This window comes from Sporomusa sp. GT1, assembly GCF_014634905.1.
GTDB lineage: Bacteria > Bacillota > Negativicutes > Sporomusales > Sporomusaceae > Sporomusa > Sporomusa sphaeroides.
On record NZ_BMBX01000002.1, the window covers coordinates 403,700 to 461,370 of the forward strand.

The 57,671-nt window shown below is 49.3% G+C and carries 49 protein-coding genes (2 of these 49 running past the window's edge); 42 read left to right on the forward strand and 7 right to left on the reverse strand.

Annotated elements, in window-relative coordinates:
* The 6 genes from GT1_RS05310 to GT1_RS05335 all read left to right on the forward strand — a co-directional run.
* Positions 1-367: the 3' end of a 4-hydroxyphenylacetate 3-hydroxylase family protein gene (locus GT1_RS05310; protein ID WP_188397851.1), read on the forward strand. Its footprint begins 1,088 nt before the window's first position; only the last 367 of its 1,455 coding nucleotides appear in the window; the start codon falls outside the window, past its left edge; it ends in the stop codon at positions 365-367.
* 72 nt (positions 368-439) lie between these two features.
* Complete coding sequence (locus tag GT1_RS05315) at positions 440-1,621, forward strand: acetyl-CoA C-acetyltransferase (protein ID WP_188397852.1); 1,182 nt, start codon at positions 440-442, stop codon at positions 1,619-1,621.
* Between the two features lie 27 nt (positions 1,622-1,648).
* Positions 1,649-2,509 (forward strand): 3-hydroxybutyryl-CoA dehydrogenase, encoded by an 861-nt coding sequence (locus GT1_RS05320; RefSeq protein ID WP_188397916.1) that lies wholly within the window; start codon positions 1,649-1,651, stop codon positions 2,507-2,509.
* A gap of 103 nt (positions 2,510-2,612) precedes the next feature.
* Complete coding sequence (locus GT1_RS05325; RefSeq protein WP_188397853.1) at positions 2,613-3,404, forward strand: enoyl-CoA hydratase-related protein; 792 nt, start codon at positions 2,613-2,615, stop codon at positions 3,402-3,404.
* A 28-nt stretch (positions 3,405-3,432) separates the two neighbouring features.
* On the forward strand, positions 3,433-3,747 hold the full coding sequence (locus tag GT1_RS05330) for a hypothetical protein (protein ID WP_188397854.1): 315 nt from the start codon (positions 3,433-3,435) through the stop codon (positions 3,745-3,747).
* Between the two features lie 333 nt (positions 3,748-4,080).
* Positions 4,081-4,854, forward strand: coding sequence for an IclR family transcriptional regulator (locus GT1_RS05335; protein ID WP_188397855.1), 774 nt, complete (start codon positions 4,081-4,083; stop codon positions 4,852-4,854).
* A 71-nt stretch (positions 4,855-4,925) separates the two neighbouring features.
* On the opposite strand, the gene GT1_RS05340 is transcribed toward GT1_RS05335, so the two are convergent.
* Entirely contained in the window at positions 4,926-5,582 is a 657-nt protein-coding gene (locus GT1_RS05340; protein ID WP_188397856.1) for a flavodoxin family protein, read from the reverse strand.
* 218 nt (positions 5,583-5,800) lie between these two features.
* Here GT1_RS05340 and GT1_RS05345 point away from each other — a divergent pair, with 218 nt between their 5' ends.
* The 10 genes from GT1_RS05345 to GT1_RS05390 all read left to right on the forward strand — a co-directional run bounded on the left by GT1_RS05345 (position 5,801) and on the right by GT1_RS05390 (position 15,921).
* Complete coding sequence (locus tag GT1_RS05345; protein ID WP_188397917.1) at positions 5,801-7,492, forward strand: amidohydrolase; 1,692 nt, start codon at positions 5,801-5,803, stop codon at positions 7,490-7,492.
* A 135-nt stretch (positions 7,493-7,627) separates the two neighbouring features.
* Complete coding sequence (locus GT1_RS05350) at positions 7,628-8,011, forward strand: RidA family protein (protein ID WP_188397857.1); 384 nt, start codon at positions 7,628-7,630, stop codon at positions 8,009-8,011.
* Between the two features lie 154 nt (positions 8,012-8,165).
* On the forward strand, positions 8,166-8,453 hold the full coding sequence (locus GT1_RS05355; RefSeq protein WP_188397858.1) for a hypothetical protein: 288 nt from the start codon (positions 8,166-8,168) through the stop codon (positions 8,451-8,453).
* Between the two features lie 202 nt (positions 8,454-8,655).
* On the forward strand, positions 8,656-10,515 hold the full coding sequence (locus tag GT1_RS05360; protein WP_223226066.1) for an LTA synthase family protein: 1,860 nt from the start codon (positions 8,656-8,658) through the stop codon (positions 10,513-10,515).
* A gap of 137 nt (positions 10,516-10,652) precedes the next feature.
* Positions 10,653-11,228 carry a peptidylprolyl isomerase gene (locus tag GT1_RS05365; protein WP_188397919.1) on the forward strand — a complete coding sequence of 192 codons (576 nt, stop codon included), beginning with the start codon at positions 10,653-10,655 and terminating at the stop codon, positions 11,226-11,228.
* Positions 11,229-11,334: 106 nt separating this feature from the next.
* Positions 11,335-12,678 carry a lipase family protein gene (locus GT1_RS05370; RefSeq protein WP_188397859.1) on the forward strand — a complete coding sequence of 448 codons (1,344 nt, stop codon included), beginning with the start codon at positions 11,335-11,337 and terminating at the stop codon, positions 12,676-12,678.
* Between the two features lie 52 nt (positions 12,679-12,730).
* Entirely contained in the window at positions 12,731-13,495 is a 765-nt protein-coding gene (locus tag GT1_RS05375; protein ID WP_188397860.1) for an epoxyqueuosine reductase, read from the forward strand.
* Between the two features lie 225 nt (positions 13,496-13,720).
* Complete coding sequence (locus tag GT1_RS05380) at positions 13,721-14,485, forward strand: amino acid ABC transporter substrate-binding protein (protein ID WP_188397861.1); 765 nt, start codon at positions 13,721-13,723, stop codon at positions 14,483-14,485.
* An 11-nt stretch (positions 14,486-14,496) separates the two neighbouring features.
* Positions 14,497-15,150: an amino acid ABC transporter permease gene (locus GT1_RS05385; protein WP_075757003.1), complete on the forward strand. Its 654-nt coding sequence runs from the start codon at positions 14,497-14,499 to the stop codon at positions 15,148-15,150.
* 12 nt (positions 15,151-15,162) lie between these two features.
* Complete coding sequence (locus GT1_RS05390; protein ID WP_304626359.1) at positions 15,163-15,921, forward strand: amino acid ABC transporter ATP-binding protein; 759 nt, start codon at positions 15,163-15,165, stop codon at positions 15,919-15,921.
* 85 nt (positions 15,922-16,006) lie between these two features.
* Here GT1_RS05390 and putP read toward each other — a convergent pair whose 3' ends face one another.
* Entirely contained in the window at positions 16,007-17,488 is a 1,482-nt protein-coding gene (gene putP / locus GT1_RS05395) for a sodium/proline symporter PutP (RefSeq protein WP_304626360.1), read from the reverse strand.
* Between the two features lie 354 nt (positions 17,489-17,842).
* Between putP and GT1_RS05400 the strand changes: the two genes are divergently transcribed.
* From GT1_RS05400 to GT1_RS05450, 11 genes are all read left to right on the forward strand, one after another.
* A complete protein-coding gene (locus GT1_RS05400; protein ID WP_075757006.1) occupies positions 17,843-19,399 on the forward strand; it encodes an ABC-F family ATP-binding cassette domain-containing protein in 1,557 nt (518 codons plus the stop codon).
* A gap of 174 nt (positions 19,400-19,573) precedes the next feature.
* Positions 19,574-20,371: a xanthine dehydrogenase family protein subunit M gene (locus GT1_RS05405; RefSeq protein ID WP_188397862.1), complete on the forward strand. Its 798-nt coding sequence runs from the start codon at positions 19,574-19,576 to the stop codon at positions 20,369-20,371.
* Complete coding sequence (locus tag GT1_RS05410; RefSeq protein WP_075757008.1) at positions 20,362-20,817, forward strand: (2Fe-2S)-binding protein; 456 nt, start codon at positions 20,362-20,364, stop codon at positions 20,815-20,817. Before GT1_RS05405 ends, GT1_RS05410 begins: the two co-directional genes overlap by 10 nt.
* Complete coding sequence (locus GT1_RS05415; protein WP_188397863.1) at positions 20,814-23,099, forward strand: xanthine dehydrogenase family protein molybdopterin-binding subunit; 2,286 nt, start codon at positions 20,814-20,816, stop codon at positions 23,097-23,099. Before GT1_RS05410 ends, GT1_RS05415 begins: the two co-directional genes overlap by 4 nt.
* A gap of 190 nt (positions 23,100-23,289) precedes the next feature.
* Positions 23,290-24,594 (forward strand): nucleobase:cation symporter-2 family protein, encoded by a 1,305-nt coding sequence (locus GT1_RS05420; RefSeq protein ID WP_083945670.1) that lies wholly within the window; start codon positions 23,290-23,292, stop codon positions 24,592-24,594.
* Positions 24,595-24,667: 73 nt separating this feature from the next.
* Complete coding sequence (gene yqeB, locus GT1_RS05425) at positions 24,668-25,477, forward strand: selenium-dependent molybdenum cofactor biosynthesis protein YqeB (protein WP_075757011.1); 810 nt, start codon at positions 24,668-24,670, stop codon at positions 25,475-25,477.
* Positions 25,470-26,255 (forward strand): XdhC family protein, encoded by a 786-nt coding sequence (locus GT1_RS05430; RefSeq protein WP_188397864.1) that lies wholly within the window; start codon positions 25,470-25,472, stop codon positions 26,253-26,255. Before yqeB ends, GT1_RS05430 begins: the two co-directional genes overlap by 8 nt.
* Positions 26,248-26,559, forward strand: a complete 312-nt coding sequence (locus GT1_RS05435; protein WP_188397865.1) for an XdhC family protein — start codon at positions 26,248-26,250, stop codon at positions 26,557-26,559. The genes GT1_RS05430 and GT1_RS05435 overlap by 8 nt, the downstream gene beginning before the upstream one ends.
* 3 nt (positions 26,560-26,562) lie before the next feature.
* The gene (gene yqeC / locus GT1_RS05440) at positions 26,563-27,315 is read left to right on the forward strand and encodes a selenium cofactor biosynthesis protein YqeC (protein WP_188397866.1); all 753 of its coding nucleotides are present in this window, start codon (positions 26,563-26,565) and stop codon (positions 27,313-27,315) included.
* A complete protein-coding gene (locus tag GT1_RS05445) occupies positions 27,312-27,914 on the forward strand; it encodes an NTP transferase domain-containing protein (RefSeq protein ID WP_223226067.1) in 603 nt (200 codons plus the stop codon). The genes yqeC and GT1_RS05445 overlap by 4 nt, the downstream gene beginning before the upstream one ends.
* 110 nt (positions 27,915-28,024) lie before the next feature.
* On the forward strand, positions 28,025-28,225 hold the full coding sequence (locus tag GT1_RS05450) for a small, acid-soluble spore protein, alpha/beta type (protein ID WP_075757016.1): 201 nt from the start codon (positions 28,025-28,027) through the stop codon (positions 28,223-28,225).
* Between the two features lie 320 nt (positions 28,226-28,545).
* Here GT1_RS05450 and GT1_RS05455 read toward each other — a convergent pair whose 3' ends face one another.
* Positions 28,546-30,093, reverse strand: coding sequence for an IS1182 family transposase (locus GT1_RS05455; protein WP_188397868.1), 1,548 nt, complete (start codon positions 30,091-30,093; stop codon positions 28,546-28,548).
* Positions 30,094-30,290: 197 nt separating this feature from the next.
* Positions 30,291-30,893, reverse strand: a complete 603-nt coding sequence (locus GT1_RS05460; protein ID WP_075757017.1) for a hypothetical protein — start codon at positions 30,891-30,893, stop codon at positions 30,291-30,293.
* Positions 30,894-31,339: 446 nt separating this feature from the next.
* On the opposite strand from GT1_RS05460, the gene GT1_RS05465 reads away from it, so the two are divergent.
* Complete coding sequence (locus GT1_RS05465) at positions 31,340-34,438, forward strand: ATP-binding protein (protein ID WP_188397869.1); 3,099 nt, start codon at positions 31,340-31,342, stop codon at positions 34,436-34,438.
* A gap of 47 nt (positions 34,439-34,485) precedes the next feature.
* On the opposite strand, the gene GT1_RS05470 is transcribed toward GT1_RS05465, so the two are convergent.
* On the reverse strand, positions 34,486-35,682 hold the full coding sequence (locus GT1_RS05470) for a response regulator (RefSeq protein WP_188397870.1): 1,197 nt from the start codon (positions 35,680-35,682) through the stop codon (positions 34,486-34,488).
* Positions 35,683-35,947: 265 nt separating this feature from the next.
* Here GT1_RS05470 and GT1_RS05475 point away from each other — a divergent pair, with 265 nt between their 5' ends.
* The 5 genes from GT1_RS05475 to GT1_RS05495 all read left to right on the forward strand — a co-directional run bounded on the left by GT1_RS05475 (position 35,948) and on the right by GT1_RS05495 (position 43,830).
* Positions 35,948-38,269: a methyl-accepting chemotaxis protein gene (locus GT1_RS05475; RefSeq protein WP_223226068.1), complete on the forward strand. Its 2,322-nt coding sequence runs from the start codon at positions 35,948-35,950 to the stop codon at positions 38,267-38,269.
* Positions 38,270-38,330: 61 nt separating this feature from the next.
* Positions 38,331-41,024: a chemotaxis protein CheW gene (locus GT1_RS05480; RefSeq protein ID WP_188397872.1), complete on the forward strand. Its 2,694-nt coding sequence runs from the start codon at positions 38,331-38,333 to the stop codon at positions 41,022-41,024.
* Between the two features lie 42 nt (positions 41,025-41,066).
* Positions 41,067-41,837, forward strand: coding sequence for a response regulator (locus GT1_RS05485; RefSeq protein ID WP_188397873.1), 771 nt, complete (start codon positions 41,067-41,069; stop codon positions 41,835-41,837).
* Positions 41,838-41,894: 57 nt separating this feature from the next.
* Complete coding sequence (locus GT1_RS05490) at positions 41,895-42,869, forward strand: diguanylate cyclase (protein WP_188397874.1); 975 nt, start codon at positions 41,895-41,897, stop codon at positions 42,867-42,869.
* A gap of 112 nt (positions 42,870-42,981) precedes the next feature.
* Entirely contained in the window at positions 42,982-43,830 is an 849-nt protein-coding gene (locus tag GT1_RS05495; protein WP_188397875.1) for a hypothetical protein, read from the forward strand.
* Between the two features lie 89 nt (positions 43,831-43,919).
* Here GT1_RS05495 and GT1_RS05500 read toward each other — a convergent pair whose 3' ends face one another.
* Positions 43,920-44,909, reverse strand: a complete 990-nt coding sequence (locus GT1_RS05500) for a YeiH family protein (RefSeq protein WP_188397876.1) — start codon at positions 44,907-44,909, stop codon at positions 43,920-43,922.
* Between the two features lie 107 nt (positions 44,910-45,016).
* Between GT1_RS05500 and GT1_RS05505 the strand changes: the two genes are divergently transcribed.
* Positions 45,017-45,898 (forward strand): LysR family transcriptional regulator, encoded by an 882-nt coding sequence (locus GT1_RS05505; RefSeq protein ID WP_188397877.1) that lies wholly within the window; start codon positions 45,017-45,019, stop codon positions 45,896-45,898.
* A 135-nt stretch (positions 45,899-46,033) separates the two neighbouring features.
* Here the strand turns inward: GT1_RS05505 and GT1_RS05510 are convergent, their stop codons facing one another.
* A complete protein-coding gene (locus tag GT1_RS05510; protein WP_188397878.1) occupies positions 46,034-46,903 on the reverse strand; it encodes a LysR family transcriptional regulator in 870 nt (289 codons plus the stop codon).
* Positions 46,904-47,027: 124 nt separating this feature from the next.
* On the opposite strand from GT1_RS05510, the gene GT1_RS05515 reads away from it, so the two are divergent.
* The 8 genes from GT1_RS05515 to GT1_RS05550 form a co-directional block, all read left to right on the forward strand.
* Entirely contained in the window at positions 47,028-47,858 is an 831-nt protein-coding gene (locus tag GT1_RS05515; RefSeq protein ID WP_188397879.1) for a uridylate kinase, read from the forward strand.
* 194 nt (positions 47,859-48,052) lie between these two features.
* Complete coding sequence (locus GT1_RS22720; RefSeq protein ID WP_188397922.1) at positions 48,053-48,154, forward strand: PLP-dependent transferase; 102 nt, start codon at positions 48,053-48,055, stop codon at positions 48,152-48,154.
* A 56-nt stretch (positions 48,155-48,210) separates the two neighbouring features.
* Positions 48,211-51,720, forward strand: coding sequence for a pyruvate:ferredoxin (flavodoxin) oxidoreductase (gene nifJ / locus GT1_RS05525; RefSeq protein WP_188397880.1), 3,510 nt, complete (start codon positions 48,211-48,213; stop codon positions 51,718-51,720).
* Between the two features lie 336 nt (positions 51,721-52,056).
* The gene (locus GT1_RS05530; RefSeq protein ID WP_188397881.1) at positions 52,057-53,079 is read left to right on the forward strand and encodes an aldo/keto reductase; all 1,023 of its coding nucleotides are present in this window, start codon (positions 52,057-52,059) and stop codon (positions 53,077-53,079) included.
* Positions 53,080-53,112: 33 nt separating this feature from the next.
* A complete protein-coding gene (locus GT1_RS05535) occupies positions 53,113-53,670 on the forward strand; it encodes a GNAT family acetyltransferase (protein WP_188397882.1) in 558 nt (185 codons plus the stop codon).
* Positions 53,671-54,029: 359 nt separating this feature from the next.
* On the forward strand, positions 54,030-55,262 hold the full coding sequence (locus GT1_RS05540; RefSeq protein ID WP_188397883.1) for an alanine--glyoxylate aminotransferase family protein: 1,233 nt from the start codon (positions 54,030-54,032) through the stop codon (positions 55,260-55,262).
* 236 nt (positions 55,263-55,498) lie between these two features.
* Positions 55,499-56,350, forward strand: coding sequence for a 3-methyl-2-oxobutanoate hydroxymethyltransferase (panB, locus tag GT1_RS05545; RefSeq protein WP_188397884.1), 852 nt, complete (start codon positions 55,499-55,501; stop codon positions 56,348-56,350).
* A 214-nt stretch (positions 56,351-56,564) separates the two neighbouring features.
* Positions 56,565-57,671, forward strand: partial view of a lactate racemase domain-containing protein gene (locus GT1_RS05550; RefSeq protein ID WP_188397885.1) — the 5' portion only. It continues 141 nt past the right edge of the window; 1,107 of the gene's 1,248 nt are visible here — the first part of the coding sequence; the start codon lies at positions 56,565-56,567; its stop codon lies off the right edge, out of view.

Here is a 57,671-nt window from a genome sequence, read left to right on the forward strand (position 1 = left end):
GCTGCTGGCCAATGTCTGCAAGCAGAATGTTACCCGTTTCCCTTATGAAATTGCCAGGCTGGCCGAAGATCTGGCAGGCGGTCTGATGGTGACCATGCCTTCGGAAAAAGACCTGAGGCACCCGGAAATCGGTAAGGTTGTCGAGAAATACCTCAAAGGAGTTGCCAACGTACCGACAGAGGACCGGATGCGCATACTGCGGCTGATTGAGAATATCACACTGGGAACGGCGGCGGTGGGTTACCGGACAGAATCCATGCACGGCGCCGGTTCACCCCAGGCACAGCGCATCATGATTTCCCGTCAGGGCAATTTGGAGCAGAAGAAAGAACTGGCAAAAGCCATTGCCTGTATCGCCGGCAAATAGGTAGAACCAGCTTGAGCGAGAGCCTGTATGACAAAATAGACGGGGTAATTAGATTCAAGAAGAGGTGTTTGTATGAGAGAGGTTGTAATCGCCAGCGCCGTTCGTACGGCCATCGGCAGTTTTAACGGTGCCTTGGCCAGCATGTCTGCTGCCGATCTGGGAGCTGTCGTGATCCGGGAAGCGCTAAACAGGGCCGGCGTTGCAGGCAATGCAGTGGAAGAAGTGATTATGGGTAATGTGCTGCAGGCCGGTCTTGGCCAGAATCCTGCCCGTCAGGCGGCGGTAAAAGCCGGCATTCCCGCAGAGGTGCCGTCCTATACCGTGAACAAAGTTTGTGGCTCCGGCCTGAAGGCGGTCAATTTGGCCGCCCAGTCTGTCATGCTTGGTGATGGCGACATTTTTGTCGTCGGCGGCATGGAAAGCATGAGCAATGCCCCCTACCTGCTGGACAGCAAGGCCCGCTGGGGTTACCGGATGGGCAATGCTCAACTGGCCGATGTCATGATTACCGACGGCCTTTGGTGCGCTTTCAATGATTACCATATGGGCATTACTGCTGAGAATGTGGCGGCACAATATGGTATCTCCCGGGAAGAGCAGGATACCCTGGCTTTCGAATCGCAGCAGAAGGCTGTCGCAGCTATTGCCGGCGGTGCTTTCTGTGACGAGATTGTGCCGGTTACAATTAAAGGGAAAAAGGGTGACATTGTGGTTGACACCGATGAATACCCCAAGCAGGATACAACCCAGGCCGGGCTCAGCGCCCTGCGGCCGGCTTTCAAAAAGGACGGTACTGTTACAGCCGGTAATGCGTCAGGCATCAATGACGGCGCGGCGGCGTTGGTGGTGATGGCGGCAGATAAGGCCCGGCAACTTGGTATCAAGCCGTTGGCAAAAATTATTGGTTTCGCTTCAGGCGGCGTTGACCCCGCAGTCATGGGCCTTGGCCCGGTGCCGGCGACCCGCAAGGCACTGGCCAAGGCAGGACTTACCATCGACGATATTGACTTGTTTGAAGCCAATGAGGCGTTTGCTGCCCAGTTCCTGGCGGTAGGACGGGAGCTGGGACTGCCCAAAGGCAAAGTGAACGTCAGCGGCGGTGCCATTGCTCTCGGTCATCCTATTGGCGCCAGTGGCGCCCGGATTCTGGTGACACTGCTTCATGCCATGCAGCGGCGGGTAGCTGAGCGGGGCCTGGCGACACTTTGTATTGGCGGCGGCCAGGGGATTGCCACCATTGTTGAGCGGGTGTGATATGTGGAGAAAGGAATGTTGGCAGCGATGAATTTTAACAAAATCCTGATTATCGGTGCAGGACAAATGGGTGCCGGTATCGCGCAAGTCATGGCGCAAAACGGTTTGCAGGTTGTCCTGCGGGATATCAAAGAGGAATATGTGCAAAAGGGAATAAACGGCATTGAAAGGAATTTGGACAAAAGTGTCGCCAAAGGAAAACTCTCTGTTGAAACAAAGACGGCAATTCTGAGCCGCATCAGCGGCACTGTGGAACTAAATGCCGCTGTTTGCGACGTGGACCTGGTCCTGGAAGCCGCTGTGGAAAATATCAATATTAAGCGGGAAATTTTTCAGAGTCTCGACCGGCTATGTCCCGGCCATACCGTCTTTGCCAGCAATACCTCGTCTCTGCCGATTACGGAGCTGGCGGCGCTGACCGGGCGGCCTGACAAGTTCATTGGCATGCATTTCTTCAATCCGGCACCGGTCATGAAGCTGGTGGAAATTATCAACGGACTGGCTACAAGTGAAGCGACTTTTGCCGCCATTGAAGCCTTAGCCCTGGCCTTGGGCAAGGCACCGGTGAGAGTGGCTGATTATCCCGGATTTGTCGGCAACCGGATCATGATGCTGATGATTAACGAAGCGGTTTTTACCCTCATGGAGGGGGTGGCTACGGCGGAAGATATTGACAATGTGGCTAAACTTGGTTTCAGCCATCCGATGGGGCCGCTGGCGCTGGCAGATCTGATCGGCAATGATACGGTGCTGGCGATCATGGAAGTGCTGCATGCAGGCTACCAGGACCCGAAATACCGTCCTTGCCCACTCCTGAAAAAGATGGTGCAGGCCGGCTATCTCGGGCGCAAGACAGGCAAGGGTTTTTTTGATTATCCCCGGCAGTAAGTCTGTGATAAGCAGCATGAAGGCCGGCAGGGTGGTGTGATGACAACACTGTCCGGCTATCCTTACCTGTTGTATGCTGGTTAAAAAGTGAGGAGGGCTCAGTATGGCAGATATAGAGGGTATAAATATACTTTATGAGCAGGACGGCGGCATTGGAATCATTACTGTCAACCGCCCCACAGCACTGAATGCATTGAATAGAGAGACGCTTGCGGAACTGTCGGAACTGCTTGATAAACTGGCAAAAGACCGGAGCGTAAAAACTGTTATCGTGACCGGAGCCGGGGAGAAGGCCTTTGTGGCCGGTGCCGACATTGCAGCCATGCAGCCGATGTCGGCCATTGAAGCCCGTGATTTCAGCCGGTTCGGCCAGGAGGTTTTTGACAAGCTGGAAAATTTGCCTCAGCCGGTGATTGCCGCTATCAATGGCTTTGCCCTGGGTGGCGGCTGCGAACTGGCCCTGGCCTGCGATCTGCGTTTTGCCACAGGCAATGCCAAATTCGGTCAGCCGGAAGTCGGCCTCGGCATACCGCCGGGATTTGGAGGCACGCAGCGCCTGCCACGTCTGGTGGGGAAAGGACGGGCCAAAGAACTGCTATTTTTCGGTGATATGATTGATGCAGAAGAGGCCTATCGCATCGGGCTGGTTAACAAAGTCACTGCTGCCGGTGAACTAATGAATACGGCCAAAGCGGTGGCCGCCCAAATAGCATCGCGCGCTCCTGCTGCCGTCCAGCTATGCAAAACGGCGGTCAATAAAGGCTTGGATGCCACGCTGGCGGTAGGCACAGCCTATGAGGCCGAGGTATTTGGCTTGTGTTTTGCCACAGCTGACCAAAAAGAAGGAATGAGTGCTTTTTTGCAGAAACGTAAACCGCAATTTGCCGGTAATTAGGAGAGGTGACTGTAATTGGGAGGGAACTATGAGGCAGTACCGTGCGAGCATTAAATTTTGCGGCGGCTGCAATCCGCGCATTGACCGGATGCGTTTGGCGGAACAAATCCGCAAGTTCTGCCTGGAGCAGGGGCATGAAGTGATATACAACAGCCTGGATGCCGACCTGATCGTTTTTTTGAGCGGGTGCACCGCCGGTTGCTCCCGGCGCTACAGCCCTCCTGGCAGCACCGTCCCTGTTATCGATGTGAACGCTGACAGTGTGGATGGGATCAGGGTGGAAGAGAACCAACTAGGGCCTTATATTAACGGCAAGATTCCGTTACTGCTTCCCCGTCATTGAGCGGCTTTATATTTTCTGATTGACCAACTAATAGGTGAAAAATCAATATTTAAAAAGGTAAACATTCAACTGGTTGAAAAGCTTGGGTTCAATCTGAAAATCACCCCCAACGTTAGACAGTATGATATACTGAATTAACTTTGGGGGTAATTTTATATTAAAAGAGTCAGTGCTTATTCGTAAGGCGTGAAATACATTGCCGGTCTTTTGATGAGTCACTAGTAAATCAAAATGAATAATTTGACAGGAAAACAAACTTTCCTGTAGAATCAAACCTATAAGTCAATTAGCTGGAATTTGGGGGAATATAGCAAACCGAGAGTGGGGGGACTCATGAGCAAAAGTAAACCGGCTATCGTAAAATCAGCATCGCGAGCTCTGGATATCATCGAATATGTCGTAAAAAATCCAAAGCCGCCTACTTTTAGTGCGATATTAGAGTATATGGATATACCCAAGAGCTCGCTTTCCTATTTGTTGCAAGATCTGCAAAACCGCGATTACCTGCAACTGGACAGTGAAACCAGAGTATACTACCCTGGGCTTAAGCTTATCCAGGTAAGTGCGGCATGTATGAATAACACCAACGTTTCCCGGGAAATATGGCAAGGGGCTAAGATGCTCAGTGATGCGTTAGGGGGAGAAACAGCCCACGCCGCTATTTTAGAAGGACGTTACGCAGTCTATATTGCCAAATGCCAAGGCGTGAAAGATCTTAGCGTAGTAACAAATATAGGCTTCAAAATTCCTGCACATTCGACAGCTGTAGGGAAAGTGCTGTTGTCTTCGTTAAGCGAAGAGGAACTGGAAGCCCGGCTTGCCAACGTTGAACTTGAGCGTTTTACCGAAAAAACAATAGTTTCCTATCAGCAAATCATTGAAGAGCTGAGAAAAACAGCTAAGCAAGGATACGCTATTGACAACCAGGAAATCATCCCTGGTGGAGTTTGTGTGGCTGCTCCGATATATGATAAATCTCATAAAATGATTGCTGCCATAAGCGCAACTGTACCTGCCATGCGCTTAACAGATGAATTGCTGCAGGAGCTTATCCGGAAAGTTAAAGAGTCAGGGGACACTATATCAATGCGTCTGGGAAAGGTATAGGGCCAACTTTATATGCTGATAGAGGAAAACCTTCTGTAAATACCATAAGTTATTTACAGAAGGTTTGTCTTTTACCGGCAAGTTGTCCTGGTTACAAACTGTACTCCCATTTCAAAAGCTTTTGCGCAGTCGGCGGGAAATACCTCTTCGCGTCTTTTGGCTTTATCCGCTTCGCTAAACGCTGTTACGACATACTTGGAATAATCGTCAAACTGGCAGGTATCATAACTGTATAAGGCTTCGCAGGTACCAAACAGTCTTTCCAGTGACATTTCCATTGCCTTCAGGTTCTGGGGATAACCCATGGCCTGCATTCTGTTCTCATCAACATTCATGGTATAAATAAAACCTACAGGGAGCTTGCGGGTGAACAAGGAGGAGTAGGTGGCATCATATACCAGGTAAGGAAAAGCCAGTCGCTCAAGGAAAGAGCGCATTTCACCGGTAACATTGCCAAAATAGATAGGCGAACCCAGCACAATGGCATCGGCGGTTGCCAACTTTTCCAGAACCGGGGTCAAGTCATCTTTCACTGCACATTTCCCATAGCTTTGCCCTCCCTTTCGCTTGCAGGCAAAGCAGCTAATACAGCCTTTGAAGCTCAAATCATACAGATGGATGAGCTCAGTGGCGGCGCCTTGCGAAGCAGCCCCTTCCAGGGCTTTGCCGAGCAGAATGGCGGTATTCCAGTTCTTTCGCGGGCTTCCGTTAATGGCTATGATGTTCATAGGCAGTACCTCCGGATAAATTTTTTTCCGGGGACTCAGTCCCAGGATAAGAGCGGCAGTTGCTTTAACTGGGAATAAAACTCCAGCTGAAGCAAGTCTTACTTTATATTGACCGTCTGCTTTAAATTATATATTATTTTATTTAAATGGAAAATGTGTACATTTAACGAAATAGCGACAGGCACTAGCCAGGATATAGAGTTAGGTAGGTGAGCTACATGCTTCAGGAATTTTTGGCCGATATTGTATTTGTAAACGGAGCAGTATATACTGCCGATGCGCAGGATACCGTCTGTCAGGCGGTGGCTGTCAAGGGCGATAAAATTATTGCTGTTGGCAGTGATGAACAAATCGGCGCTTATGCCGGTGAACATACCGAAAGAATTGATTTGCAGGGCAGGATGCTCATTCCGGGCATGATTGACAGCCACATTCACCCGCCGGGAATTGCCCTTGCAGAGCTTTACGAGGTGCAGTTGTTTGGTATAAACAGTCTGGAAGGATATCTGGAGGCTGTAAAAAACTTTATTGCCCGGAATCCGGGAATTCAAGCAGTGTTTGGCCTGGGGTGGCTGTGGAGTGCTTTTAGCGGCGAAGAGGCGCTTAAAGGGCCGAGGAAAGAGCATCTTGACACTGTGGCACCGGATATCCCTGTAGCTTTGCGGGCCATGGACGGACATAGCTGGTGGCTCAACTCCCGGGCGCTTGCGGTCAGCGGCATAACCCGTGATACTCAGGCGCCTGAAGGCGGGATTATTGAAAAAGACGCCAGCGGCGAACCGTGGGGAATTCTAAAAGAGAGCGCTATCTGGCTTTCATTGCAGCCTTCACACACTCCGGCAGAGTATACCGAAGGCATTTATGCTTTTCAGCGCAAAATGCACAGCCTGGGCATAACCGGTGTCCTTTCGATTATGGGAAGCGCCAGAGAGCCGATTATGCAGGCGTGGGACACATTGGAGCAGCAGGGGAATCTGGCCCTGCATGTACGGGGGGCCGTCATGGTTCAACCCCGGGAGCCCTTGCAGGCTCAGTTTGCGGTTATTGACCAGATTAAAGAACAATATCATTCTCCTAACTTTCAAATAACGACAGCCAAGTTTTTTGCCGACGGGGTTGTTGAGGGAGTAACCAGTTATTTGTTAACCCCCTATGCTCAGGCGGCGGGAAAAGGCAGCGACTACTGTGGTGAGTTTTTATGGGACCAGGACAGGCTTAATGAGGCATTTTGTCTGGCCAATCAACGCGGACTGCAAATTCATGTACATTCAACCGGCGATGCGGCAACACGCCAGGTGCTGGATAGTTTTGCCGCAATTCGCAGCCAGGTTCCGGCAGGTGATTTTCGCAATACCATTACCCATCTGCAGCTTGTTGATCAAGCCGATATACCCAGATTTAAAGAACTGCAGGTCATTGCCAGCGTGCAGCCTTATTGGCATTTCAAAAGCCCCAACTGGTGGAAGTATGTTGATTACCGGATTCTGGGTGAGCGGGCAGAGTATGAATATCCGCTGCGTTCCTTTTTAGACCAGGGCGTAATCATAGCCTCTTCTTCCGATTATTCGATCACGCCTGTACCTAATCCCCTGTTTGCCATTGAGACCGGGGTTACCCGCAATATGTACAGCGGTCCCGCTTTGGGTGTAGAGGATATTACCGATATGGATGATGCACGGTATTTGCTAAATAAAGCAGAACGTCTGCCGGTAACGGAAATGATAAAAAGTTTTACCATCAATGGCGCCTACACTTTATTTATTGAGCAGCAAACCGGTTCGGTGGAAGTGGACAAACAGGCCGACCTGGTGGTCCTTGACCGGGATTTGCTGTCAATCAATCCTGTTGATATTGACAAAGTCAAGGTAGATATGACCTTCTTTGCCGGAAAACTGGTATACAGCAGATAGTGGGACAAGGAACCTGTCCCCGCGTCCCTTGCGGGTTATTGCACCGGTTGTCTCTCTGGTGTAAAATAATAACTGGAATGAGGAACCCAGACATTGCCAAATTCTGATTAACTAAATCATTGGAGGTAGTCATTTATGAAAATAATTGTCAATACCGATAAAGCTCCTGCTGCTATCGGCCCCTATTCCCAGGCGATTAAAGCGGGCGGCCTTTTGTTCATCTCAGGCCAGTTGCCGGTTAATCCGGCTGACGGCACTATGCCAGCCAAAGTAGAAGACCAGGCCAAGCAATCGCTGGAAAATGTAGCAGCTATTTTACAAGCTGCCGGTCTTTCTACAACAGATGTTGTCAAAACAACCGTTTACATCAAAGACATGAATGACTTTGCGGCAATTAATGCTGTGTATGCCCAATATTTTACCAAAGACTTTCCGGCCCGTGCCTGCGTTGAAGTAGCCCGCCTGCCGAAAGATGCGTTGGTTGAAGTAGAAGCAATTGCTTTGTGCAAAGCAGAATAAATATAAATAATACTTTAGCAAAAGGCGCTAATCAGCTAGATTAGCGCCTTTTCGTCCGGTTGGAGCTGTTTTACACTTTAAATTTCACTACAATGGCCCTAAGCTCTTCTGCCGTTTTTGCCAGGTATTGGCTGGATAACGTTATTTCATCTATATGGAAAATATGGATGAGGTGCTAGAAAATACAATTAAAATAATGAAGTTTTTAGATTATTCGAGACTGAATTTCCACAGCATTCAAGTAATTCAAATAAATTTTGGGACAAGGGACCTGTCCCCGCGTCCCAAATCTCCTGCTGCTGAGATGGTGGCGGGGGATTTTTTTTGCCTATTTGCAGGGACTTTGGCTGGTGTCAGCCGGGCTGCTTATTTTGCCGGGAAAATATTTGATAACATAAGGCAGGATTTTAGCAAAAAAGGTAGAAAAATACCGGAGTTTTGAATATAGTACAGCACTGGTTTTTTACATTGAGCAGGGCAATAGCAGAAAGGTTGGGTTTATCATCAGGTTGGTAAGTTGGAATGAATTTTTTGGGGAGTTACAGCAGGATTGCAAGCTATTTGTTTTCATTCTTGCTGTTTTTTGTCTGTTTCGCGTGAGTTTTATTGTGGTTATGCACTCCTTTCTGAGTGATGCCGTGACAATGAAAGATTTTTTGGCCGCGATGTATTACGGTTTTCGCATCAGTCTGAAAAGCGCCGGGTTGCTTGTTTTGCTGCCCATGGTCTGCTCTACCGGCCTGAGGCTGTTTATCTCCTGGAAGCGGCTAAGTCATATCCGGCTTTATCTGGGCGGAGCCTATGTTGTTATCCTTAGCTTTTTATTTCATGCCCGCATTCCCTACTATCAGGAGTTCCGTATGGCGTTTAACCAGTTATTGTTCAATACGCTGCGTGACGATGTCACGGCGATAGCCTATACCGTTATCGAGCAATATAATCTGCCTGTCAGACTGCTCTTGGCCGGTGCCACGGCCTTTTTTCTCTGTAAGCTGCTCAGGCGCTGGTTGTCAGCCAAAACCTACTCTTTTCCCCGGCTGTCCCAGTGGTATCTGAATATCGCCCTCCGCGCCGCCCTGCTTATCGTTATTTATCAACTGACTATTTTTGTCCGCTTCGGCGGTACGATGACCTATGCCTATAATATTGACTGGGAGAATTCGGGGGTAACGAAGGACCAACTGCTGAATGAAGCCATCTTAGATGATGTGCAGGCACTGTACCGGGCATATGTCCTGCATGAACGGGTTTCTGCCTCTACCGGCCTGGATATGGAGCCGGGGAGGCTGGTCGACTATGGCAGCTATCTGGCTGAGCGCCCGGTACAATCAACCAATGTTGATGATTTCTTACGCAAAAAAGTGATAATGGGCACCGACTCGCCGCCCCGCCATGTCTTTCTGATTATTGCCGAGAGCTATGCTGCCTGGCCATTATTGCCGCAATATGACAAGCTTAATCTTGCCGGCGGTCTGAAAGGTATTATTGCACAAGACGACGCGGCGTTTTCGCCGAATATGCTGCCTAACGGCATGAGTACCATTTCCGGGGTTATGGGAGTAGTTACCGGTTTGGCTGAAGCCAACTTGTATCTGAATTATTTGCCGGAGTCCTACAAAGAGCCTTATAGTACCGCGTTGGCGCCCCAGCTGAAACGGCTGGGCTATACGGCCGATTTTTGGTATTCCGGGCCTGCCTCCTGGGAAAAGATCAGGGATTTTTCCCTGGCGCAGGGCTTTGACGCCTTCTACGGCATGGGCGACTTTACCAGCGACGGCGGCAATGTCTGGGGCTGTGACGACCGTGATCTGTATAAAGCCGTGCTTGAGCGTGTTACTGACAGCCAGCCGGGTTTGCATGTGGTGCTTACCGTGTCCAATCATTCACCTTACACCGTCGATTTGGCAGGCGAGGGTTTTGAGCCTACCCTTGTAACCGCCGGACTGCCGGAAAAGTTAAAAGATGACCCGGAATTTATCAAAAAGCTGGGGCATTTTTGGTATGCCGACAAAATGCTGGCTCAATTTGTAACAGAAGCCAGGCGCAAATATCCTGACAGTTTGTTTGTTATTGTCGGCGACCACGCCGACAGGCTGAACGTGGAGGCCAATCCGCCGCTGTTTGAGCGCTATGCCATTCCCTTAGTCCTGTATGGCAAAGGAGTTACCAGGGAAAGTCTGCCGGAAAATGCCGCCGGCAGTCACATCAATCTGGCACCCACCCTGCTGGAGCTTGTTGCGCCTGCCGGTTTCGAATATTATTCGGTAGGGCGCAGTTTAACCAATGGCAATGACTTTGGCATGAATTACGGCTTTTGGATTACCGCCGGACACATGGGAAAAGCCGATACCGACTATAATGAAGCCCACTCGCCGCGGCAGGGGCAGCAGCCGCCGCCACAGCATAAAATCCGCCAGGAAATTGATGCCGCCCGGGCCATCTCCTGGTGGCGGATAAAGTTTGGGAAAACCCTGCAAACCGGGACGGCCGCAGAGCACAATTGAAGATACGGCAGACGCAGGTCACTCTGTGGCGGCGTACCCGCCGATTCACTTATTCCAGCTAATATGGTATACTAATATCTGGATAGTAAAATAGGAAGCGAGTGAGACTTGTGAAGAAGTATGCAGTAACTTTTGCGATGTTGGTGACATTTTTACTGTTGTTTACGGTTGGCTGTGCCGGCAGCAATACCGGTTCACCGAAACCGGCAGAGCCCGCCCCTAAGGTGCCGGCAGCCACAAACCAGAAGAACAGTAGTGCCTTGTTCGAAACCTCTAAAGGCAATTTCCGCTTGGAACTGTTTGAGGATAAGGCGCCGCAGACCACCCAGAATTTTATTACCCTGGTGAATAAGGGCTTCTATGATGGGTTGATTTTTCACCGCGTTATCGATAATTTTATGATCCAGGGCGGTGATCCGAAAGGCAACGGTACCGGTGGTCCCGGCTATAAAATTCCCGATGAATTCCACCGCGATCTCAGGCATGACGAAGGGGTTATTTCCATGGCAAATGCCGGACCGAATACCGGCGGTTCCCAGTTTTTCATTACCCTGACAGCCACGCCGTGGCTTGATAACAAACATGCCGTCTTTGGCAAAGTCATTGAGGGAATGGACGTTGTTCACGCCATTGGCAAGGTCAAGACAGGTTCCCAGGATAAGCCGGTAGAAGATGTTGTGATTAAAAAGATTACCATTGAAGCCGCCAAGTAAACCCGTTTCAGCAGAGCGAAAACAGCTCTGGCGCCGCCTGCAAGGGCGGGAGTTTTGCTCGGCGGTTAACATAAACAGTACATCCATTCCGCAGGAGAAAAACGTTATGAAACAGTTGCGAATATACATCAGTAAATTGCTGATAGTGCTATGGTGCCTGATGCCGCTGGCCTCCCATGCCGGAGCCGGGGAAGACTATGAGGAGGCGAATACCTTATTGCTGGCGGCACGGGCTTGTCTGGCAATCTATAGTGACAGAACAGGCAGTCTTGCGTATGAGTATCTTGAGCAGGAAGGCTGGGAGATTCAGCCGTTCATAGCGGACGGTGATATTGATGATGCCCGGTTTCTGATAGCCAAAAAGGAACCGGCAGACGGTGGACAGCCGTTGTATATATTGGCAATTGCCGGTACGGAAACGCTTAAGAATGTGAAGACCAATCTGACGCTGGGGCAGGTGTATTTTTCCGGGCGCACACCGGAGGAGTTCGCCGCCAATGCTGCGCTGAAGCATATGCCTGACACGGTGCCCAAAGTGCATCATGGTTTCTATAAATATGTGGAGACAGCCTTTCAAGCCAAAGCAGCAACCAAGGACGACAGCACTCCCCGTCTGTTAAGTGAATTGCTGCTGGAAAATAAAGACCGGAAGGTATACCTGACAGGGCACAGCCTGGGAGGGGCGGCGGCCACTCTTGCCGGTGCACGCCTGTTAAGTCTGGGGGTACAGCCGGAACAAATTGAGGTAATTACTTTTGGTGCGCCGGCTGTCGGCAACCAGGCCTTTGTCGAGCAGTTTGCGCCGGTGCTGCCGGTAACCCGGGTGGTTATTCAGGGTGATCCGGTAACCGGGATTTTGCAGGGCTTGTCCGGCTATGAACAATTTGGGCGGGAAATCCTCTGGAATTCGCGGGAGGTTACCCATAAGGGGCAGCATGCGATGGTCGGCTATCTGGACGCCGCCATCAAGGAATATTATGATAAGCGCCACCAAGCAGAACAAACAGGGCTGCTGACGCTGCCTGTGAAACTGGCTGCAGCCGGCGCCCCAAGTGTTTATGTCAGTCCGGCCAGGAATGATCTGCCCAAAGAGCTGCAGCCGGAATTTTGGTATATGCAGCAGGCCATCTGGGATGAATATCGCAGAGTGCTGCCTGGCTACAGGCTGGCGGCTGCCGTTCCTGAAAGCGTTATGCGTGACCAGGCTGCCGCGCAGGGCTGTAATCTGCTGATAGTTCCGGAAATTAGCGCCCACAAGTTAAAAACAAGGAAAAACACTTATTATGTTACCTTAGATCAAACTGTGTATGATACTGCCACCGGCAGTATCCTGTATATGACCAGTTTCTCAACAAGCACCGACAATCTAACCCCCCTTGGGGCGCTTATTCATAATATCAGGGGCACTACTGCCGATAATGGCAAATGGCTGATCGCACCATCGGACTAAGGCCGATTGTCGTTGTGTCCGGGAGCGTTACTTAAGACCGGGAGGGAGAATCATGCAACGATATTCGGTTGAACAGGCGATAGCAGAATTTATTGCCGCAACACCGCTGAATGCTGCGGCGGAAATCGGACTGTCTGCCATTTATGACCGGCCGCTGGTGGGGGTGGCCTGGGCGGAGGATAGTTTATTTGCGTCATTACAGGCGGAGGAGGTTGTCGGGCCGCGGCATCTGCTGCCACGGGACTGGCTGCCTGCCGCCCGGTCGGTTGTTTCGTATTTCCTGCCCTTTTCCCGGCAGGTGCGGGAGGCCAACAGACAGGGTAAGCTGCCTGCAACCGAATGGCTGTATGCGCGGATTGAAGGCGAACTGGTTAACAATGCTTTGCGCAAGTTTCTGATAGAGTGGTTTGTGCAGGCCGGCTATCAGGCGGTAGCGCCGGGAATTGACGCCCGGCATGCTGTTGCTAACCGCAAGAGCAACTGGTCGGAGCGGCATGTTGCTTTTGTTGCCGGTTTAGGGACTTTTAGTCTGAACCGGTCGTTTATTACCAAAGCCGGTGCGGCAGGGCGGCTGGGAAGCATTATTGTCACCGCCGACCTGGCGGCGACGCTTCGTGAGTACCAAACCTATGACGAGTACTGCAGTAAATGCAACGCCTGTATTAAGCGCTGTCCGCCGCAAGCTATTGATACTACCGGCAAAAACAATGATATTTGCGCTAAGTTTCTTGACAGCATGGCAGAACGGTTCAAGCCCCGTTACGGCTGTGGCAAATGCCAGACTGCCGTACCCTGTGAAGCGGCGCTGCCGGTGTAACTATTCCCGTCTCTTGGCAGTGCCTTGCTAAAAGAACAATATTCTGCGATTTCGCTTGTAAACAAGAGATTTTTAGGTACAAACCAAAAGCCGTTTACCAAAACGGCACTTTTCATTACTTCCAAACTTTAATGTATTAAAGTAGAATAGAGTCAGTGGTTCGCCTGTGTTGAAAGTGTAAGCGCAGACGGTACCAAATACAGGGAGAGTGGAGGAGTAAAACAAGTGAAAAAATTAATTGCAGCCATGTTGGTGTTATTAGTGGCCGGTGTGCTGGTAGCCGGGTGCGGTGGAACCGAACAGAAAAAAATCGTGGTTGGCCTTGATGATAATTTTCCGCCCATGGGTTTTCGTGATGACAAAAATAACATCGTAGGTTTTGATGTTGATATGGCTAAAGAAGCCACCAAGCGGATGGGTGTGGCAGTGGAGTTCAAACCCATTGACTGGAACAGTAAAGAAGCCGAGCTTGGCGGCAAACGGGTGGATGTTCTGTGGAATGGCCTGACTATTACCGAAAAGCGTAAAGAAAATATTCTGTTTAGCAACGCTTATATGGAAAATCGCCAAATTATTGTTGTAGCGGCTAATTCACCGGTTAAAACCAAAGCCGATTTGGCCGGTAAGGTGATTGGCACCCAGGAAGGCAGCAGCAGTGTTGAAGCCATTGAAAAAGATGCTGCCACCATGCAATCGTTTAAAGAACTCAAAAAGTACGGCGATAATGTGGCCGCACTCATGGATTTGAAAACCGGACGTCTTGATGCCGTTGTTGTGGATGAAGTCGTGGGCCGTTACTACATAGCCAAAAAGCCGGGTGAATACAGTGTTCTTACCGAACATTTCGGTTCTGAGGAATATGGTGTGGGTCTGCGTAAAGATGATAAAGAACTGTCAGCCAAACTGCAAAAAGCCTTGGATGAAATGAAGAAAGATGGTACATCTGCTAAAATTTCTCAGCAGTGGTTTGGTGAAGATATTGTAAAGTAAGGAAGTAGCACATGGACTATATACTGGGCATATTGCCGCCGATGCTGGATGGCACGGTGGTAACGCTGCAAATGTTCTTCTCAACTATAATTCTATCGTTGCCGCTTGGTCTTTTCCTGGCCTTGGGCCGTATTTCGCGGTTTAAGGTATTGAGCGGTGCTGTCGGGGTGTATATCTGGCTGTTTAGGGGTACGCCTCTGATGCTGCAGCTGTTGTTTATCTATTTTGGTCTGCCTTTGCTGCCTTATATTGGCATCAGGCTGCCGGATTTTTCGGCAGCCTTGCTGGCTTTTGTTCTTAATTATGCTGCGTACTTTGCCGAGATATTCCGCGCAGGCATTCAGTCGATTGACCGTGGACAATATGAAGGCGCCAGAGTCCTGGGCATGAGCTATGTGCAGACCATGCAGCGGATTATCCTGCCACAGGTTATCAAACGGGTTCTGCCGCCTGTGAGCAATGAAACTATTACCCTGGTCAAAGATACCTCGCTCATCTATGTTTTGGCCATGAATGATTTGCTGAGAACAACCCGCGCCATCGTACAACGTGATTTTGATACCACGGCGTTTATTGTGGCAGGTGTGTTTTATCTGTTAATGACCCTGGTGCTTACCTGGATGTTTCAGAAACTGGAGCAGCGGTATGCTGTATATGACGAGTAGAGGTATGTAGTTATGAACATGATTAAGGCTATAAATATTTATAAACAATTCAATCACCTGGAAGTGCTTAAAGGCATTTCGCTGGAAGTTAACAAAGGCGAGGTAATTGCTATTATTGGCCCCTCCGGCTCCGGCAAGAGTACTTTTTTACGCTGTCTCAACCGTCTGGAAACCATTGACCAGGGTATCCTGGAAATAGGAGGAGATACTTTGGCGGCAAACGGTCCGGACGGTCAGGTGCGTTATGCGCCTGAAGCCGAGGCCAGACGAATTTGCCGGCGGATGGGCATGGTGTTTCAACAGTTCAATCTCTTTCCCCACCTGACAGTGCTGGAGAATCTGATTGAAGCGCCGATTACAGTCCAAGGAGTTAAACGGGATGATATTGTGCCGCAGGCTGAAGAACTGCTGAGCAAAGTAGGCTTGCTCGAAAAGCGGGATGTTTACCCCTCACGGCTGTCAGGCGGGCAGAAACAACGGGTAGCCATTGCCAGAGCGCTGGCGATGAACCCGGATATTATGCTGTTTGACGAACCGACCTCGGCCCTTGACCCGGAACTTACCGGCGAGGTGCTGAAAGCCATGCGGAAGCTGGCAGAGGAGCACATGACCATGATTGTTGTTACTCACGAAATGGCTTTTGCCCGCGAGGTAGCCAACCGTGTCATCTTTATGGATAATGGCGAAATTGTGGAACAAGGAACGCCGGAGGCGGTGTTCGGTTCGCCGTCCCAGCCCCGGACTCAGGCGTTTTTACAAAGAGTGGTATAGCCCGAGTGGCTTAGCCATTGGAAAAGCGGGATTGCTTCAAGCTATTATGAAGCAATCCCGCTTTGTTTTTGATACTATTAAATATTTAAATATTACTTTTGCTTACCGAATCAAACTCGTCGGCTATTTCTTTGGCCGGCGGGGTGTCCAGGAGGCTCACCACATAAATAGCCAGGCCGGACAAGATAAAGCCTGGCACGATTTCATAGAGCCCGAACAGTGCCAGCTGTTTCCAGACAAGCACCGTGATACCGCCGACGATAATTCCGGCCAATGCCCCATTGCGGGTCATGCGCTTCCAGAAGAGTGACAGGATCAGTGTCGGGCCGAACGCGGCGCCAAAACCAGCCCAGGCATAGGCAACCATGTCTAAGACAAAGTTATTGGGGTCTAAGCCGATTAGTACAGCGATTATGGTAACACCCACTACTGTTAGCCGGCTGACCCAGACAAGCTCTTTTTCGTCGGCAGTCTTCCGGATTAATGCTTTATAGAAATCCTGCGATACCGCCGAGGCAGTAACCAGCAGCTGGGAGGAAGCGGTGCTCATAATGGCGGCTAAAACGGCTGAGAGAATGAGACCGGCAAAGAAACTGGAAAATAGATCATGGGTCATTACCATAAACACCGTCTCAACCGCCGAACCTGCCAGCGGCTGCTTTAGATATACCCGGCCCACCATTCCGACCAGAACAGCGGCCGACAGTGACAGGATAACCCAGGTCATGGCGATATTGGTGGCTTGTTTGATTTGTGAAGATGACCGGATGGCCATAAATCTGACCAAAATGTGCGGCTGGCCAAAATAGCCAAGCCCCCAGGCCAGCAGCGATATAATAGCAATCAGTGACAAGGGTTTGCCGTCAGGGGTGGTAAACGGATTGAACATTTCAGGGTTGAGTGTGGATAAGGCCGCCGCTGTGGTTGCAGGACCGCCCATCATGAAGGCCGCTGTAATGGGTACCGCCAGGATAGCAAAGAACATCATGACGCCCTGGACAAAGTCTGTCCAGCAAACCGCCATAAAGCCGCCAAGAAAGGTGTAAAATACCACGACAAAAGCTCCCAGGAGCATAGCCCAGGTGTAAGGAATGCCAAATACGGTATTGAACAATTTCCCGCCGGCGACAAAACCGGAAGAGGTATAAATCAAGAAGAAAATAAGAATAAAGACCGCTGAGATAATCCGAAGCATTTGGGAGTTATCCCGGAATCTGTTTTGAAAATAATCAGGCACGGTCAGTGAATCATTGGCAATCTCCGTGTACTTGCGCAGCCGGGTGGCAATAAAGCGCCAGTTTGCCCAGGTCCCGATAATCAGGCCAAGCGCAATCCAGCCTGCCCCCAAACCTGCCACATAGGCATAGCCCGGCAGCCCCATAAGCATCCAGCCGCTCATATCAGAGGCTTCCGCGCTCATCGAAGTAACCCAGGCACCTAAGCGGCGGCCGCCCAAAATATAGTCAGACATATTTTGTTCTTTCCGCCAGTAATAGATGCCGATGGCCATCATTGTACCCAAGTAAACAACAAAGGCAATAATGACGCCACTATCCAATTCTAACATCGCTATATCCCCTCTCTACAATATGGTAAATGTGGTAAATATGGTAAAATTATATCGTGAAACTGTAAACATGTGCAAGTAAATACTTTTCCGGTACAGTATACACAGTATATAAAATTGGGTTTTGACAGGGCCGGCAGCTTTGCGATAAAATAAAGTAGTCTGCCAAGCCCAAATCCATAGTGTTCTTATCGCGAGATTTCCCGCCCAGCTTCGTTGTCGTCACCTTACATATGTCCGATATGTGCGGCTCCTCCGCCTTGCTGGACAAAAAATCTCGCGCAATTCATCCTATGGCTTTAGACTTGGCAGACTACCGGTATTTGCCAAATATTGCACAGGAGTATGTAAAGCATGAGTGTTTTAACTGTTGAAAATGTATCACATGGTTTTGGTGCCCGTACGATTCTGACCGAGGCGTCTTTTCGCCTGTTAAAAGGCGAGCATGTCGGTCTGATTGGCGCCAATGGTGAAGGAAAATCCACCTTTTTAAATATCATTACCGGCCAGTTAACGCCTGACGAAGGCAAAGTGGAATGGTCCAACCGCGTAACCGTGGGTTATCTTGACCAGCATTCGGTTTTGACCAAAGGCAAAACCATCCGCGATGTACTGCGGGAAGCCTTTCAAAATATGTTTGATCTGGAAGCGGAAATGCTGGGGCTGTACAATGAGATGGGCGAGGCCACACCCGAACAAGTGGAAAAAATGATGGAAGAAGTGGGCGAACTCCAGGATATGCTCGATCATGGCGGCTTCTATATGATTGATGCCAAAATCGAAGAGGTTGCCAACGGCCTGGGGTTAGGCAGCATTGGTCTTGACCGGGATGTTGCTGATCTCAGCGGCGGTCAGCGTACCAAAGTACTGTTGACCAAACTGCTGCTGCAAAATCCCACAATCCTTATTTTGGACGAACCTACTAACTACCTTGATTTTGAGCATATAGAATGGCTGAAAAAGTATCTGAAAAACTATGAAAACAGTTTCATTCTGGTATCTCACGATATTCCCTTTTTAAATGAAGTGGTCAATGTCATCTATCATGTGGAAAATGGCGTGCTTACCCGCTATACCGGCGACTATGAGCAGTTCCAGCAAATGTACGCCGTCAGAAAGAGTCAGGAAAATCGGGCCTATGAGCGCCAGCAGCAGGAAGTGGAACGGCTGGAGGATTTTATCGCCCGTAACAAGGCGCGGGTGGCGACCCGGGGCATGGCCAACAGCCGCCAGAAACGTCTGGACAAAATGGAGATATTGGAAAAACCGCGGGAAAAGCCCAAACCGACCTTCCAGTTTCGTGAAGCCCGGACGCCCAGCCGTTTTATTGTTGAGGCCAAAAACCTGGTGCTCGGCTATGATGAGCCTCTGACCAAGCCTGTGGATATTACGCTGGAACGCGGGCAAAAAGTGGCTATCCGGGGTGTCAATGGTCTGGGCAAGTCGACGCTGCTCAAGACCCTGTTGGGTCATATTCAGCCGGTTGAAGGCAAGGTTATGTTGGGCGACTATCTTTATCCGGGTTATTTCGAACAGGAATCCAGCCGCCATAATAACAATACGGCGATGGAGGAAGTGTGGGAGGAGTTCCCGGGGCTGACCAATTTTGAAGTCCGGGCGGCGTTAGCCCGCTGCGGTCTGACGAACGAGCACATCACCAGCCAAATGATGGTCTTAAGCGGCGGTGAGAGTGCCAAGGTCCGGCTGTGCAAGCTGATGCTCAAAGATATTAACTGGCTGGTTCTGGACGAACCGACCAACCACCTTGACCTTGAAGCCAAAGCTGAACTGAAACGGGCGTTGATGGAATTCAAGGGTACCATTTTGCTCGTATCCCATGAACCGGACTTTTATGAAGACTGGGTAACGGCTGTATGGAATGTGGAAAACTGGACAACTAAGATCGTATAAGCCAGACATAAAGGGGCAGGCTGCTTTCCGGACAAGCGATAAGCAGCCTGTCCTCTTATTGTCGAAATGTGGATTTTTAGGGGGAAATGTGGGTTTTCATAATGACTGTGATATGATATAATTCGAACTATATCATTAAAAACAAACCGAATGTTCGGCGTAGGAGGAAAAGAATTGTTTACATTACGTAATGTAGTGCAACCGGATACGCTGCCAGAGGCTTACAAAATATTGCGGGAAAAGAAGAGCAATACGATACTTGGCGGTTGTGCCTGGCTTCGTATGGGTTCTCAAATCATCCACACCGGCGTGGATCTAACGAAACTGGGACTTAACTATATCAATAACTGTACCGATCATATCGAGATCGGGGCCATGGCTACTTTGCGCGAGCTGGAAACCCACCAGGCGCTGCAGGAATATTGCGGCGGGGTAGTGCCTCAGGCTGTCAGCAATATTATCGGGGTACAATTCCGCAATGTTGCCACCGCCGGGGCGTCGGTATTTTCCCGGTATGGTTTTTCGGATTTGCTTACCATATTATTGGTACTGGATACCGAAATAGAATTATACGATGGCGGGCGTATGGGCTTGGCAGAATTTATGGACAGGCCCCGCACCAAAGATATTTTGACGAAAATCATTATTCACAAAACAGAGCGCCGGGCAGCCTATCAGGCGCTGCGTAACTCGGCCAGCGATTATCCTGTCCTTACGGCAGCGGTATCCCGGCTGGGAGCAGAGTGGCAGATTGCTGTCGGCGCGCGTCCCACCAAGGCCAGACTGGCGCTTGAGGCCGCTAAGCTGCTGCCGGGTGGCGACCTAACTGTGGCGGTAATGGAACAGGCTGCGCAGGCGGCAGCAACTGAGTTGCCTTTTGGCGACAATATGCGCGGGTCGGCAGAATACCGGCAGGCCATGTGCCAGGTGCTGGTTAAACGGGCAATCGCGGAGGTGGCGGCATGCAAATAGAAATCATCATCAATGGCCGGCGAACAGCCTTGGAAGTTCAGCCTGACGATTTCCTGGTGGATACGCTGCGCCAACAGGGGCTGTACAGTGTGCGAAGAGGCTGTGACACCACCTGCTGCGGTTTGTGCACCGTCTGGCTTGATGGCCAGCCGACACTTTCCTGCTCGCTATTATCATTTAGGGCGCATGGCAGGCAGATTACGACAATTGAGGGAGTGCCGTCCGAGGCGGAAAACTTTGCCCAATTCATGGCTGCCGAGGGTGCCGACCAATGTGGTTATTGCAGCCCGGGCTTTATTCTCACCGTGCTTGCCATGAAGCGGGAACTGGTTAATCCCACCGAGGCGCAGATTGTTCATTACCTGACAGGCAACCTGTGCCGCTGTACCGGCTATCAAGGGCAGCTTCGGGCTGTCAAGAAATATCTGGGGGTAACACCGTCATGAAATATGTAGGTAAAGGTTTAGCCAAAACAGACGCCATTGCCATCAGCACCGGCAAACCGGTATATACGGAAGATTTAGCGCCGGCCAACGCATTGGTGGTAAAAATCCTGAGAAGCCCTCATGCGTTTGCCCGGATTACAGCCATTGACACCAGCAAAGCCAAACTGGTTGCAGGGGTAGAATGCATTCTTACCTATAAAGATGTGCCGCAGGTACGGTTTACGCTGGCAGGCCAGTCCTACCCTGAGCCTTCACCATATGACCGGCTGATCCTTGATCCCATTGTGCGTTATGTCGGTGATGAAGTGGCCATTATTGCCGCTGTGGATGAAAAAGCTGCCAACGCCGCCATGAAACTGATCAAGGTCAGCTATGAGATTTTTGAACCGGTGCTTGATTTTGAACAAGCCATTGACCATACTTCGGTCGTTCACCCTGAGTCTGATCTCTTTTGTAACTTCCCGATCGGCATGGACAAGGAGCGCAACATTTGTTCCTCGCACACTGTCGCCGTCGGCGATGTTGAAGAGGAACTCAAAAAGTGTGACATTGTTATCGAGGAAACCTATTATACTCAGGCGCAGGCCCATGCCATGATGGAAACCTTCCGTTCCTTCACATATCTTGACCATGCCGGCAGACTGGTGATTGTCAGTTCCACCCAGGTGCCTTTCCACATCAGGCGGCATGTAGCCAGAGCACTGGAATTGCCAGCCAGCAAAGTGCGGGTGATCAAGCCGCGGATTGGCGGCGGTTTCGGTGGCAAGCAGACCGGTTCCGGTGATGTGTTTGCCGCCCTGGTCTCGCTCACCACCGGCAAACCGGCGATGTACATTTACAGCCGTACGGAAACCTTCAGCGCTACCACCAGCCGTCATGCCATGCGGCTTAAGGTCAGATTGGGAGCTGACAAGGAAGGTTTTATCCGGGCACTTGATATTGAAAACCTGTCAGATACCGGCGCTTATGGCGAACATTCGTCCACCACTTTTTCGGTATGTGGCGAGAAGACGCTGCCGCTGTACAATAAAACCCGGGCTGTGCGGTATCACGGACATGCCGTATATACCAACAAAATGCCGGCAGGAGCGCTCCGAGGCTATGGCGCCACGCAAGGCACATTTGCCCTGGAATCGGCTGTCAACCAGCTGGCTGCCCGGCTTTCCCTGGACCCGGCTGAGCTTAGGCTGAAAAACTTGATTAAAGAAGGCGAGACCTGCCTTATTTATCAGGGAAAAGTGCTTAACAGTTCCGCGCTTGACCGCTGTATTGCCAAAGGGAAGGAATTGATTGGCTGGAACGAAAAGTACCCCCGCCGGGAATTGCCTGACGGTAAAGTCCGGTCTGTCGGTATGGCGGTAACGATGCAGGGTTCCGGCATTGCCGGTATTGACACAGCCTCTATTGAAATACGTCTTTCCGATGCCGGTGAATATACCCTGTTGACAGGCTCAACCGATATGGGGACAGGCAGTGATACGGTATTGGCGCAAATTGCCGCCGAAGTCCTGCAAACTTTACCTGACAACATTGTTGTGCATGCCGCTGACACCGATGTTTCCCCCTATGATCCCGGCTCATATGCCTCCAGCACTGCCTATGTCACCGGCATGGCTGCCTTGCAAGCCGCCGAGGATTTAAAGCAGCAGATCATTGAGCAGGCGGCTAAGCTGCTTACCGTGACCCCGGCGGAAATTGACTTTGACGGTCAGGTGCTGCGAACAACTGACGGCAGTAAGTCGATGACGCTGGCAAAGCTGGCGGAAATCCAGGTGTTAGGGGCAGGCAAGCGGCAGCTGGTGGGCAATGCCACCTGCGGTTCGCCTATATCGCCGCCGCCGTTTATTGCCGGCTTTGTCGAGGTCGAGGTTGACCCCGCAACCGGTGTGGTTGAACTGCTTGACTATGTGGCGGTGGTGGACTGTGGCACCGTGCTTAACGCCAATCTGGCAAGGATTCAGGTAGAAGGCGGTATTGCTCAGGGTATTGGTATGGCGCTGTATGAAGATGTTCGCTACAGCCGCCGCGGCAAGATGCAGACCAATAACTTTATGCAGTATAAGATTCCCTGCCGCAAAGATGTCGGCAAAATTACGGTAGCCTTTGAAGCAAGCTATGAACCCACCGGCCCGTTTGGTGCCAAATCCATCGGTGAAGTGGTTATCAACACGCCGCCGCCGGCCATTGCCCATGCAGTATATAATGCGGTAGGCGCCAAAGTTACCCGGCTGCCGATAACCCCGGAAAGAGTATTTATGGGAATGAAAAGTCAGACAAAATAACGCGTACGCTTTTGCAGCAGGCAGGGTGTTATCAGAAAACATCTGCCTGCTGTAGTTGCCTGCCGCTTTTGCCGGCACACCACCTGATGGCAAAAATAGTTAGTACGGTAGTTAGAGATGCTGACAAAAGCGGAAAGTATAAGGAGGAGAATTTGTGCAAGACAATCAACTAAAACACCCTGTCGACGAGATGCTGCCCTTGGGACATTTGTTTACCTATGGGTTGCAGCATGTTTTGGCTATGTATGCCGGTGCGGTGGCTGTGCCGCTGATTATCGCCAATGCGCTGGGGTTGAGCCAGGAACAGCTGATTTATCTCATTAACGCGGATTTGTTCACCTGTGGTATTGCTACTTTGATTCAGACCCTGGGTTTTTGGAATATGGGGATTCGTATTCCTATTATCCAAGGAGTGACCTTTGCTGCGGTAACCCCGATGATCATCATTGGTCAGACTCATGGTTTAACTGGTATTTATGGTTCTGTTATTGTTGCCGGTATTGTGACCTATTTGATGAGTCCGTATTTTAGCCGTCTTATCCGTTTCTTCCCGCCGGTAGTGACAGGTACGATTATTACGATTATCGGTGTTACCCTAATGCCGGTGGCAGTACGCTGGGCGGCTGGCGGTAACCCGGCAGCTAAAGATTTTGCTTCTTTTTCATATATCTGTCTGGCACTTGTTACCTTGCTGCTGGTATTATTCTTCTACCGTTACTTTACAGGATTTTTAAGTAATATTGCTGTTCTTCTGGGACTTCTCTGCGGTACAGTGATCGCATCTTTGTTTGGCATGGTCAACTTCTCGCAGGTTGCCACAGCCAATTGGCTGGGAATTACCACCCCGTTTGCCTTTGGCCTGCCGACCTTTGACTTGGCTTCCATTGTCGCTATGATCCTGGTTATGCTGGTCGTTATGACCGAAACCACCGGTGACTGTATTGCCGTCGGCGAAATTATTGACAAGCCTGTTACGCAGGAAGATTTGACCCGCGGGCTCAGGGCTGACGGTTTTTCGACCATCCTGGGCGGTATTTTGAATAGCTTCCCCTATACGGCGTTTGCCCAAAACGTAGGCCTGGTCGGTTTGACCAGAGTAAAAAGCCGCTTTGTAGTGGCTGCCGCCGGTGCCATTTTAGTTATCCTGGGCTTGTTCCCTAAATTCGCCGCTGTAGTTGCCGCCATCCCCAATCCGGTATTGGGTGGCGCCGGTATTGCCATGTTCGGCATGGTGGCAGCCAGTGGGATTAAAACCTTGTCTAAGGTTCAATTTGACGGTACTCATAATATTATGGTAATTGCCATAAGTATGGGAGTTGGCATGATTACCCTGGCTGTCCCCAATTTCTATCACCAATTCCCCAGTTGGGCGCAGGTAATCCTACATAGCGGCATCACGGCCGGCAGTGTGGCGGCCATTATTCTGAATGCTGTCCTTAACGGCACCAATAAACCGGCTGAAGCGGCCATTGGCAAGCAGGAATATATTGGCTAACTAGAGAAAAACTAAAGGCGACAACCGAAATGCCGGTTGCCGTCTTTAATCCTTTAGAAGGGTAGTAGTAATAATGGACAAGATAGTCATAGTCAAAGGTGGCGGCGATATTGCCACAGGCATTGCCCATCGTCTGCACACGAGTCACTTTGCTGTAGTAATTTTGGAAATAGCTAACCCTACCGCCGTGCGGCGGACGGTTTCCTTTGCTCAGGCCGTAATACAAAATGCACCGGTGACGGTGGAAGCAGTGACAGCCGAATTAGCCACGCTTGCTGCAGTGCCGGAAAAGTTAGCCGCCGGCCGGATTCCGGTGCTGTTGGCTTCAGAGCCGCAAGAAGTACAACAGGTAATTGCTACCCTGAAGCCGGTGGCGATTGTTGACGCCATTTTGGCAAAACGCAACACAGGCACCCGCATCACCGATGCACCGGTAGTGATTGGCGCCGGACCGGGCTTTACCGCCGGCGAGGATGTTCATGCCGTAGTGGAAACCATGCGGGGCCATGATTTGGGCCGGGTCATCTATCACGGTACAGCCATTGCCAATACCGGCATCCCGGGTGAAGTGGGCGGCTTTACCATCGAACGGCTGGTCCGGTCGCCGGCGGACGGTGTGTTTGTGGCTTGCCGTGAAATCGGCGATACCGTAGCCGCAGGTGATATTGTCGGGCATGTAGGCGACACTGCCGTTAAAGTTAATATTGCCGGTATCTTGCGCGGTTTGCTGCAAAGCCAACTTACTGTTACCAGAAAAATGAAAATAGGTGATGTTGACCCGCGCTGCTGCCCGGAACATTGTTTTACCATCTCAGATAAGGCCAGAGCCGTTGGCGGCGGCGTACTGGAAGCCTTATTGCATTTGCGGGGGAACCATGGATAAGGATATTCTTTTCAAGCTTGCAGAATGTGCGCAGCAGGCGCAGCCTGCCGATATAATTACCCTTGTCGGCACACCGCCGGACAAGCATAATGCTGCCGGCAGCACGCTGGTCATTACCGCGGACTATACCGGCGGGCGCCTTATCGATGAGACTTTTACCAGGCTGGTTATTGACAAGGTAACCGCCACTGCCACCCCCTGGACCAAGCCCTTGCTTTTCGAAATCACGTATGCCGGAAACCAATACCGCTTGTTCTGGGATAAAATTTCCCGGCGGCGGTCGGCTTTGGTGCTGGGAGCAGGCCATATCAGCCAGCCGCTTACGGAGTTTTTGGCCAAAGTTGGTTATGCCGTTACGGTAGTGGATGACCGTCCCGATTTTGCCAACCGGACCCGCTTTCCGCAGGCTGAGCAGGTGGTGTGCCGGCCATTTGGCCGGGCTTTGACCGAACTGGCCCTGGCAGGTTTTGGCGCCATCATTATTGTTACCCGTGGTCATCGTTCAGACATGGAGTGTATCAGGGCGGTGATTACCCAGCCTGCATCCTATATTGGCATGATTGGCAGCCAGGGGCGGGTGCGGGGGGCGATGAAGACTCTCCTGGAAGAAGGTTTTGGCCGTGAGGCGGTAGACCGGCTGCGGGCGCCTATCGGGCTGGATATCGGTGCCGAAACGCCGGAGGAGATTGCCCTTAGTATTGTTGCGGAAATGGTAGCTGTTGACAGAAACGCCAATTGCCGTCCGCTGAGTGACAAGTGGAGGTACAAACATGGATGATACTATGGTTGAGGCTATTTGTGAGGCAAAGCAGGCAGGCTGGAAAGCAGCACTTGTTACTATTATTGCCACCCGCGGCTCCACGCCGCGCAAGGCCGGTGCCAGAATGCTGGTCTATCCTGATGGCCGCGTATTTGGTACCATCGGCGGCGGTTGCGCCGAAGCGGAGGCAAAACTGCAGGCGCTAACCGCGCTTGATGACAACCGGTCATCCATCTATAATGTGTCGATGACCGGCGATACAGCCGCGGACGAAGGTATGGCCTGCGGCGGGATTATGGAAGTATTTATTCAGGTGGTGTGAGCTATGCTCTGGGATGCACTGGGAATTACCCTGCCGGGCATGATTGCCTGTGTCGGTGCCGGCGGCAAGACCTCGCTGCTGCAGTCGCTGGCTAAGAGCGCCGGGCAGCAGGGCCGGCCGGTTTTGCTTACCGCAACCACGAAGATGTTTTATAACCAGGTGGCGGATTTTCAGCCGGTAGTGACAGACGATTATGCGGCAGGCCAGGAAAAAGTAGTCGAGGCACTAAAGTCAGGGAAAATAATCGCGTGGCTGTCCAGGCAAAATGGCGGCAAGGTTCTGGGGCTGCCGCCAGAGTGGCTTGCCAAGCTGGCAGCCGAGGTGCCTGCTGCTTATATTCTGGTAGAAGCCGACGGGGCCCGCTGCTCAAAGATCAAGGCGCCGGCGCCCCATGAACCGGTTATTCCTGCCGGTACTGCTATGACTGTCGGTGTGTTGAATCTGAGCACGCTGGGGCAGCCCTTAACGGCGGACAATGCTCACCGCCTGGATTTGGTAGCCGCCATTATTAGCAAGCAAGCGGGTGAGGTTGTTGACTGGCAGGATATAGCCCGCCTGGCGGTGCACTGGCAGGGGATTTTTCAGCATGCCCGGGGAACCAAGGTGCTGCTGCTAAGTGGCGGCGATATCGCTGCACAGGTCGCGGCGGCGCAAATTGCCGGGTATTGCAAGCTAGCCAAAGCCAACATTGAGCGGGTAGTGGTGACAGCCGGTTATGGCTGTTCCATGAAGCCGCTTGCGGTGTACCGGTTATGATACCGGTTGGTGCAGTAATCTTAGCGGCCGGAACCGCCAGCCGCATGGGAAAACAAAAACTGCTGCTGCCTTTAGCCGGCAAGCCCCTGATGGCCCATGTGCTCGGCACGGTTCATAGCCTGCCATGGGCGGCAAGTATTGCTGTTATTGGCGAGCCTGAGAGCGAACTGGCCGAATTATGCCGCCAATACCAGATAAGGTCGGTTTTTAATGCCAACAGGCACTGCGGTCAGGCTTCCTCCCTTGTTCTGGCCCTGCAAATGCTGCCGCAGCAGCTGGCAGGCATTATGTTCTTTTTGGGCGACCAGCCACTGGTATCCGGTGCCTTGATTGAAGCCATACTGGCGAAATTCAGGCAGGCCGCGAGCGACAAGGCGATTGTGGTGCCCTGCTGTCAGGGACAGCGCTACAGCCCGGTATTGTTTGGCAGCCATTGGCGTGACGGTCTGTCAGCTTTAACCGGTGATACCGGCGGGCGGCAGCTTATGCGTAATAACCCGGAATGGGTCAGTGAAGTGGACTGGCCTGAGCCTGCTTGCTTTTTGGACGCCGATACCTGGGAAGAATATATGAAGCTGAAAACGTTGGCTGAAGGATAATTTTTTGCAGTGTGTTGTTACTATATGACATTTTTCGAATTGAATAGCTTTTGACATAATGGCAAATACTATACACAGGCTTCCAAAAATTATGATGGAGGTGGCTGTATATGGGTAAAGTGATGTCAGAAGAAACCAAATATAAATTAGCGCATGAGCTCGGTTTTGGTGAAAAAGTCGAGGACGGCAACTGGGACGATGTTACAACAGGTGAAGTTGGCTCCATGGTCAGAGAAGCCATTAAACGTGGTGAAGAGGCGATGGCGGCAGAAGCGAAAGCCAATGGAGAAATTCATCAGAACGCGAAATAGAAATAAAGGAAGCTGGCCTGAAGTGATTACTTCGGGCCAGCTTTTTTATACAAAATCAGATAATATCGGCTAATATGCACACTACACATATATTAGACGATTAAGTCAATTACGCTTTTACCGCCAAGAAACGGGACATTCTTTGTGCTTCTTTTATTATTGCATTTTAAAGCAAAATGTACGTCCTCCTTGCTTTTCCCCTTGCGTTTTTTACTTTGAATTCGTAATAAGAAGCGTAGTGAGGACAAGTAGGGATGTTCCTCATAACAATGTGGAAGAAGCAAGGGGACAGTCCGAAACCACTGATATATCCATGTTTTTTAGCTTATCTGCATAAATAGCGGAGTTAATCTGTGATATGCTATAAAATTGGCTATTTGCTTCCAAAATACATGGTCACAAAAGGATAGTAGTGCTGCTATCCTTTTAAGATTCACGGCTAAGGCCGTTAATTTGGCTTGCATTGACATGCTTTTTAGACCGTACCCTCGGGCACGATCTAATCCGTGGAAACGCTTCATTTCCCCATTTTTCCACTCATGACTGGCTCGTTTTTTGTACTTAAGCTTGAACTGAGTAGTCTTAGTCATTTGACTATGTTCATAATATTGAGCATTATGTTCACCGACGCCTAGTACTTTTTTCTTAACGTTTTTGCCTGCACATTCGAGTAGTTTGGGGCATTGAATACACTGTGATTTATCAAAATGATATTTATAGATGTTACTTCTATTTTTATATTTTTGATACACCTTTTTATAGGTGTTATTACCCATCTCACAAAACCATTGATCACTGTCTTTATTGTAAGTAAATCTGCCCTCGTCTATTTTGTAGACGCAAGGATTTACTGGAATGATAGCTTCAACTGAATCGGTTTGTAGGGTATCTAAAATTGTTTTTCGAAAATAAGCTTTATCTCCATACACCTCTTGTATGGTCAATCCACATGCTTTACTTCGCTGATAGAGTTCATCAAATTTGCTACCATCTACATAGGCACCGTTATCAACTGTTACTGCGGTAATAATCCTCGCTTCTGGAATCATTGCAAATTCTACTTTATATCCGTAAAAACTGTCTGTTTGCGATTTGTACCCCACACGAGCATCTTTATCTACAAGTGACCGGATTCCTTTTTGCGCGATAAATTTAGGATCTTGTAATACTTCCTTTGCTTCGTTAACAGCTTTTTGACTGCTGGGCAGAATGGAGAGATCTACATGGTTTTCCGCTTTACTGATTATGGTTTCTAAATATGTTTTCATAATCTGCTTCGCTTCGTTGTGGTCCTCTATGAGCTTGTAGTTAGGAACTTCGCCAATTAGCTCAGATGGGATTTCTCCGTTTTCTTCCTCAATAGCCTTTATGATTCTTCTGGCTAGATGCTTCATGATTCTTTCTGGTACTTTTTTTATTGTATTGGCATGGGTGTGAGTAGCGTCCATGCTCAGTCCGGTCCCTTTTATAATGCCTTTTTCTATACACTGGCGGACTACTTCCTGAATAATATCATCCACACTTGTTTCTTTTAATCGTTGTCTCCTAAACTTGGTAAGTAGACTGGCTTCTGGCAAATCATCTTCGGGATTTAGTCCCAAAAACCACATATAGGCTAAGTTTAGTTTAGCTTCTTCAATGACTCTAACATCGGATAAGTTATATAGATATTGCAAAATAAGTAACTTTGCTAGCATTTCCGGCTCTTTAGCAGGCCGCCCCAGGTGCTTACAGTATGAATCTTTCAGTAAATCGTTAATGAAACTAAAATCAACATGGGCTCCAATTGTCTTCAGAATATGGTCATTGGGAATTCTGTCATATAACACGCTATATATACTTAATTGGTGAGGCACATGTCTAAGCAAAGCAAATCCCTCCTTTCCGGCAAATATCTACAGTTATATTTTACCATAATAGAGGGATGTTGCTCTATTTATTGACTTTTTTAGTGGTTTCGGACAGTCCCATTGCTTCTTTGCCCTTTTTTGATACCTACTATTAATTTTAAATGATTTGTGTTCATGTCAGGAAATTTTTTCATGAGTTTGTAATTTGAAAAAGTCTACAAGGTGCGTACATCCACGATAGTCCAGTCACGGTCGTATGTCCGCTCCAAGATAACGTTATAGAACTTGCCGGTATCGTTCCGGCGAACTTCAACGACAGCCCGCTGGTTGGAAGCGGTAAGAAGTGAAAAGGAATCACGGTTAGAATTAAAGCCATATTGGGCGGCCTTATTCTTTACATAATCCACAGGACTGTTGATATAGGCATAGTTGCCGTTATAGCTGTTCTTACTCTGGTAATAAAGCTTCCCATCCCGCAGATAGGCGTGGCTTTTGTCAACTTTCGACCCGAGGTGCCTAGAGTCAGCCCGGTAATAAACCTTGCCATCCTGATACAAGGCCTGGTTTCCATTGGGACCTGGCCAGCTGTGTCTGTGCTGGTGCCAGTCGCGTCCCGGTGAGCGGGAATCCTTGGCAAATTGCTGCGCTATTTCCGCTTTTACCGGATACACATTGGCAGTTGTTTCGGCAGCGAGGGCTTTAGTAGCCGGCATACCAGACAATACGGCTCCGGTCATCATTGCAGCACCCATTAAAGCAGCGGTGCGACGCTTAAATTTGAGTCTCAATTGCCTGCGTTTTATGCTGTTTTTTCCCAATATTATCCCTCCTTCAACTGTATTTAACTTTAGTGTTTCGCATTATCAAATCATAATTCTAGGTAAATAATGAAGAATCAAGGGATGATTCTGGTTTCGTAACTTCCCCGTTCGACAGCCCTCAGCTTGGTGTATTGTATGGGGGAAGAGCTTACTTTACATGCTGAACAGGCGATAGCCGCAGAAGCGAAAGCCAATGAAGAATTGCATCAGAACGAGAAATAAAGAAAGCTGGCCTGAAGTGATTACTTCGGGCCAGCTTCCTTTTATACAAAAGTCAGTCACACCTATTCGCTGTGGAGGAGTTATTTGATTGAAACGGTATGGGACATTGCACTGAAAAAGCAGGCCGGTGCTGTATATGTTTAGTATGGAAGAGTGCTTGCCACCGGCGGAAAGGGAAAGGTATAATCAAAAGAAATAACGATAAGTAAGAGGGTGCCTGTTTGGTTAATTGGATTACAAAAAGGAAAAATGCTTACGGGATTGTACTGCTGGTAATCAGTCTTTCTTTGGCCGGCTCCTGGCTGCTCGGCAGAGGAATGCCGGAGAAAAAAGGCCCCCAGGCTGTGCAGGGGGTGCTTGATCTTTCCGGCTGGGACTTTGCAATTGACGGGAATGTTGCGCTGAACGGCCAATGGGAGTTTTACTGGCAGCAATTGCTGACTCCGGATGATTTTGCCGGCAACGGGCCGGCTGCCGTTCCCAGGTTGACCGGGTATCTAAAGGTTCCTTCCCTCTGGGCGGGAAGGCTGGGGGAGGAAACCCTGCAGACAGAGGGCTGCGGTACTTACCGGTTGCGGGTTAAGCTTAAGCCAACGACTGATACACTGGGGATAAAAACTCAGTATATCCGCCAGTCCCATAAGCTGTTTGTCGACGGGTTTCTGCGGGGGCAAAGCGGCAATCCTGGAACCGGTGAACATGTTTATACGTCCGGCAATACCCCGTATACCACCTTTTTCAGTGTACAAGGGGATCAACTGGAAATCATCGTGCAGGTGGCAAATTATACCTACCGTCCAAACAGTGGAATTGCCACCTCGGTATACCTTGGCCGGCAAAATGACATTATCGTTTTGGAAAACAGACTATCCAGGAGTGAGCTTATTGTATTTGCCGGGTTGTTTTTTATTGGCCTTTATCATATTTGTGTGTTCTTTTACCGGCCTGATAACCGGAGTTTAGGGTATTTCGGCCTGTACTGCCTTATTATGGCTTTGGCCCAATTTACGCAGGGGCAGCGGCTGATGGCGCAGTTTTTCCCGGAAATACCCTTTGAAATGATTTATAAAATAAAAAGCCTGGTCGGCTTTGGCCATGTTGTGGCGATGGCCCTGTTTTTGAAAGAGGCCGGCAGAGAACTGATTCCACCTAAACTGTTTACAGCTATAATCGGTATTTTTGGCAGTTACTTGCTGGTTATTTTATTATCGCCGCTAAAACTGTATTCTTATGTGGAGCTGCCGTTTGTTGTGCTGCAAAGTATCGTTTACATCGTTATTGTTTTTTTTCTGTGCCGGTCACTGTGTCAAAAAAGGTACGGAAATTTAGGGCGGTTGGGCCTGCAAATTCTGATTTGTGCCTTTACTTGCATCGTAATGACCATTTTGGAAATTTTCTTATACCAGAATGATTTTCTGCCGGCCCGGGTGCTTGGCGATTTTGGTGCATTGAGTTTTGTCATACTGACGTCGTTGATTCTGGTTATCCGCTTTTCCGACGCCTATGATACGATTGACGATATGTCACAAAGGCTGCTTAATCTAGATAAGCTCAAGGATGAATTTTTGCTGAATACGTCCCATGAGCTTAAAACGCCGCTGCAGGGCATCCTTACTATTGCGGAAGCCGGGCTGGAAGGCACGGAGAGCCAGGCAGCCTCTCGCCAGACGGAATATTGGCAGCAGATTATTTCCATTAGCCGCAGGCTGATTAATCTGATCAATGATATTTTGGATTTTTCCCGGCTTAAAACCAGGGAGCTCCGGCTGCAACTGGTGCCGGTGGACAGTAAATCGGTAGTTGATGCCGTATTGGATGTGGCCGGCTATATGCTGCCGCCGGGAAAAATCCGGCTGATTCAGGCACTGCCGGCAGGCTTGCCGGCTATTGTCGCCGACGAAGACCGGCTGAAGCAGGTACTGTTTAATCTTATCGGCAATGCCGTCAAATTTACCCGCGAGGGAGAAATCCAGGTTAAGGCTGAACTGCGGGAGGGCCGTTTGCGGATCGTTGTGGAGGATACCGGCTGCGGTATACCGGAGGAGCGGCAGAAAACGATATTTGATGCCTTCGAGCAGGTTGAGCATAGGCGCGGGGGGACGGGCATCGGGTTAACGATTTCCCGTCAATTGGTTGAATTAATGGGAGGCAAGCTGTGGCTTGACTGGTCGGAACCCGGTGTGGGGTCCCGCTTTGCCTTTGAATTGCCGGTCAGTCAGGCCGCGCCGGAACTGGTTGGCGACCGGCAGGCAAACTACCGGCAGCAACCGTTACTGCCGGCATTGCCGCTGCAGACAATAAAAAACGGAGCATTCACCATATTGGCAGTGGATGATGAACCGGCCAACCTGCAAATGGTGCTCCGGGTATTTGCTCAGGAGGACTATACTATTCTTACGGCTATGACGGCCGGGGAGGCGCTGGCGCAGATCGGCTCAAGCCGCAATCTGGATTTGGTGTTGCTGGACGTAATGCTGCCAGATATGTCTGGCTACGAATTGTGCCGCAGAATCAGGGAGCGGTACTCTATGCTGGAACTGCCGATTATCGTCCTGACAGCCTGCAATTCGCAGGAGGACATTGCCGCCGCTTTTGCCGCCGGGGCCAATGATTTTGTTGCCAAGCCGTTTGCCAGTCAGGAAATCAGGTCGCGGGTCAGGACGCTGCTGTCCCTGCAAAAAGCCGTAAAGGATGTTGTCCGGGCAGAAATGGCCTTTCTGCAATCCCAAATCAAGCCGCATTTTTTGTATAATGCGCTCAATACCATTGTTGCTTTTTGCTATACCGACGGGGAAAAGGCCGGGATGTTGCTGAGTGAATTCAGTAATTACTTGCGCAAAAGCTTTGAAATCCAGGGAACAGCTATTTATACCAACCTGGAGAACGAGCTGGAGCTGGTGCAGTCCTATGTGGAACTGGAAAAAGCCCGCTTTGGTGGCAGGCTGGAGGTCCATTACGCCATTGATCCCCATGTATGGCAAGTCCCTATTTTGCCGCTCACTATCCAGCCGCTGGTGGAAAATGCGATTCAGCATGGGATTATGCAACAAAGTGGCAAGGGACAGGTGCGAATTACAGTGAAAAAGGAAGGCGGCACTGTGGTCATAACGGTGGCCGATACCGGTGCAGGAATTCCCCCGGACCGGCTGGCCAGCCTATTGACTGATTCCGGCGCAGAAAATACTGGAATCGGTCTGCAAAATATCAATCGCCGTCTGCAGTCCTTTTATGGGCAGCAGCTGGCGATCGTCAGCAAGGTGGATGAAGGCACCACTGTAACTTTTCAGATTCCCGTCCGGCCGGAATCGGCAGACGAATAACTGTTTTCAGGATATGGGCCTGTGGTCCGGTGCTCCGGTGTTCCGGTCTACTCCTTGGGCGCGGCAGGAGTTTGGTTTAAATAAAGTAAAGTCAGGGCAACGCCTAACGTCGTGCGGCCTGTAAAAGAGTTCAGGGAGAATCCCAGAATTTTTTCAATTGACTGCTTGCGGAACAATACGGTTTTATAATGAATAAACAATTTCTCCGCCACTGTCTGCAGGCTGTCGTTCAACAATATGGCTTCCAGCGTGACAAACAGTTCGGTGCCGTTTTGCCGGTCATAGCGGAGCAGCTTGCCGAAGGTGTTGTTAATCAGGGTGTCGATTTCCGGCTGGGGAATGTAATGGGCTAAGGGCATTATTAGCCCGCTGTCCAGGAAATGATAGATTTCTGTTCGGGGAGATATTCGTATGCCGAGCAGGGCGGCATAGCGGGCTTCCCGGTACCCGGCGGCAAAGTTGCTAAAGGTGCCTGGCTGCGGGGCAATGCCGATAGCTGCTACTGTCTGGGGGAACCGGCTGTCCAGCAGGGCTTTCAGCCGGGCGGCGGCAAGCTGTTCCTCTTCCTTGGCATTGGCGGCAGAGACAGGGGAAAAATCCAGTATGCCCAACCCGTGGGGTGTTTCCCAGGCCAGCAGTGAGCCGGTTGATAATGCATCAAGCATAGCGGTGCGGCGGTGTCTGAAGTCCGGAGCCAGGTTGTTTTCCGGCGCTGCAGTTTGCGGAGCCGGCAACAGAAAGAAGAGAGAAAAGGGCTGGGAGGCGTCAAGCCCCAATTGTTGAGCTTGTCCGGCTATTTCCTGATCGTTGGTCGGTGCTCCTTTGAGCAAACGGTTAAAAAATTCACCGCGCCGTTTTGGCAGAGGTTCATAAGCAGCTTGCGGAATTTTCCCCATGATTTTTTCGATGGTGGCGTCCAGCCGGCGTTTAATTACCGGTTTGACGATATAGTCAATGGCGTCGACTTCAAAGGCCTGCAGGGCGAACTGATTATGCGCGGTAACAAAGACGACGGTTAGATTGTTTTGGTATTGACGCATTTTTCTGGCGGCATCCAAGCCGTTAGCCGTTGGCATCTGGATGTCGAGAAAAACCAGTTGAACCGGCTCGTGCCGAAGCTTTTGGCAGGCTTCCTCAAGGTCGGTATATTCGCCTACGATTTCAAGAACAGGATATTGCCGGAGCAGATAGGATAATGCTTCGAGGGCCGGCAATTCATCGTCAATGAGGATGGTTTTTATCATGGGACGTATACCTCTTGTTCTGCATGATTTTTGTTGCTGCGCGGTAAGGCGACAGTGTATGGTGTTTATTTCCCTGTAAGCAGGTTGTTTCCTGCCGGAAGAGATACTATCCAAAAAGATAAGAATATCCAGACAAAATTATCCTTTAGGATAATTTTGTCTGAACAGAGCGGATAAATCAAATATTATACAGGAAAAGACAGGCTGACTGTATAAATAATTCATATTTTACGGAATTATGTTATTTTGTGGGAGGCCTGTTAGCATGGAAATGGGTGGACGGACTGAAACGAGCAAAGGTATATCTAGCATTAGGAAAAAATTGATTGGAATTTTAGTGAGCGCCGTTGTAGTCGGCCTGGCATTATCCTCGTTTTTGATTTATGAGACGGCGCAAAAGGCGCTGGTGGAGAATACCGAACAGTCTATACAGGCACTGGCTGTCAGTTCAGGGCAGGAGGTGGGGCTGTGGCTGAATGAACAGAAGTCCTACATTACCACCCTGGCCAATTCCCCTTTGGTAGAGGTAGGCAATGTGCCCCGTACCTGGCCGTACCTGGCTGGAGAGATGGCCCGGGCGACCGATTATGATGTTTTGTTTGTGGCCAATGAAAAGGGCGATTATTTTTCGGCGACCCGCAATGACCGGGGAGGGATCATCCAGGGGGGCGCCAATGTCGGTGACCGCGAGTATTTTCCCGAAGTTATGAAGGGCAAAACAGTGATTTCCGATCCGGTCATTTCCAAGACCTCGGGACATCTGGTGGTTGTGGTGGCCGTGCCGCTGAAACGGGACGGCCGGGTAGTGGGAATGATCGGCGGCAGCATGAATATTGAAAAATTGATGCAGAAGATCAGCGGCACCAAGGTATACCAAACAGGCTATGCCTTTTTAGTCCAGGGCGATGGGCTGGTCATTGCCCATCCGGAGAAAAGTGTGGAGATGAAGAGCAATTTTCTCAAGGAAGGTGATCTTCGCCTGCGGCAGGCACTGACAGAGGCTTTGCAGGGTAAGCAAGGCATTACCCCATACCGTTGGGGCGAGGTGGACAAGTATGCCGGGTACGCGCCGGTGCCTGGCAGCAATTGGGCCTTGGTGGCTTCGGTGCCGGCCGACGAAGTCCACAGCCGGTTGACGACAGTTAGCCGCATTTCGTTTCTGACCCCGTTATTTGTGGCTGTTTTGATTATCGGAGTGACCGGATTGCTGCTTACCAAATGGCTCATCCGACCACTCAATGATTTTCAGTCGATGATGGCGGTAGTGGAAACCGGTGACTTTACGGTGCGCGGCAAAATATATGCCAATGACGAGATCGGAGCGTTGACCGGCGCAGTGAATCATACGCTGCAGGTGCTGGGCGACATGGTCGGCGATATCCGGCAGACGACGGGGCTGATGAAGGATGCCTCGGTCGATTTGATTGATGTTTCGACCACATTGGCAGCCAATAGTGAGCAAATGAGTGCCCAGATATCGACAATCAGCGCCACGGTGGAGGAGATTTCGGCCGGCATTGAAGAAACGGCCAGCTCGGCCGAGGAGGTAAGTCATGGTGTGGATGCGGTGGCCGGACTGGCTAACGGAATGTCGGCCGCCGCGCAGCATGTGTCGGCAACAACCAACCGGATTGCCGGCCAGGTTGACCAGGTGAGTGAGGTCGTGGCGGAAATATCGCAAAGCATCAATCGTGTGGCTGCTTCAGCAGGGGACGTCTCCGCTTCTATGGCGGAGGTGGACCGGGCAGTACAGGAGATCAGCTGTTCGCTTGGTCAGGTCGGCCAGCATTGCGACCGGTCCATTCACATTACGCTGGCGGCAGAGAATCAGTCGCAGGAAACGACGGCAATGATTCAAAAACTGAGCATAACGACGAAACGGATTAATCAAATTGTTGATGTCATTCGCAGCATTGCTGAACAGACCAATATGCTGGCCCTGAACGCCACCATTGAGGCGGCCGGGGCCGGAGAGGCCGGAAAAGGGTTTGCGGTGGTGGCGGCCGAGGTCAAAGAACTGGCGAAACGGACGGCGGAAGAGACGCGTCATATTGCCCGGCAAATTGAAGAAATGCACAGTGATATGGGCGAGGCAGTCGGCGCGGTGAGTAAGATTGCCACCGTTATTACGGAAACGACCGGCATTACCCGAACGATTGCATCAGCGGTTTCCGAACAATCGCGCAGTGTTGGTAATATTACAACGGCAATGACGGCAGGTGTCAAAGAAGTGGCAGGCATTAGCAAGGAGATCAGCGATATCGCAGACCATGCCCAGCAGGTGTCGCAAATGGCGGCGGCGGCCTCAGAGGGAGTCAGACAAGTGGATGAGGCTACGGCGGATATTTCGGTCAAAGCGGTGGAGACGGCTAAAAGTGCCGACCAAATGTCGGCGTTAATGGGGAATATCGTTTTAGCGACTAAAGAGATTGCCCAGGGAACCCAAAACATTACAGAAAGCATTCAGGAAGCCGATGCCGCTACAGCAGATATGGCCGGCACCGCTTCGCACACCAGCGGCTCTGCCAGTGAACTGGGCGAAACGGCCCACCATCTGGAACAGATGATGGCGCAGTTCAAAATTTAGGTGATAAAGGCGTCCCGAACAGGGGATAGGCTGGCTGTGACAAGCGATGATCAAAAAATGAGTGGTGACAAGGATGGATTTCGGTCAGGAATTACTGCAAGAATTTGTTGAAGAAGCCAAGGCTCATATCGGAACACTGGAGGTAGGACTGCTGCGTCTGGAAGAAGGCAGTTACGAAGCATCTTTGTTGGATGAACTGTTTCGCGCTGTTCACAGTGTAAAGGGTACGGCCGGTTTCTTTGAAATGGATAAAGTTGTAACTTTGGCGCATGCCATGGAAACCCTGCTGGGAAGACTGCGCAACCAGGAATGCGGTATTACCGTAGCGATGATTGACGGACTGTTACTGGCTGCCGATCAATTGAAGGACCTGGTAAATAATCCTGCCGGTCAGGAAGGGATAGACATTGATAGCGCTTTGAACATTCTGCAAGCTCTGACCGGCAAGACGCAGCAGCAGCCGGCCGGCGCAGAAGGCACGCTGGATGTCTGGGAGTTGTGGAACCAATTGACCGGTGAGGCCACTCAGGCAGCAGCGGTGCCGCAGGATGAAAGCCTGCCGCCAGCGACCGGTAACCAGAGTACCATACCGGCGTCTGATCGAGGTGCGGTCAAAAAGCCTTACACTGAAATCAGCAAGACGCAGGCCGGCCTGGTGGAGGAAAGTATCCGGGTCAAGGTAGCGTTGCTTGACGATTTGCTGAATATTATCGGCGAAATGGTTTTGCGGCGGAATCAATTGCTGCGCATTACTGAAAGCCTTGGTTGTGAGGCACCGCAGCTGGATGTGGTAACTCACGGGATCGACAGTTTAACAACCAAGCTGCAGGAAAAGGTTATGAAGGCCAGAATGCAGCCTGTTGCCAATGTATTTAATAAGTTTCCCCGTATTGTCCGGGAACTGGCGCGCAGTTTGGGCAAAGAGGTGGAACTGGTTACTCAGGGGAACAACGTGGAAATGGACCGTTCGATCATTGAAGCGCTGGCCGACCCGATGACCCATCTGGTTCGCAATGCCCTGGACCATGGCATTGAGACGCCGCAGGACAGAATGGATAAGGGCAAGCGGCTGCCGGCGACACTGCTTTTACATGCCTATCATGAAAGCGGACGGGTGGTCATTGATATCCAGGATGACGGTGCAGGCATTGATCTGGAGAAAATTAAAACCAAGGCGGTGGCCAAAGGCTGGGTGACGGAAGCGGAAGCAGCACTATTAAAAGAAGCTGAGCTGCTGAGTTTTATTATGAAACCGGGATTCTCCACTATTGACCAGGTTACTGCCGTATCCGGCCGGGGAGTCGGCATGGATGTGGTCAAAACCAATATTGAAAAACTGGGCGGCAAAGTAGAGGTATTTACCGCTAAGGAGCAGGGCACTACGTTTCGCCTGCTGCTGCCATTGACTTTGGTCATTATTTCTTCCTTTATTGTGGAAGGGGCCAGCGATGCCTTTGCCATTCCGCAGGCCAATGTCAAGGAACTGGTATTGCTGCAGCCGGACAATCAACAGCAAAAGCAGATTGAATTTATTCATGGTACGCCGGTGCTCCGCCTGCGCAACCGTCTGCTGCCACTGGTCCGGCTTGTCGATATTCTCGGAATAGAAGGAGCCCATGCCGACAGTGCGGCTTATTTTGCCGATGAGACCAGAACCTTTCGCATTCTGGTGGTTAAGAGCGGCAACTTATGGTATGGTCTGGCGGTGGATGCCGTCTATGATACCGAGGAAATTCTGGTAAAGCCGGTTCCGGCGGCACTGAAAACCAGCGGCTGTTATTCCGGGGTGACCGTGTTGGGCGACGGGCGGATTGCGATGATTCTCGATCTGGAGCTGGTTCATCGGAAAGCCGGGTTGTCTTTGCAGGAGGAAAAGCTGAGGTCGACGGTGGAGGTAAATTCCCGGACGGAAGAAACCAACCTGCTCTTATTTCGGACCTCCGGCGGCGAATTGTTGGGGATTGATCTGTCGATGGTGGCCAGAGTGGAGAAAGTGGCGGTAACAACCTTGCAAAAGATCGGATCACAGCAGTATGTTACTTTTCAGGAGCGGATTGTTCGCGTTATCCGGCCGGAATACTATTTGCCGCTTAGCCGGCGAAAGACAAAGACTGACTGGGTATATGTCATTTTGCCGCGGTTTGTCAGAATTCCCGTCGGCATCGTGGCCGAGGAAATTTATGATGTGGTTTCCACGCCAATCCAGCTAGAGGGCTGCAATAGCAGTGGACAGAGCACTCTCGGTTCTATTTTGGTGAATGGACAGATTGTCACGCTGCTGGATATGTATGCCCTGTTTCAGACGGCAGTGCCTGAATATTATCAGGTTTCCCGGCAGTTTCCCGCAGAAGGGGAGGATGCCGGGAAGCCGCAGCGGGTAAAAATTTTACTGGCCGAGGACACTCCTTTTTTCGCCCGTGTCACCAAAAGTTACCTGGAAAGTGACGGCTACGAGGTTGTGGTGGTGGAGGACGGGGTGCAGGCGCTGGCTGCGCTGGACACTCAGTCTTTTGATGTGGTTGTCAGCGACGTGGAAATGCCCAAAATGGACGGGCTGGAACTGGTACGGACCATCCGGGCGCGGGAGGATATTAAGCACTTGCCGGTGATCGCCCTGACCTCGCTAAGCGGCGAGACCAACCGGGAAAGGGGCTTGCGGGCGGGCTTTGATTTATATGAAGGCAAATTAAACAGGGCGAGATTATTAAAAAGTGTTGCCGCCGTGCTGCAAAAGAATCAGCAAGATAAGTCTTGAAAGCGCTGCTGTGGCTAAGCACGGAAAGGAGGGGACTGCGGAATGGCTCGTGTGCTTATTGTAGATGATTCGGCGTTTGCCCGGAAAAGCTTAATAGAAATCATCCAGGGATTAGGGCATAAGATTGTGGCGGAAGCGGCGAATGGGGCACAGGCTTTTGTCGAATATGTCAAGCATAAACCGGATATAGTGACTATGGATATGACGATGGAAGGCATCAGCGGGGCGGAGACGATTTCCAAGATCATCGCCGGGTATCCTGATGCACGGATTATCGTCATTAGTGCCATTGAAGAGCGACAGGTCATTCTGGATTCTCTGGAGCGAGGAGCCCGGCATTTTATTATAAAACCCATTACTGTTAGTAAAGTCGCACAGGTTGTTGGCCATGTCCTGAATCAAAACTTTGATTACCCCAAGCACCTGGAAATGGTACGGCGCCTGAAGGGAACTACCGGTACGGAGGAACGGCTTAAGACGATGGGGGATGTACACTGGCCGCCCTATCAAATTTTTCGGGACGATAAAATGGTGCAAGTTGCTATTTATCCCACATTGTCGCCGGTCAGTTGCCAGAGTCTGCTGATTGAGGTGCAGGAATATCTGGAGGAGGAAGCTCGGTTGCTGTTGAATTTTGGCCCGACTGCCAGCCTTAAACCGGAGGCGTTGGCTGCGTTGGACCAGTTGGTGCAGACGATTGAAAATAAAGGCGGCACCGTGCGGGCAATCTCCTATGACTTGAACTTCACCGAAAGCCTGGCCGAACAGGGGTATGCCTATTTGGCGAATGTTGTCCGTTTATTTTCCCGGTAGACCTGCCCGGTGGAGCGTCATCAGATAAATAAAGTAGGTAAGGCAGATGGATAAACAATGGCAAAAATACTGATTGTTGATGATAGTCCGGTGGAAATAAAGATTATGCGTAATTTTCTGCAGAATTGGCATGAAATTATTGAGGCCCGGGAGGGGAAAGAGGCTCTTGCTCTGGCGGCGGCCTGCCAGCCGGATTTGATTCTATTGGATATTATTATGCCCGGTCTTGACGGTTTTGCTATTTGCCGGGCGTTGAAAAGCCGGGTTGAACTGGCAGATATTCCAGTCATCTTTATCACCAGCGCCACTCAGATCCGGGATGTGGTGGAAGGCTTTCGCTGCGGCGGTCAGGACTATATAATAAAACCCTTTTACGCCTTGGAACTGCAGGCTAGAATCAAGGTTCATCTGGAACTCCGGCAATCGCAGAAAGCCCTGCAGCAATATATTTTGCAGGTGGAGCAAAAGAATGAAGAATTGAAAGAGATGATGGAAAAGCTGGAGATTTCCGCGAAAACCGATTATATAACAGGGCTGGCTAACCGCCGCTGCATGATGGAAACCCTGCAGCAGGCAATGGTCCGGTTGCAAGAAAAAGGCGGGCAGGATGCAATCCTGTTGGGGGATATTGATAATTTTAAACGGATAAATGACACTTATGGGCATGAATGCGGCGATATGGTGCTGAAAACAGTGGCAGAATGCATGCAGTCGGTGTTGGGTAGCCAGAACTACCTGTCACGCTGGGGTGGTGAAGAGTTTTTGATGCTGTTGCCGGGCAGCGGACTGGCTGAGGCTAAACAGTGTGCCGAGCGAGTCAGGGAAGCTATTGCCCAGCATGTGTTTGTGTACCGCAGTCAGGAATTCACCTTGACGATCACTCTGTCGGTGCTGGGGCTGACCGCTGATTCCGCACTGGATGACAGTATACGGGTACTTGATAACGGACTGTACCTGGGGAAACGGTGTTCGAGAAACTGCGTGGTTGACTCCCGGGACGGCTCTATTTATTCCCGACAGCAGAGTGGTTGATACAGAAATACCCCAAAGTCCAATGCGAACTTGGGGTATCTTTTTGTTATGACTGATTTATAATAATCCGGGAAAACTAATCTGAATATTTTCTTGGAGATAGGAGAAAGTTATGCCCTCTGCCTATTGGTACTATGGATTAGTTGTTATTGCGCTGATCTTGCTGGCTGCTTCATTATTATATAGAAAAGATTGGAAGCTGCTGGTGTTGCAGCTAACAATTACTGGCATAATTCACCCGTTCGAGATCGTAGTATTGATCCTAACAGATGCATATCGCTACTTTCCTGGTATTCTGGCTGACCTGAGACTGGATAACTATTTGGGCTCATACATATCTAACTCGCTCATTGTGCCGGCTTCTGCGGTAGCCATAAATGCGTTTTCACTTTCCTGGGGATATATAGTGCCTATTGCCGTTATCTTCACTGGTATCGACTGGTTCTTCGCAACCCTCGGCATTTATCAGCACTTTTGGTGGAAATCAGCTTATACCGGCATCGGACTTATTATTCTCTATGGAATAAGCAGGAAGATTTGGTCAGGACTGCAGGAAAAGAGGAACTGTTCAATTTTTAGACTTACCGTCATTTATCTAACCTATGCTTCTATCCATAATATAATCGTTTTCTTGGTAAACCAAGGGGGCGAACTATTTAAATTTCAGGTTCCCTTGGCAGGGGATCCCGAGAAATTTCACCAGGGATTTTTTTACCTCTATCTTTTTATCACCAGCGTAATTATTGTATTAGTAATAGGTCTAAAGCTGCCTTTGCACTACCGGTTGCTCGGTATTGCATTTTTGACTTTTGTGTATTGGGTTATAGGCGGGTATCACATTTTTGTTCCCCAAGTTGATGATATTTCAGCATGGCAGCTTATCTTAGTGCCAATAATTGTGGTGCCTATTCTAATGTGCCTTTTTCGTATCGCTAAAATAGATTACATTTTTCCTAAATAAAAATAACAGGCTAGTGCTGAACCAATATGGGTTAGCATTAGCCTGTTTAGTTGCCACCGGACAATTTGGCTTCACTGGATAACAATTTATTAAATTATACTGAATGAAGCCAGCGATAATGCAAGCCAGCAAATTGATCCTAACAAAATCGGCTTTGTACCGCTTTTTACTAATTTTATTACATTTGTATTAAGCCCGATAGCAGCCATCGCCATGATAATAATAAACTTTCCAAGCTGCGCAATGGAAGCCCCCATTCCCTGTGGCATCGGGATAAAAGTGTTAACGATAGAGGCAGCTACGAAGCCGATCACAAACCACGGAAATATTTTCCCCATAATATAGCTTTCATTGCTTTTGTCGTTTCCATGATGCTTTGGCGAGTTTTGAGACGTATAAATAGCCAGTACCAGCGTAATGGGTACAATCATCAGAGTTCGTGTTAATTTCACAATGACGGCAAGGCTACCGGCCTCATTGCTGAAGGCATACCCGGCTGCAACCACGGAGGATGTATCATTGATGGCAGTGCCTGCCCATAAACCGAAGGTATGATCACTCATGCCGAGAATATGCCCAAGCAACGGAAATAGAAATGCTGCAATTACATTGAACAAGAAAATGGTTGATATAGAGCGTGCAACTTCCTCGGCATTGGCACGAATCACCGGTGCTGTTGCCGCAATTGCGGAACCGCCGCAAATCGCGGTACCAACTCCAATCAGTATATTCGTTTTGGGGTCAATTTTCAGAAGTTTTCCTGCAACAAAAGCAGTTCCAAATGTAATTGTCAGCGTAAACACCATTAAAGCAAGCGTCTGACCTCCTACTTTAAAAATATTGTACAGGTTCATATCAAAACCAAGAAGAATAATGGAGTATTGCAGCAGTTTTTTTGCGGTATATTTGATTCCCTCATCAAAAACAACTGACCTTTTCCCAAAGGCCAGTACCATGCCAAATAAAATACCCAATACAGGACCACCGATGATGGGAAAAGCCTCACCTATGAACCATGCCGGAATTGCTATAATAATTGTAAGACCAATACCCAAGAGCTTATTTAATATTGATTGCAAAAACAATCACCTCCATGCCCCTTATCATACGCCTTGACAATTAATAAGTACAATATTATTATCTTATTATATTGATAAGCATATTCTAATGTATAGGGGACTAAGAGATGACATTGCGTCACTTTAAAATCTTCGTATCTGTTTGTGACAATATGAATATGACAGCGGCAGCAGAAGCTCTTTTTATGTCGCAATCTGCTATCAGCCAAGCCATCGCAGAGCTTGAAAAACACTATGATATTAGACTCTTTGAACGGCTTTCAAGAAAGCTTTACCTGACCCACGCGGGTGAAAGATTACTCAGTTACGCTCGGCATATGATTCGAATGAACGAGGACATTGAAAAGGATATGAAGACACTGCAGGAAAGCGGCTCTATTCGCCTTGGGGCAAGCGTTACAATCGGTGCCAATGTGCTGCCGAAATTAGTGTCAGATTACAAAAAGTCTAATCCGAAAACAAAGATTGAAGTTTTTGAAAGCAATACAGAGCAGATTGAAAGTCGAATCCTGCATGATCAAACAGATGTTGCCCTTGTAGAAGGGGAAACCGTCTCGCCGGATATTATCAGTTTGCCGTTCATGGAAGACGAACTGATCCTCATTTGCAGTAGTAAACATCGTTTTGCAGATCTTGCTGTGATAGAAGCGCATGAACTTGAAAAGGAAGATTTTATCATACGCGAAAAAGGCAGTGGAACCCGTAAAACAGCAGAAGATGTCCTGGCAGTACATAATCTTTCATGGAGAGTATCATGGACATGTAATAATGCCGATACCATCAAAATGGCTGTGGCTGAGGGGCTGGGTATATCAATCATCTCAAAACGCGCAGTAACAAATGAAGTCAGGTCAGGCATGCTGTGCATGAAAGAAATAAAAGGTATTCGCTTTGAGCGTAAATTCAAAATCGTTTTTCACAAAAACAAATATCTCACTGAACAAATGAAAGATTTCATAAAATTATGCTCAGAAGGACAATATTGTTAAGTCAGATAGAGAGACAAATGGCCGGACAGTGGGGACGTTCCCGGCCGGACAGTGGGGACGTTCCCTATTTGGCTTTAGATTTATGATACCATTGCGAAGCAAAATGAGCGTCCCTCTGCTTCTTGTATGCATTTTTTAACAAGTTAATCGATCTACAGCATATTTGACAAAGCGTTTAACCGTCGGAGATGCATTTTCCAACGATGGAAGTGCGATACCCAAGGTGATCTGCTGTGGAGGGGAAAGCGGAAGTTTCACCACATCACATTGCCATTTGCGAGTGATCAGCTCATTCATAATACTCATTCCTAATCCTTGTTCAATCATAGCCATAGCAGCAAAGTTTTCCAATGTAGAGAATTGGATATTTGGTTTTAAATTGTTTTCCTGAAACAGTGCGACTACATCAACATCGCGTCCAAGCGCAGGCATGATAAAACGCTCATATTCACAATTTTGAAGCGGGTATGACGCTTCTTTAGCAAGTGAATGTGTTTTCGGCAATACAGCCAGCATTTGATCTTCAGCAAGCGGTATCCAGTCGTAAGGCATCGGGTCTTTGTAACTCAAAAAAGCCACATCTGCGATTTTTTCATCCAGCCATTTAGTTACTTTCTGCCGTATCCCTTCCATTAGTTTGATTTGAATTTGTGGATAATCCTCCTGAAAAGCACGAATAACACTTGGCAGCCAGTGTGTTGCAATACTGGAATAGGCAGCGATTGTAATACTGCCTATTAAACGGCCATTCATCTCAGCTGCAAGTTGGTAAATGCGATTTTCCTGCAAAAGAAATTCTCGCACAGCAGGCAGCATTTTTTCTCCATTCTCAGTTGGCATTACCCCTTTTTTATTCCGGCGCAACAGCGAGAAGCCGAGTTCGTTTTCAAGAGCACTGACAAGTTGGCTCACCCCGGAGGGCGTATAATTTAAAACTTCTGCCGCCTTGGAAAAACTCCCAGCTTCAACAGCGGCTAAAAATGCCTTACATCTTGCACTCTCCATAAGTCACTCCTTTTAAGTAATACTAAATACGATTAATATAAAATTTAGTTTTAATTTATGATAAATTTATTCTACAATAAGGTCAAGAAAAACACAAAGCTTTTGCTGTAGGAGCGTACAGAATATGAAATCTTTTGATATTGAATTGGTAGGAAAAATTGGTTCAATGGCCTTAATCCGGAAGGCGGAACACGATATTGACTACAATGTATTTAGTCGTATTGGCCGGGAACTGCAGCCGGGGATGATTTGGGTTAGTTCCGGTGCGGTAGAAATTGGGCGTTTGGATTATATCAAGCGTACGGGCCGGGAACTGGAAGGCCCCAAAGATAACATAATGACCGATTACTCTGCCCAAGGGCAAGCCATTTTAATGGAGGAATATCGGCGGTACATACCCAAAGCTTATTCCGTGAGGCAGTTTTTAGTTGAACATACGCATTTCAATGATGCAGAGAAACGAAAAAATATCTATGAGGCTTTAATGCGTTGTGTTGAGCAAAAGGCAATTCCTATCGTCAATTATAACGATGCGGTCAGCTTTGAGGCAAACCGCTGCTGGGAGCTTGAGCAACTGCGCTTCAGTGGACATGAACGGGTTGTAGAATGTATTGATAACGACGAAACAGCATCAGTCATTTCGACATTGGTACATGCCAGATATTTACTGATATTCACTTCTGCCGATGGCATTTATTTAGATCCCAACAATCCAGCAACATTGGTTGAGCGGGTGGAGGGAAAAGACGAGGAAGAACTGATTGCTGCGATTGACGAATTACAAGACCATTGTATTGGAGCGAGCCGCTCCGGGGCTGGCGGGGCTAAAGCAAAGTTGGAATTTATCAAAGAGCCTGTTCGTCAGGGAACAACGGTTATGATTGCAAGTCCGCGTTACAGCATAAAAGAAGTACTTACCGGCAACTGTCCCCGGACAGTATTCCAAATCAGATAACGCGAAGATTGGGGAATACTATTGGCATGATTCGTATCTAAGTGCCATGCTGGTGTTTTTGCAAAGCTTATATCTTTTAATAAAGAAGCCACAGGTGGGCTTCTTTTATTTTTATGATAAGAAAAGTTTTTGTTTTTTATTGAGAAATCTTCAAAATATAAAACTTGATTAAATTTTACTCAGTGAAAGAACGAATGAAGTTGGGTGTCAGTGATAATTTAGTACGGTTTTCAGCGGGAATAGAAAATGTTGAAGACTTAAAACAGGATATCCTCCAGGCTTTGTCGAAGGTCTGACAGCTATAATCCAGTAAAATACAGTTAGTCCCTATAAGAATGGAGGAGATTTATTAATGCCAAGAAAAACAAAAACCATGGACGGCAACACAGCGGCAGCCTATATATCCTACGCCTTTACCGATGTAGCAGCCATCTTCCCCATTACCCCGTCATCCAATATGGCGGAAAGTGTCGACGAGTGGGCGGCACAAGGCAAGAAAAATATCTTCGGGCAGACAGTAGAAGTTGTAGAAATGCAGTCAGAAGGCGGTGCCGCCGGTGCTGTTCACGGTTCGCTGCAGGCAGGTGCGCTGACCACCACCTATACTGCTTCCCAAGGCTTATTATTAATGATCCCCAATATGTACAAAATTGCCGGCGAGTTACTGCCTGGCGTCTTCCATGTAAGCGCACGGGTAGTGGGGGCCAACGCCATCAGCATATTTGGCGACCACTCCGACGTTATGGCCGCCCGTCAGACCGGCTTTGCCTTATTGGCTGAAAGCAGTGTTCAGCAGGTCATGGATTTGGCTGCTGTCGCACACTTATCCGCCATCAAAGGCAGTGTTCCCTTCCTGAACTTCTTTGACGGTTTCAGAACCTCCCATGAAGTGCAAAAGATTGAAGTGCTCAAGTATGATGAACTGGCCGGTTTGCTGGACAAAGAGGCGGTGGCTAAGTTTCGGCGGGGTGCACTGCATCCTGACCACCCCAGTCTGCGCGGTACGGTGCAAAATTCTGATGTCCACTTTCAGCAGCGTGAAGTCTCCAACCGCTATTACCAGGCCCTGCCGGACATTGTGGAAGGCTACATGGCCGAAATTACCCGCCTGACCGGACGGGAATACCATCTGTTCAATTACCATGGCGCGCCGGATGCCGACAGACTGATTATCGCCATGGGGTCGATGTGTGAAACCATCGAAGAAGTAGTAGACTATCTTAACGCCGGCGGTGAAAAAGTCGGTCTATTGACTGTGCATCTCTACCGGCCGTTCTCTCTTGAGCATTTCTTTAAATATATCCCTAAAACCGTAAAACGGATTGCCGTCCTGGACCGGACCAAAGAAATGGGAGCTTTGGCCGAACCACTGTATCTGGATGTGAAGACTGCTTTCTACGGCAAAGCCTGGCAGCCCGAAATCTTCGGCGGACGCTGTGGCGTTGGCGGCAAGGATGTCATCCCCAGCCATATTGAGGGTGTTTTCGCCAATCTAAAAGCCGATAAACCTAAGGACAACTTTACCGTCGGCATCCTTGATGATGTCACCCATTTATCGCTGCCCTACGGCCAGGATATTGACACCACCGCCCCCGGCACCAAAGCCTGCAAATTCTGGGGCCTTGGCTCAGACGGCACGGTTGGTGCCAATAAGAGTGCCATTAAGATTATCGGTGAGCATACCGATATGTATGCCCAAGCCTACTTTGTCTATGATGCCAAAAAGTCCGGTGGTGTGACCATCTCCCATCTCCGGTTTGGCAAACAGCCCATCAAATCGCCCTATCTTATCACTAAGGCAGATTTCATTGCCTGCCACAACCAGTCTTACGTATCTAACTACAACGTGCTGGATGGACTCAAACCAGGCGGCAGCTTCCTCCTAAACTGCCGGTGGAGCGCCGAAGAACTGGACAAAGAGCTGCCGGCAGCCATGAAGCGGTACTTGGCGAAAAACGACATTCACTTTTATACCATTGACGCCGTCGGCATTGCCCAGGAACTTGGCCTTGGCGGGCGGATTAACATGATTATGCAGGCCGCCTTCTTTAAACTTGCCGATATCATCCCCTTAACCGATGCTATTACCTACCTTAAGGACGCCGTGGTCAAATCCTACGGCAGCAAAGGGGAAAAAATCGTGGCGATGAATCAGGCTGCCATCGACAAAGGGGCAGAAGCCCTTGTCAGAATTACTATTCCCGCCACCTGGAGTAGGGCAGAAGAAGGTAAAACCGCAGAGCGGCAAGCCCCTGAATTTATCAACAAGATATTGGTTCCTGTGAACCGTCAGGAAGGAGACAGCTTGCCGGTAAGCGCCTTTGCCGGCCTGGAATCCGGCAGCTACCCGCTGGGAACCTCTGCCTATGAAAAACGCGGCATTGCTGTTGATGTCCCCGCCTGGCTGCCGGAAAACTGCATTCAGTGCAACCAGTGCTCCTTCGTCTGTCCGCATGCCGCCATTAGGCCGGTATTGGCTACCGGCGAAGAAGTGGCTAAAGCTCCGGCAGGATTTCAGGTAAAGACAGCCAACGGGGCTAAAGAACTAAGCTTCCGCCTGGCAATCTCCCCCTATGACTGCACCGGCTGCGGCAATTGCGTCCAGGTTTGCCCGGCCAAGGAAAAAGCCTTGCATATGGAGCCGCTGGCAACACAACTGGCACAAGCGCCATTGTGGGATTATGCGTTAACCCTTGCTCCCAAACCCAATCCGGTAAATCCATTAACCGTTAAAGGCAGCCAATTTGAACAGCCACTCTTGGAGTTCTCAGGTGCTTGCGCCGGCTGTATGGAAACCTCCTATGCCAAGCTGGTAACCCAACTGTTTGGCGACAGAATGATGGTAGCCAACGCCACCGGCTGCTCCTCGGTATGGGCAGGCAGTATACCTTCCATTCCCTATACTACAAACCATCGCGGCCATGGCCCGGCCTGGGCAAATTCCCTGTTCGAGGATAACGCCGAATTCGGCCTGGGCATGCATATTGCCGTCAAGCAAATGCGTAAGCAAGTGGCGCAGGCGGTGGAACAAGCCGCTAAAGAGTTTGCCGGCGGCGAACTGGCGCAAGCTTGCGCAGAATGGCTTGCCGGCAAGGACACCAGCCAGGGAACCAGAGCCAGGGCAGATAGACTGATTGCGGTGTTAGAACAGTATAAAGGCGACAACCCCTTGCTCAACGAGCTATATGACAACCGCGACTTTTTGGTCAAACGCTCACAATGGATATTTGGCGGTGACGGCTGGGCCTATGATATTGGCTTTGGCGGGCTTGATCATGTGCTGGCAACCGGGGAAGATGTCAATATTCTGGTTTTTGATACCGAGGTGTACTCCAATACCGGCGGGCAATCCTCCAAAGCCACGCCCACAGCGGCCATTGCCAAATTTGCCGCCAGCGGCAAAAAGACCAAGAAAAAAGATCTGGGCCTGATTGCCATGAGCTATGGGTATGTCTATGTCGCCCAGATTGCCATGGGAGCCGACCAAAGCCAGACCTTGAAAGCCATTGCCGAAGCCGAGGCTTACCCCGGACCTTCCATCATCATTGCCTATGCTCCCTGTATTAATCACGGACTGAAGCTGGGTATGGGCTGCAGCCAGCTGGAAGCCAAACGGGCAGTAGCCAGCGGTTATTGGGCGCTGTACCGGTATAACCCGGAGCAAAAAGCAGCCGGTAAGAATCCGTTTGTGCTGGACTCCAAAGAACCGACCATGGACTTCAAGGAATTCCTGATGGGCGAAGTGCGTTTCTCCTCCCTCATACAGCAATTCCCTGAACAGGCGGAAAGCTTGTTTGCTAAGACGGAGCAGGACGCTAAGGAGCGGTTAGCGGTTTATAAACGGTTGGCCAGGCAAGAATAGGTTACTGTAAGTAGGTAAACTCATCACGTGCCTTTAACTGACAGGTTTAGTCAGGAAAAAGTCCTGGGCCATTGAAGTCCCAGGACTTTTTATTAAAATACAAAATATAATTGCAGAGGAGAAGAGACATGGTAGGAAGAATATTAGCGCAGAAAGGCCTTGAGCTTCCGGAAGTTCCCAAAGCGGTAGGTAGTTATGCCGGTTATAACATTGTGTTGGGGCACATGCCCGGGCAGCGGTTGGTGTAGCTTCTTTGCCGGGAAATGTTATGGCAGCAATTGAGGCGACATTTGAAATTAGCAAGCCTTAGGATATTATTGTTTGGGAGGTTGTAAGATGGATATAATGCAGCTGGGACGCACAGGATTACAGGTGAGCAAAAGCGGTTTTGGCGCTCTGCCGATACAGCGCATTTCTTTTGATGAGGCTAAAACCATTCTGCGTAAAGCCTATGATGAAGGAATCAATTTTTTTGATACGGCGCGTATGTATACGGACAGTGAAGAAAAAATCGGTTATGCTCTTGCCGATGTGCGCAGTCGTATTGTGATTGCAACCAAAAGCCACGCTCGCGATAAGAAAACACTGCTGTCGCACTTGGAAACAAGCCTGCGCAATTTGAAGACAGATTATATTGATATTTATCAACTGCATAATCCCCAAGAACTGCCGGAAACTGCTGATAAAGAAGGGCTGTACGCAGCTCTGGCAGAGGCAAAACAAAAAGGTCTGATTCGTTTTATCGGCATTACCAACCACAGCAATAAGCTGGCCATGGAAGCGGCTGTCTCTGGAATGTATGATACCATTCAGTTTCCCCTTAATACCTTGTCTTCGGAGGATGACTTGAGGTTAATTGCCGCCTGCAAAGAAAGAAACATCGGCGTCATTGCTATGAAGGCGTTGTCCGGCGGGCTGATCACCAATGCAGCAACAACCTTTGCTTTTTTGCGGCAATATGATAATGTGGTGCCGATTTGGGGTATCCAGCGCCTGAGCGAACTGGATCAATTTATTGCCATGGAAAAAAATCCGCCGGTGTTAGATGAGGCGATGTGGCAGGCCATTCACAAGGACCGCAGCGAGCTCGCGGGAGATTTTTGCCGCGGCTGTGGGTATTGCATGCCGTGTCCGGTTGGCATAGAGATTCCAATACAGGCCCGGATTTCACTGCTGGTGCACCGGGCACCATATCAGGGGTTTTTAGAGGATAATTTCAAAGAAAAAATGGACTTGATTGAGCAGTGTGTGGAATGCGGTCAGTGCCGGTCCCAGTGCCCCTACCAACTTGATACGCCCAATTTACTGAAGCGGGAGTTAAAGCGCTACCAAGAGTTTTATGAAACCCATGCAAAGTAAAATATGGCAACCCAAATGAGGGGGAGTTTATTCATGGTTATTTCGCAGGCAAATATAGAGGATGCAGACGGAATCCTTTCTTTGTTAAAAGCCAACCACATCAGCTATATCAGTGCAGAGCACAAGCCGGATGGCTTTGTGACAACTAATTTTACCGATGCACAGCTTAAAGCATTAATTGTCCAGGAACGCGGTGTTACGATTGCAAAAGACAATGGCCAGGTTCTTGCTTTTGCTATGGCTGCGTCATGGGAATTTTGGTCGGATTGGCCGTTCTTTGCTTATATGATTAAAAGGTTACCCGAGTTTATGTTTGAAGATAAGATACTGACAACACAAAATTCTTACCAGTATGGGCCAATTTGTATTGATAAGTCAGTTAGAGGAACCGGCTTGTTTGAGCAAGTGTTTTACGCCTCGTTGGCCAGCATGCGGGAACGTTATCCAGTTATGGTGACATTCATTAACCAGATCAATCATCGTTCCTATGCCGCACATACTAAAAAAGTTCCGATGCTAAAAGCGGGAACCTTTCAATTTAATCAGAATGACTATTATTTGATGGCTTGTTCAACCGCTATGACGCAATAGCGGCAGAAGCGAAAGAGCGATATTTCATAATTGTGAGGTATCGTTCTTACTTTTTATTTGCAATAAATTCGCCTCTGCAATACATGATAGAGGCTTTAGCGGCAGTGGCCTTTTTCCTTATGATGAGACGAGAGAAGCAAAATGAACGTCCCTTTGCTTCCGGAGTTGGCAGATAAGGATGAGCTTGGGCGCTTGATTGTTTTTTTTGTTTACAAACTAAATGATTTATTGACTAAATAAGGGTTTGCGTGTTAAATTAATAAAGCGATGTCTTCGAATAAGCTACCTATGTAGTTTAATAATAGGAGCAATAATTGTTCTGACTTTCTTTTATTTTGAGGGAAAAGGAGATACATACTATGTATAAAGACTTGAATACTTCGGAACGTACCCAGATGACTCCAGGGCCGGTTGAGGTTGAGCCAAGGGTACTGAGGGCTATGTGTACACCGATTTTGGGGCAGTTTGACCCTGAATTTACTGGGATTATGAATGAGACTATGGCTATGATTCGCGCCGTGTTTCAGACTGAGAACAGATGGGCTTTCCCGATTGACGGCACTTCCCGGGCGGGGATTGAGGCTGTGCTTTGCAGTATTGTTGAACCGGGGGACAAGGTGTTCATACCTATCTATGGCCGTTTTGGACATCTGCTGGTAGAGATTGCCGAACGCTATGGGGCAGAGGTTGTTACCATCGAGACTGAATGGGGCAATGTGTTCGAACCGGAAACCGTGATTCAAGAGATAAAGAAGGTTAAGCCCAAAATTGTGGCTATGGTGCATGGTGAAACGTCAACAGGTTGTATGCAGCCCTTAAAAGCTATCGGTGAAGCTTGCCGGGAGCTGGATGTCCTGTTTGTTGTCGATGCGGTGGCTACCCTGGGCGGGGCAGCTGTTAAGGTAGATGAGTGGAAAATTGATGCCGCTATCGGCGGTACGCAAAAATGTCTGTCTGTACCTTCGGGAATGGCACCCATTACCTTTAATTCACGGGTAGAGAAGCTGCTTTTAGAGCGCAAGAAGATTGAGCAGGGACTGGTAGAGCCGGGCAAGGCTAAGAATAATCAAAGCCGCATGATTCGCAGCAATTACTTTGACCTTAGTCAGCTTATGGATTATTGGGGGCCGGCTCGCTTGAATCACCATACAGAAGCAACTTCGATGATATATGCCCTGCGAGAAGGTCTGCGGATTGTTTTGGAAGAGGGACTGGAAGAACGATTTGCCCGCCATGCGCTGCATGAGAAAGCACTGATGCAGGGAATTACAGCCATGGGGCTGGAGTTGTACGGCAATCCGGAATGCAAGCTGCCAGCGGTAACTGCGATTACTATCCCTGCCGGGCTGGACGGTGAGTCTGTCCGCAAAATGCTGCTTGAGGATTTTTATCTGGAGATTGCCAGCTCGTTTGGTCCGTTGAAGGGAAAAATCTGGCGTATTGGCAGTATGGGATACAGTTGCCGGCAGAAGAATATTCTTACTGTGTTAGGGGCATTAGAGGCTGTTCTGATTCGTCATGGTGCTAAGGTTTATGCCGGTAAGGCTGTACAGGCAGCCTTGGATGTGTACCAAGCTGCCAAAGCCAAATAACAGCAAACGTAGAAAAGAGATAGTCTCACGAAGAGACTATCTCTTTTCTATGGCGTTATAAAATTGTTAGAAAAAAGAATATTTCTAACGACGAAAACGGAGTATTGCACACAATGCTCAGGCCATAACTGTGTAAAAGCCTTGGAATAAGCCATTGTAGGAGCCGTTTATTGTTGGCATGATAATTGCACTATACATAGGGCAGTTAGTCAAAAATAAACAGCGAGGAGATTACTATGGCAAAGAAAACAATTAATGATTTTGCAAAAATGATTGAGAATGGTGAAAAAATCACCTATTTAACAGCTTATGACTATCTTACGGCAAAAATGGTGGAAAAAGCGGGCATCGATATGATTCTGGTGGGCGATTCCCTGGGGATGGTTTGCTTAGGCTATGATACTACTTTCCCGGTCACCATGGACGATATGGTGCGGCATTGCCAGGCAGTCCGCCGTGGCGCTCCCAATACCTTTATTGTTGGTGACATGCCCTACATGTCCTATCAAAAATCGGATGAAGATGCGGTTGCCAATGCCGGCCGGCTGGTAAAAGAGGCACTGGTTGACGCTATCAAGCTTGAGGGCGGCGGGGAAGCAATTGCCAGCCGGATTAGAGCCATCCAGCAAGCCGGTATCCTGGTTATGGGTCATATCGGCCTGACGCCGCAGCTCATGGGGCAAATCGGTGGCTATAAGGCCCAGGGGCGCAGTGCTTCAGCTGCCATGAAAATTGTCAATGAAGCCAAAGCAGTGGAACAGGCAGGAGCTTTCAGCATCCTGATAGAAGGCGTGCCGGCGGTTGTAGGCAAGGCCATTACGGAGAGAGCCGGTATACCTATCCTCGGCATTGGCGGCGGTTCCTACACCCACGGCCAACTCTTAATCTATGCCGATATGGTGGGAATGTACGATAATTTCACCCCGAAATTTGTTAAGAAATATGCCAATGTGGGTGAAGTGCTGACAGCGGCCTTTAAACAATACCGTGAAGATGTGGTAAAGGGGGAATTCCCTGACGATGCCGAGCATACCTACAAAATGAGTGAAGAAGCGGTGAAGGAATTTTTGCTGGCGCTGGAAAAGTAGGCTTTATATAGCTTAAAGGTTGGTATAAAGCAATGCCATTAAGTTAAAGCATCAAGCATGAATTCCAAAATAGGCAGAAAAGACAGGGGGATTGTTATTTTTCAATTTCACTGTCTTTTCTGCTGCTAAAAACAATGTGTCACATAAAGAAGCTTTGCGAACCTCATATTGGTACAATATTTGCGTGTTTACACTATAAAAGGAGTTGAATATCATGATGCCAAGCATGTTTTTGGTACATCAAAAATTTAGCTGTGCTGCAATTAACGATATAGCCGGCGAAGTATCCGGCGCTTTTACGCAAGCCGCTTTGCAATGCGAAATCAAAGCAGGTCAAAAAATTGCTGTAGCCGTCGGCAGCCGGGGAATTGCCAATATTAGTACCATTGTGCGCTGTGCCATAAATGAACTCAAACGCCTGGGCGCCGATCCTTTTATTGTTCCGGCCATGGGGAGCCATGGCGGCGCAACTGCGGCAGGACAGACAAAAGTTTTGGCATCGCTGGGAATAACGGCGGAACAAACCGGTGTACCCGTTGTTTCCAGCATGGAAGTAATCCTCCTTGGGCAAACACCAGACGGGGTGCCGGTATATTTGGATAAGTCCGCAGCCGAAGCGGAAGGGATTTTTCTGATTAACCGGATTAAGCCGCATACTGACTTTGATGCACCTGTCGAAAGCGGCCTAATCAAAATGATTGCCATTGGTCTGGCAAAGCACAAGGGTTGTGTGGCCATTCATACTCATGGCCTTGCAAAATATATACCACAGGCTGCGGATATTGTGATTAATAAGACCAACATTATTGGTGGTTTGGCTATCATTGAGAACAGCCGGGAAAAAACAGAACAATTGGAAGTCATCAGAGGCAGCCAGCTCATTCGGCGGGAGCCGGAGCTGCTGGCAAAAGCAAAAAAACTAATGGCTCGTCTCCCTTTCCAACAATTAGACTTGCTGATTGTCAGAACAATGGGCAAGACCATCAGCGGAACCGGGATGGATACTAATGTGATTGGACGCCAGAGAGTAGAGGGATTACCTGAGCCTGGGAATATTGCAATCAAGCGTATTGTGGTACTGGACTTAATGGACGACTCTTACGGGAATGCCCTGGGAATCGGGTTGGCAGATTTTACGACCCAAAAACTGGTGGATAAAATTGATTTTAAAACAATGTATGCAAATGTCATTTCCACCGGCTATCTGGAACGGGGGAAAATCCCGATCTATCTGAGTACGGAACAGGAAACCATTGAAACAGCCCTCAAAACCATTGGCCCGGTTAAACCGCAGGACGCGCATATCTGTGTAATCCGAAAT

Bases quoted from the DNA above. Each gene is read 5' to 3' on its own strand.
- GT1_RS05315 (WP_188397852.1), top strand. From the start codon at position 440: ATGAGAGAGGTTGTAATCGCCAGCGCCGTTCGTACGGCCATCGGCAGT.
- GT1_RS05320 (WP_188397916.1), top strand. From the start codon at position 1,649: ATGAATTTTAACAAAATCCTGATTATCGGTGCAGGACAAATGGGTGCC.
- GT1_RS05325 (WP_188397853.1), top strand. From the start codon at position 2,613: ATGGCAGATATAGAGGGTATAAATATACTTTATGAGCAGGACGGCGGC.
- GT1_RS05330 (WP_188397854.1), top strand. From the start codon at position 3,433: ATGAGGCAGTACCGTGCGAGCATTAAATTTTGCGGCGGCTGCAATCCG.
- GT1_RS05335 (WP_188397855.1), top strand. From the start codon at position 4,081: ATGAGCAAAAGTAAACCGGCTATCGTAAAATCAGCATCGCGAGCTCTG.
- GT1_RS05340 (WP_188397856.1), bottom strand. From the start codon at position 5,582: ATGAACATCATAGCCATTAACGGAAGCCCGCGAAAGAACTGGAATACC.
- GT1_RS05345 (WP_188397917.1), top strand. From the start codon at position 5,801: ATGCTTCAGGAATTTTTGGCCGATATTGTATTTGTAAACGGAGCAGTA.
- GT1_RS05350 (WP_188397857.1), top strand. From the start codon at position 7,628: ATGAAAATAATTGTCAATACCGATAAAGCTCCTGCTGCTATCGGCCCC.
- GT1_RS05355 (WP_188397858.1), top strand. From the start codon at position 8,166: ATGGAAAATATGGATGAGGTGCTAGAAAATACAATTAAAATAATGAAG.
- GT1_RS05360 (WP_223226066.1), top strand. From the start codon at position 8,656: ATGAAAGATTTTTTGGCCGCGATGTATTACGGTTTTCGCATCAGTCTG.
- GT1_RS05365 (WP_188397919.1), top strand. From the start codon at position 10,653: ATGTTGGTGACATTTTTACTGTTGTTTACGGTTGGCTGTGCCGGCAGC.
- GT1_RS05370 (WP_188397859.1), top strand. From the start codon at position 11,335: ATGAAACAGTTGCGAATATACATCAGTAAATTGCTGATAGTGCTATGG.
- GT1_RS05375 (WP_188397860.1), top strand. From the start codon at position 12,731: ATGCAACGATATTCGGTTGAACAGGCGATAGCAGAATTTATTGCCGCA.
- GT1_RS05385 (WP_075757003.1), top strand. From the start codon at position 14,497: ATGGACTATATACTGGGCATATTGCCGCCGATGCTGGATGGCACGGTG.
- GT1_RS05390 (WP_304626359.1), top strand. From the start codon at position 15,163: ATGAACATGATTAAGGCTATAAATATTTATAAACAATTCAATCACCTG.
- putP (WP_304626360.1), bottom strand. From the start codon at position 17,488: ATGTTAGAATTGGATAGTGGCGTCATTATTGCCTTTGTTGTTTACTTG.
- GT1_RS05400 (WP_075757006.1), top strand. From the start codon at position 17,843: ATGAGTGTTTTAACTGTTGAAAATGTATCACATGGTTTTGGTGCCCGT.
- GT1_RS05410 (WP_075757008.1), top strand. From the start codon at position 20,362: ATGCAAATAGAAATCATCATCAATGGCCGGCGAACAGCCTTGGAAGTT.
- GT1_RS05415 (WP_188397863.1), top strand. From the start codon at position 20,814: ATGAAATATGTAGGTAAAGGTTTAGCCAAAACAGACGCCATTGCCATC.
- GT1_RS05420 (WP_083945670.1), top strand. From the start codon at position 23,290: ATGCTGCCCTTGGGACATTTGTTTACCTATGGGTTGCAGCATGTTTTG.
- yqeB (WP_075757011.1), top strand. From the start codon at position 24,668: ATGGACAAGATAGTCATAGTCAAAGGTGGCGGCGATATTGCCACAGGC.
- GT1_RS05430 (WP_188397864.1), top strand. From the start codon at position 25,470: ATGGATAAGGATATTCTTTTCAAGCTTGCAGAATGTGCGCAGCAGGCG.
- GT1_RS05435 (WP_188397865.1), top strand. From the start codon at position 26,248: ATGGATGATACTATGGTTGAGGCTATTTGTGAGGCAAAGCAGGCAGGC.
- yqeC (WP_188397866.1), top strand. From the start codon at position 26,563: ATGCTCTGGGATGCACTGGGAATTACCCTGCCGGGCATGATTGCCTGT.
- GT1_RS05445 (WP_223226067.1), top strand. From the start codon at position 27,312: ATGATACCGGTTGGTGCAGTAATCTTAGCGGCCGGAACCGCCAGCCGC.
- GT1_RS05450 (WP_075757016.1), top strand. From the start codon at position 28,025: ATGGGTAAAGTGATGTCAGAAGAAACCAAATATAAATTAGCGCATGAG.
- GT1_RS05470 (WP_188397870.1), bottom strand. From the start codon at position 35,682: ATGATAAAAACCATCCTCATTGACGATGAATTGCCGGCCCTCGAAGCA.
- GT1_RS05475 (WP_223226068.1), top strand. From the start codon at position 35,948: ATGGAAATGGGTGGACGGACTGAAACGAGCAAAGGTATATCTAGCATT.
- GT1_RS05485 (WP_188397873.1), top strand. From the start codon at position 41,067: ATGGCTCGTGTGCTTATTGTAGATGATTCGGCGTTTGCCCGGAAAAGC.
- GT1_RS05490 (WP_188397874.1), top strand. From the start codon at position 41,895: ATGGCAAAAATACTGATTGTTGATGATAGTCCGGTGGAAATAAAGATT.
- GT1_RS05495 (WP_188397875.1), top strand. From the start codon at position 42,982: ATGCCCTCTGCCTATTGGTACTATGGATTAGTTGTTATTGCGCTGATC.
- GT1_RS05505 (WP_188397877.1), top strand. From the start codon at position 45,017: ATGACATTGCGTCACTTTAAAATCTTCGTATCTGTTTGTGACAATATG.
- GT1_RS05510 (WP_188397878.1), bottom strand. From the start codon at position 46,903: ATGGAGAGTGCAAGATGTAAGGCATTTTTAGCCGCTGTTGAAGCTGGG.
- GT1_RS05515 (WP_188397879.1), top strand. From the start codon at position 47,028: ATGAAATCTTTTGATATTGAATTGGTAGGAAAAATTGGTTCAATGGCC.
- GT1_RS22720 (WP_188397922.1), top strand. From the start codon at position 48,053: ATGAAGTTGGGTGTCAGTGATAATTTAGTACGGTTTTCAGCGGGAATA.
- nifJ (WP_188397880.1), top strand. From the start codon at position 48,211: ATGCCAAGAAAAACAAAAACCATGGACGGCAACACAGCGGCAGCCTAT.
- GT1_RS05530 (WP_188397881.1), top strand. From the start codon at position 52,057: ATGGATATAATGCAGCTGGGACGCACAGGATTACAGGTGAGCAAAAGC.
- GT1_RS05535 (WP_188397882.1), top strand. From the start codon at position 53,113: ATGGTTATTTCGCAGGCAAATATAGAGGATGCAGACGGAATCCTTTCT.
- GT1_RS05540 (WP_188397883.1), top strand. From the start codon at position 54,030: ATGTATAAAGACTTGAATACTTCGGAACGTACCCAGATGACTCCAGGG.
- panB (WP_188397884.1), top strand. From the start codon at position 55,499: ATGGCAAAGAAAACAATTAATGATTTTGCAAAAATGATTGAGAATGGT.